General features: G+C 41.1%; 48 protein-coding genes. 18 read left to right on the forward strand and 30 right to left on the reverse strand.

Annotated elements, in window-relative coordinates:
- Positions 1–441: 441 nt before the first annotated feature.
- The gene (locus ABWK04_04910) at positions 442–927 is read left to right on the forward strand and encodes an SCP2 sterol-binding domain-containing protein (protein ID MEZ0361226.1); all 486 of its coding nucleotides are present in this window, start codon (positions 442–444) and stop codon (positions 925–927) included.
- Position 928: 1 nt separating this feature from the next.
- On the opposite strand, the gene truA is transcribed toward ABWK04_04910, so the two are convergent.
- A complete protein-coding gene (gene truA, locus ABWK04_04915; GenBank protein ID MEZ0361227.1) occupies positions 929–1654 on the reverse strand; it encodes a tRNA pseudouridine(38-40) synthase TruA in 726 nt (241 codons plus the stop codon).
- 25 nt (positions 1655–1679) lie between these two features.
- Here truA and metG point away from each other — a divergent pair, with 25 nt between their 5' ends.
- Both metG and ABWK04_04925 read left to right on the forward strand, forming a co-directional pair.
- Positions 1680–2006 carry a methionine--tRNA ligase subunit beta gene (gene metG / locus ABWK04_04920; GenBank protein ID MEZ0361228.1) on the forward strand — a complete coding sequence of 109 codons (327 nt, stop codon included), beginning with the start codon at positions 1680–1682 and terminating at the stop codon, positions 2004–2006.
- Positions 2007–2076: 70 nt separating this feature from the next.
- Positions 2077–2733 (forward strand): OmpA family protein, encoded by a 657-nt coding sequence (locus tag ABWK04_04925; protein MEZ0361229.1) that lies wholly within the window; start codon positions 2077–2079, stop codon positions 2731–2733.
- On the opposite strand, the gene ABWK04_04930 is transcribed toward ABWK04_04925, so the two are convergent.
- Positions 2718–3836, reverse strand: coding sequence for an aminotransferase class I/II-fold pyridoxal phosphate-dependent enzyme (locus tag ABWK04_04930; GenBank protein MEZ0361230.1), 1119 nt, complete (start codon positions 3834–3836; stop codon positions 2718–2720). The two genes, ABWK04_04925 and ABWK04_04930, sit on opposite strands and share 16 nt — an antisense overlap.
- A gap of 22 nt (positions 3837–3858) precedes the next feature.
- Between ABWK04_04930 and ABWK04_04935 the strand changes: the two genes are divergently transcribed.
- Positions 3859–6447: a POTRA domain-containing protein gene (locus ABWK04_04935; GenBank protein ID MEZ0361231.1), complete on the forward strand. Its 2589-nt coding sequence runs from the start codon at positions 3859–3861 to the stop codon at positions 6445–6447.
- Here the strand turns inward: ABWK04_04935 and galU are convergent.
- The 3 genes from galU to gltX are packed head-to-tail and all read right to left on the reverse strand — an operon-like array spanning position 6413 to position 9818.
- Positions 6413–7303: a UTP--glucose-1-phosphate uridylyltransferase GalU gene (gene galU / locus ABWK04_04940; protein ID MEZ0361232.1), complete on the reverse strand. Its 891-nt coding sequence runs from the start codon at positions 7301–7303 to the stop codon at positions 6413–6415. The two genes, ABWK04_04935 and galU, sit on opposite strands and share 35 nt — an antisense overlap.
- A gap of 59 nt (positions 7304–7362) precedes the next feature.
- The gene (murG, locus tag ABWK04_04945) at positions 7363–8472 is read right to left on the reverse strand and encodes an undecaprenyldiphospho-muramoylpentapeptide beta-N-acetylglucosaminyltransferase (GenBank protein MEZ0361233.1); all 1110 of its coding nucleotides are present in this window, start codon (positions 8470–8472) and stop codon (positions 7363–7365) included.
- Positions 8406–9818, reverse strand: a complete 1413-nt coding sequence (gene gltX / locus ABWK04_04950) for a glutamate--tRNA ligase (protein ID MEZ0361234.1) — start codon at positions 9816–9818, stop codon at positions 8406–8408. Before gltX ends, murG begins: the two co-directional genes overlap by 67 nt.
- Before the next feature lie 22 nt (positions 9819–9840).
- Between gltX and ABWK04_04955 the strand changes: the two genes are divergently transcribed.
- Entirely contained in the window at positions 9841–11364 is a 1524-nt protein-coding gene (locus ABWK04_04955) for a sigma 54-interacting transcriptional regulator (GenBank protein MEZ0361235.1), read from the forward strand.
- Positions 11365–11430: 66 nt separating this feature from the next.
- On the opposite strand, the gene ABWK04_04960 is transcribed toward ABWK04_04955, so the two are convergent.
- Complete coding sequence (locus ABWK04_04960) at positions 11431–12621, reverse strand: hypothetical protein (protein MEZ0361236.1); 1191 nt, start codon at positions 12619–12621, stop codon at positions 11431–11433.
- A 112-nt stretch (positions 12622–12733) separates the two neighbouring features.
- On the opposite strand from ABWK04_04960, the gene purE reads away from it, so the two are divergent.
- Complete coding sequence (purE, locus tag ABWK04_04965; GenBank protein MEZ0361237.1) at positions 12734–13231, forward strand: 5-(carboxyamino)imidazole ribonucleotide mutase; 498 nt, start codon at positions 12734–12736, stop codon at positions 13229–13231.
- Here purE and ABWK04_04970 read toward each other — a convergent pair.
- Genes ABWK04_04970 through ABWK04_04985 form a run of 4 tightly spaced genes read right to left on the reverse strand, consistent with a single transcriptional unit; the run spans position 13219 to position 16196 of the window.
- Positions 13219–14790, reverse strand: coding sequence for a diguanylate cyclase (locus tag ABWK04_04970; GenBank protein MEZ0361238.1), 1572 nt, complete (start codon positions 14788–14790; stop codon positions 13219–13221). The two genes, purE and ABWK04_04970, sit on opposite strands and share 13 nt — an antisense overlap.
- A gap of 18 nt (positions 14791–14808) precedes the next feature.
- Positions 14809–15168, reverse strand: coding sequence for a holo-ACP synthase (acpS, locus tag ABWK04_04975; protein ID MEZ0361239.1), 360 nt, complete (start codon positions 15166–15168; stop codon positions 14809–14811).
- Positions 15169–15209: 41 nt separating this feature from the next.
- Positions 15210–15656, reverse strand: coding sequence for a group 1 truncated hemoglobin (locus ABWK04_04980; GenBank protein ID MEZ0361240.1), 447 nt, complete (start codon positions 15654–15656; stop codon positions 15210–15212).
- A gap of 15 nt (positions 15657–15671) precedes the next feature.
- Positions 15672–16196 carry a group 1 truncated hemoglobin gene (locus ABWK04_04985; GenBank protein ID MEZ0361241.1) on the reverse strand — a complete coding sequence of 175 codons (525 nt, stop codon included), beginning with the start codon at positions 16194–16196 and terminating at the stop codon, positions 15672–15674.
- A 94-nt stretch (positions 16197–16290) separates the two neighbouring features.
- Between ABWK04_04985 and ABWK04_04990 the strand changes: the two genes are divergently transcribed.
- Genes ABWK04_04990 through ABWK04_05020 form a run of 7 tightly spaced genes read left to right on the forward strand, consistent with a single transcriptional unit; the run spans position 16291 to position 21442 of the window.
- A complete protein-coding gene (locus tag ABWK04_04990) occupies positions 16291–16599 on the forward strand; it encodes a hypothetical protein (GenBank protein MEZ0361242.1) in 309 nt (102 codons plus the stop codon).
- A gap of 3 nt (positions 16600–16602) precedes the next feature.
- A complete protein-coding gene (locus ABWK04_04995; protein MEZ0361243.1) occupies positions 16603–17154 on the forward strand; it encodes a DJ-1 family glyoxalase III in 552 nt (183 codons plus the stop codon).
- Positions 17151–18326 carry a class I SAM-dependent rRNA methyltransferase gene (locus ABWK04_05000; protein MEZ0361244.1) on the forward strand — a complete coding sequence of 392 codons (1176 nt, stop codon included), beginning with the start codon at positions 17151–17153 and terminating at the stop codon, positions 18324–18326. Before ABWK04_04995 ends, ABWK04_05000 begins: the two co-directional genes overlap by 4 nt.
- Positions 18326–19093, forward strand: a complete 768-nt coding sequence (locus ABWK04_05005) for an undecaprenyl-diphosphate phosphatase (protein ID MEZ0361245.1) — start codon at positions 18326–18328, stop codon at positions 19091–19093. Before ABWK04_05000 ends, ABWK04_05005 begins: the two co-directional genes overlap by 1 nt.
- A gap of 10 nt (positions 19094–19103) precedes the next feature.
- Complete coding sequence (locus ABWK04_05010) at positions 19104–20189, forward strand: FtsW/RodA/SpoVE family cell cycle protein (protein ID MEZ0361246.1); 1086 nt, start codon at positions 19104–19106, stop codon at positions 20187–20189.
- 10 nt (positions 20190–20199) lie between these two features.
- Positions 20200–20952, forward strand: coding sequence for a cytochrome c biogenesis protein CcsA (gene ccsA, locus ABWK04_05015; protein ID MEZ0361247.1), 753 nt, complete (start codon positions 20200–20202; stop codon positions 20950–20952).
- Positions 20942–21442 carry a shikimate kinase gene (locus tag ABWK04_05020; protein ID MEZ0361248.1) on the forward strand — a complete coding sequence of 167 codons (501 nt, stop codon included), beginning with the start codon at positions 20942–20944 and terminating at the stop codon, positions 21440–21442. The genes ccsA and ABWK04_05020 overlap by 11 nt, the downstream gene beginning before the upstream one ends.
- Here the strand turns inward: ABWK04_05020 and ndk are convergent.
- From ndk to ABWK04_05050, 6 genes are read right to left on the reverse strand one after another with little or no spacing between them, the layout of a single operon-like run.
- Positions 21424–21846, reverse strand: a complete 423-nt coding sequence (gene ndk, locus ABWK04_05025; GenBank protein ID MEZ0361249.1) for a nucleoside-diphosphate kinase — start codon at positions 21844–21846, stop codon at positions 21424–21426. The genes ABWK04_05020 and ndk overlap by 19 nt on opposite strands.
- Positions 21815–22618 carry an oxidoreductase gene (locus tag ABWK04_05030; GenBank protein MEZ0361250.1) on the reverse strand — a complete coding sequence of 268 codons (804 nt, stop codon included), beginning with the start codon at positions 22616–22618 and terminating at the stop codon, positions 21815–21817. Before ABWK04_05030 ends, ndk begins: the two co-directional genes overlap by 32 nt.
- Before the next feature lie 14 nt (positions 22619–22632).
- Positions 22633–23697 (reverse strand): flavodoxin-dependent (E)-4-hydroxy-3-methylbut-2-enyl-diphosphate synthase, encoded by a 1065-nt coding sequence (gene ispG, locus ABWK04_05035; protein MEZ0361251.1) that lies wholly within the window; start codon positions 23695–23697, stop codon positions 22633–22635.
- The gene (nadA, locus tag ABWK04_05040; GenBank protein MEZ0361252.1) at positions 23694–24662 is read right to left on the reverse strand and encodes a quinolinate synthase NadA; all 969 of its coding nucleotides are present in this window, start codon (positions 24660–24662) and stop codon (positions 23694–23696) included. Before nadA ends, ispG begins: the two co-directional genes overlap by 4 nt.
- Positions 24663–24710: 48 nt before the next feature.
- A complete protein-coding gene (ybeY, locus tag ABWK04_05045; GenBank protein ID MEZ0361253.1) occupies positions 24711–25157 on the reverse strand; it encodes an rRNA maturation RNase YbeY in 447 nt (148 codons plus the stop codon).
- Positions 25075–26103 (reverse strand): PhoH family protein, encoded by a 1029-nt coding sequence (locus ABWK04_05050; protein MEZ0361254.1) that lies wholly within the window; start codon positions 26101–26103, stop codon positions 25075–25077. Before ABWK04_05050 ends, ybeY begins: the two co-directional genes overlap by 83 nt.
- Positions 26104–26168: 65 nt before the next feature.
- On the opposite strand from ABWK04_05050, the gene htpX reads away from it, so the two are divergent.
- Positions 26169–27038: a zinc metalloprotease HtpX gene (gene htpX / locus ABWK04_05055; GenBank protein ID MEZ0361255.1), complete on the forward strand. Its 870-nt coding sequence runs from the start codon at positions 26169–26171 to the stop codon at positions 27036–27038.
- Positions 27035–27562 (forward strand): type 1 glutamine amidotransferase domain-containing protein, encoded by a 528-nt coding sequence (locus tag ABWK04_05060; GenBank protein ID MEZ0361256.1) that lies wholly within the window; start codon positions 27035–27037, stop codon positions 27560–27562. The genes htpX and ABWK04_05060 overlap by 4 nt, the downstream gene beginning before the upstream one ends.
- Here ABWK04_05060 and murD read toward each other — a convergent pair.
- A complete protein-coding gene (gene murD / locus ABWK04_05065; protein MEZ0361257.1) occupies positions 27531–28784 on the reverse strand; it encodes a UDP-N-acetylmuramoyl-L-alanine--D-glutamate ligase in 1254 nt (417 codons plus the stop codon). The two genes, ABWK04_05060 and murD, sit on opposite strands and share 32 nt — an antisense overlap.
- Before the next feature lie 73 nt (positions 28785–28857).
- Between murD and lysS the strand changes: the two genes are divergently transcribed.
- Positions 28858–30561 carry a lysine--tRNA ligase gene (gene lysS / locus ABWK04_05070; protein MEZ0361258.1) on the forward strand — a complete coding sequence of 568 codons (1704 nt, stop codon included), beginning with the start codon at positions 28858–28860 and terminating at the stop codon, positions 30559–30561.
- Here the strand turns inward: lysS and ABWK04_05075 are convergent.
- Genes ABWK04_05075 through ABWK04_05095 form a run of 5 tightly spaced genes read right to left on the reverse strand, consistent with a single transcriptional unit; the run spans position 30530 to position 32952 of the window.
- Positions 30530–30922: a Rid family detoxifying hydrolase gene (locus tag ABWK04_05075; GenBank protein MEZ0361259.1), complete on the reverse strand. Its 393-nt coding sequence runs from the start codon at positions 30920–30922 to the stop codon at positions 30530–30532. The two genes, lysS and ABWK04_05075, sit on opposite strands and share 32 nt — an antisense overlap.
- Positions 30919–31668: a YebC/PmpR family DNA-binding transcriptional regulator gene (locus ABWK04_05080; GenBank protein MEZ0361260.1), complete on the reverse strand. Its 750-nt coding sequence runs from the start codon at positions 31666–31668 to the stop codon at positions 30919–30921. Before ABWK04_05080 ends, ABWK04_05075 begins: the two co-directional genes overlap by 4 nt.
- Positions 31669–31676: 8 nt before the next feature.
- Complete coding sequence (locus tag ABWK04_05085; GenBank protein MEZ0361261.1) at positions 31677–32486, reverse strand: ArsA family ATPase; 810 nt, start codon at positions 32484–32486, stop codon at positions 31677–31679.
- Complete coding sequence (locus ABWK04_05090; GenBank protein ID MEZ0361262.1) at positions 32477–32731, reverse strand: cory-CC-star protein; 255 nt, start codon at positions 32729–32731, stop codon at positions 32477–32479. Before ABWK04_05090 ends, ABWK04_05085 begins: the two co-directional genes overlap by 10 nt.
- Positions 32710–32952, reverse strand: coding sequence for a c-type cytochrome (locus ABWK04_05095; GenBank protein MEZ0361263.1), 243 nt, complete (start codon positions 32950–32952; stop codon positions 32710–32712). Before ABWK04_05095 ends, ABWK04_05090 begins: the two co-directional genes overlap by 22 nt.
- Positions 32953–33265: 313 nt before the next feature.
- On the opposite strand from ABWK04_05095, the gene fabZ reads away from it, so the two are divergent.
- Positions 33266–33712, forward strand: a complete 447-nt coding sequence (gene fabZ, locus ABWK04_05100) for a 3-hydroxyacyl-ACP dehydratase FabZ (GenBank protein ID MEZ0361264.1) — start codon at positions 33266–33268, stop codon at positions 33710–33712.
- Here the strand turns inward: fabZ and ABWK04_05105 are convergent.
- The 8 genes from ABWK04_05105 to secG are packed head-to-tail and all read right to left on the reverse strand — an operon-like array spanning position 33701 to position 41608.
- Entirely contained in the window at positions 33701–34348 is a 648-nt protein-coding gene (locus tag ABWK04_05105) for a class I SAM-dependent methyltransferase (protein ID MEZ0361265.1), read from the reverse strand. The genes fabZ and ABWK04_05105 overlap by 12 nt on opposite strands.
- The gene (gene folD / locus ABWK04_05110) at positions 34335–35204 is read right to left on the reverse strand and encodes a bifunctional methylenetetrahydrofolate dehydrogenase/methenyltetrahydrofolate cyclohydrolase FolD (GenBank protein ID MEZ0361266.1); all 870 of its coding nucleotides are present in this window, start codon (positions 35202–35204) and stop codon (positions 34335–34337) included. Before folD ends, ABWK04_05105 begins: the two co-directional genes overlap by 14 nt.
- Before the next feature lie 5 nt (positions 35205–35209).
- Positions 35210–36295: an acetate/propionate family kinase gene (locus tag ABWK04_05115; protein ID MEZ0361267.1), complete on the reverse strand. Its 1086-nt coding sequence runs from the start codon at positions 36293–36295 to the stop codon at positions 35210–35212.
- Complete coding sequence (locus ABWK04_05120; protein ID MEZ0361268.1) at positions 36295–38670, reverse strand: phosphoketolase family protein; 2376 nt, start codon at positions 38668–38670, stop codon at positions 36295–36297. Before ABWK04_05120 ends, ABWK04_05115 begins: the two co-directional genes overlap by 1 nt.
- Positions 38671–39345, reverse strand: a complete 675-nt coding sequence (gene radC, locus ABWK04_05125; GenBank protein ID MEZ0361269.1) for a DNA repair protein RadC — start codon at positions 39343–39345, stop codon at positions 38671–38673.
- Positions 39311–40561 carry a hemolysin family protein gene (locus ABWK04_05130; protein ID MEZ0361270.1) on the reverse strand — a complete coding sequence of 417 codons (1251 nt, stop codon included), beginning with the start codon at positions 40559–40561 and terminating at the stop codon, positions 39311–39313. Before ABWK04_05130 ends, radC begins: the two co-directional genes overlap by 35 nt.
- A complete protein-coding gene (prmC, locus tag ABWK04_05135) occupies positions 40549–41364 on the reverse strand; it encodes a peptide chain release factor N(5)-glutamine methyltransferase (protein MEZ0361271.1) in 816 nt (271 codons plus the stop codon). The genes ABWK04_05130 and prmC overlap by 13 nt, the downstream gene beginning before the upstream one ends.
- Positions 41270–41608 (reverse strand): preprotein translocase subunit SecG, encoded by a 339-nt coding sequence (secG, locus tag ABWK04_05140; protein ID MEZ0361272.1) that lies wholly within the window; start codon positions 41606–41608, stop codon positions 41270–41272. The genes prmC and secG overlap by 95 nt, the downstream gene beginning before the upstream one ends.
- 34 nt (positions 41609–41642) lie before the next feature.
- On the opposite strand from secG, the gene ABWK04_05145 reads away from it, so the two are divergent.
- Positions 41643–42461: lytic transglycosylase domain-containing protein (locus ABWK04_05145; GenBank protein MEZ0361273.1), on the forward strand; the 819-nt coding region annotated here is incomplete at its 3' end.

Consider the following 42461-nt stretch of genomic DNA (forward strand, 5'->3'; position numbering starts at 1 on the left):
GTGCCTTACTCCTCAGGCACTCATACCGCTCATCAGACAGGTTCTTCAAAAACCTATCCACCTGCCTGACAAGGGCTTTGCCAATGCTGTGTAAATTAGGGCCACTTACCCAGTAAGCACGGCTTACCAGATTTTTCGCTCCATTCACATCAACACTGGCATAATTCAATAGCTTCATTAGCAAACAATATTGACACATTTACCTAAATTTGTCAATAAAAATTGAAACCAGTCCATAAGACTTTTTGCGATCAATTGCATCCATAGGATTTAATATAACACCATATATCAAATGGGGAAGTAAATTACTCAACAAAATAATATTTTTCTAACATCCTTATGTTCTTATATTGAAAGAATTTATCTTTGGATAAGAAAATCTTATTGTGAAGCTCACCTTTGGGGATATATTTTAAGCACAACTAAATTGGGAGGTCAGGTATGAAAGGAACCGTGTTTGTTTTTTTGGGGATCGTGGGAAGTTCTTTTGCGGTACCTGTGTTTATGGATGGGGAGTATGCAAAAGCGCTGTGCGATGTATGGAATAAGACACCACAGCTTGTTGGGGAGCTTGGCAAAAGTGAGAGCTGGATAGCGGTTCCCGAAAGAAGGATCTTCATTTACAGAGAGGATTGTGGTGATACAAAGCAGATCCAACTCACCATAAAAAACGAGCAAGGCAGAGCTGTGTGTGTTTACGGCGGACCTGCCAAAGACAGAAGAGGACCTAACGACTTTCTCATGTATGCTGAGACAAAAAGATGGCTGGAGATGGGCAGAAAAGAGTACGGACCTATGAAGGCTATGATGTTTGGAAGGCTCAAGTTCGAAGGTCCGAAAGGTGTTGCTATGAGAAACATGGGACCCTTTGAAGCCTTTTTGGACATAGTGGACGAGCCTCCTCATGATGCGAGCAAGTGTCCCTGAATTATAGCAGAACCTTCTCTAAGGTTAGACCTTTTGCCTTAGCGGTATAAGGACAATGCCTTTTACGAGAGAGATAAGCCTCTATGCTTTCCATATTTATCTTACCCATACCTAACTGTACCAAGCTTCCAACTATTCTTCTCACCATATACCTCAAAAAACTCCTTGCTCTGAGCCTTATCTCTATAAGATCTTCAGCTTTTGAAAGGCTTATCTCTTCTAATTCTATGATCGTATTTTTGTCCTCATCATCCCTTTTGGTAAAGGCAGAAAAATCTTTCTTTCCAAGGAAGAGTTCGCTCGCCCGTTCCATATCCGAAAAGTTAAGTTTATGCGGTAATCTCCACACAAAAGGCTCTAAAAAGGCATCCCTTGAATGTGAGTTCAAAATTCTGTAAATGTATACCTTGCCTTTGACTGAGTATCTGGCGTTAAATCCTTCCTGTATCCAAATCCTCTTTACGCCTATATCCTCGGGAAGCAAGGAATTGACCGCTTTCAAAAGTCTCTCCGTATCCAAGCTCTTGATCGTATAAAAGTTTGCAACATACTCTTTTGCATGAACACCCGCATCCGTCCTACAGCATCCCGTAATTTTTATATTCTCTCCAAATATCTTTTCAAGACTTTGCTTTAGAACCCCCTGAACGGTCCTGAGGTTTGGTTGTATCTGCCAACCGTGAAAGCGTGTACCAACATAAGATAACAAAAGCACGTAATTGGGCATAAAAGAATTGTAAAATAATAGTGCTATGGAAATTATAGGTATAGAAGACTTTTTAAAGCTGGACATGAGGTTAGCAAAGGTTATATATGCTGAAAGGATAGAAGGCTCTGAAAAGCTTCTGAAGTTAAAAGTTTCCCTCGGTAATGAAGAAAGGACTGTTGTAGCTGGAATAGCCAAGCATTATACTCCGGAGGAAATTATAGGGAAAAAGATACTACTCCTTGCAAACTTAAAACCAAGAAAGATACTGGGTATAGAGTCTCAAGGTATGGTACTTGCACTATCTGATGGTGAGAGGCTTTCTCTTATAGTACCAGATAAGGAGGTGGCAGAAGGGACAAGGGTAAGTTGATATTTCATGAAAAATTCACGTTTTGGGTATATAATATAGGTGGTGGTTAAATTCATAAGGAGGTGACAAAATGAGGAAGTCTCTACTTCTTTCGCTCGCACTCTTAGGAAGCGTAGCTTTTGCAGAGGAAAGTCTTGACCCTTGCGGTAGCCCTAAGGAAGTTTACAGTAAGTATATGCTGGATAAGTGTTACAAAGGATATTTTGATGCCATAATGGAGGCAAAGAAAAAGTCAGAGGAAGCTCTAAATAAGGCTAACGAGGCTTCCAACAAGGCTAACGAAGCTCTTAATAAAGCTAACGATCTCGAGGGAAGGGTCAGCAAGCTTGAAGGCATAGTGGATGATCACGAAAAGAGGATAAAAGCTTTGGAGAGTAAAGAAATTCCAAAAGGAGGATGGCAACTTGAGGAAATAGGAGCAGTTTACTTTGACTTTGACAAATTCAACATCAAAAAATCTCAGGCTAAAAAGCTTGACGATATAGCGAATAAGATACAGTCAGACACCAGGGAGATACTCATTGTTGGTTTTGCGGATACGAGAGGTTCAAGCAAGTATAACTTTAACCTCTCCATGTACAGGGCGCAGATGGTAGCATCTTATCTTGCCAAGAAGGGAGTTGACATAGGAAGAATGAGGATAGCTTCTTACGGTAAGGAAGTAGCCAAGCTTATAAGCCCAAAGTATGCTGAGCAAAGGGTAGTCAGGATTTACTTCATCAAGTAATCCTTTAATCTCCTAAGGCCCTCTTCGAGGGCTTTTTTGTCCTTTGTATAGGAAAATCTTATAAATTTTTTTGTTTTGTAGCTACCAAAATCCGTACCAGGGGTCACAGCTACTTTCGCTTCCCTGAGAAGTCTTTCGCAAAAGGTGAAAGCATCTTCCGAGTATCTTTCTATATTTGCCCAGATGTAAAAGGCACCTTCAGGCTTCACAGGTATATCAAAGATCTGTCTTAGCTCTTCGTAAAGGAAGTCCCTCCTTTTTCTGAATATCTCTCTAACTCTATTAAGGTAAGTATAGTCAAAGGCTCCAAGAGCAGCATACTGGCTGAGGGTCGGTGCAGAAATAAAAACGTTCTGTATTACCTTTTCAGCTTTTTGCAAAAGTTCTTCGGGAAGTATCATCCAGCCGATCCTAAATCCCGGCATGCAAAACCATTTTGAAAAACCGCTTATAACTATCGCTTTATCGGAAAACTCAAGAGCCGTGTGTTCTTCTTGTTCGTAAGCTAGACCGTGATAAATTTCGTCAGATATAAAGTATATTCCCCTATCATCACAGTACCTAATTAGAGAAACAAGAGTATCGGCACTGTAAACGCTACCTGCAGGATTTGAAGGCGAAGATATATGAATGGCTTTATAGTCTTTGTATTCCTTAAGCATATCCACATTTATGGTGTAACTTGTGCTTTCGTCAACAGGTAAAAAGATGGGAGTTATGTCAAGCAAATGAGCAAAGTTTTTGTAACATGGGTAAGAAGGATCGGGAAGAACTATCTTTTCTCCAGCACTCATAATTATAGAGTAGGCAACGAGGAAAGCCCCAGATGTTCCTGTGGTTACAACTACGCGATGGGGTGATATATTAACGCGATACTTGATATAGTAATGCTGTGCTATCTTCTCTCTTAGCTCCCATATACCGAGACTGGGTGTGTAAAAGTACTTTCTATCTTTTATAGCTTTCTCGAGTGCCTCGATAACTGAAGGTGGCGGATCAAGATCGGGTTCACCTATCTCCATATGAATTACATCACCTATAGCCTTTGCTTCCCTGAGTATGTCCATCACTATAAAAGAACTTATCTTGTCTATCCTTTCCATCATCAGAAGGTACAATTATAGTATGCTTTTTCTCCTTTTTGTCTTCCCGTTGATAGCTATAGGGAAAGTCTTCTTGATGTCTAACTATCCCCTTCCTGATAACAACTTGGAAAGCGTCATCAACGAAGAAAATTATCTGGGTATAGTTGAGATAATAAAGCACATAGAAGGTGTGAAGGACGTTTTCACTATGAAAGAGGGAAATAATCTTTACATATACGTTGAGAGGTATCCTATACTCAAGAAAGTTGTGATAAGGGGGAATGTTGCTCTTTGGAGAGACACTATAATGAGTCGCCTTGGACTCTATGAAGGTATGCCTCTCAAAGAGATAAGCAAAGAAAGTATAGAAGAGAGGATCAAAAGAATATACAGGGATGAGGGATTTCTTGATGCTAAGGTAGGCGTTACTCTTGATATCACTGAAGATGGCTATGTTTACCTTTATATAGGCATTGATGAAGGAGATGTTTATTTTACAGGAGGTGGAGTTTACGAAGGCTCAACATTAAAGCGAGAGGAACTGGACAAAGCTCTCGGACTTGTTAAGGGAAGGCTTGCAAAAGAGAGCGAGTTTGAGGACGAGATATTTACACTGCAGGACTTTTACATAAACAAGGGCTTCCTTGACAGCTTTGTCTACTTTAAGGGTATAAAGAAAGAGGAAATGAAGAAACCTTTTTTTAACGTGCTTTTTCCCGTAGATGAAAGGGTAAAGAGAAAACCTCTGAAGGTGGTAGGTTCTCTGGTAGATGGCTTCTCTAACTTTCTTAAACATCCCTTAGGCGTTTTTGAGGCGATCACAGGCAAGGGTCACTTAGCTTATCCCGTCTTCAGTATCATTGAAGGTAACAGATACGAGATAGATTTTGAAGGTGCTAAGCACTTTGATAGGAACTACCTTTTAGAGATTTCTGGACTTAAAGAGAAAGGGGTAGATCCCTTTTCCCTTGAGGAAGCAAAAGAGAATATACAAATAGCTTACAAAAGAATGGGCTTTTTTGATGCTCAAGTGTCTTACAGCACAGGAGCGAATCAAGTTACTTTTCACATTGCGGAAGGTGAGCGCTATAAGGCTGTTGTGGGCGGTAAAGAGTTTCCCTACGATGAGGATCGTATAAAAAGTCTCATAGATGAGCAAGTACAGAGACTGAAAAAAGAAGGTTACACACTTGCGGAAGGCTCTTACTCCCAACATGTGGACATAGAAAGTAAGAAGGTTTATGTGGATATTAGTATAAACAGAGGTAAAAGACAAATACTTAGCAAATTCCTTTACGAGGGTAAAGACAGAGAACTTACCAAGATCTTCAAAGAACACAATGATAAATTGCCTGCGGTGTATAACACCGATCTCATTGAAGCGCTTAACGTTGATATAAAGAATTACTTTTTAAAAAAGGGCTATATGGAGGGAGATTTCAATACGGATGTGTCTATTTCTGAGGATGAAAATAATATTTATTATACTTACAAATACACTATAAAAGAGGGACCAAGATACAAACTCGGACACGATATCTACTACGGATATACGCATACCGCAAGAAGGGAGCTCTCTTATATGACTGTAAGAAACGAGTTTTACTCTGAAAATGATAGCGACAAAACCCTCAACAATATGATAGTGAGCGATATATTCAGCGGTGTGAAAATTGATACTTTCTTAGATAAAGATAAGAAGGAAGTTCACAGACTTATACAGCTTTCCGAAGACAAAAGAGGTATGTACGATCTTTCTTTTGGCTACAACACTCAAGAAAAGTTAGTAATGGACTCCTTTTTAGGTTGGAAAAATCTGTTCGGGATAGGTCTGAACACTGGCTTGAGATACAGAAGGACAGGTAAAAGGGAGCTTTATAGTTTAGATCTTTCCGACAACTTTCTATTTACGAGAAGGTTGTGGTTAAAAACCTCACTTTTTAAGAACTACGAGGAGCACAGAAGCTATACCCTCACATCGAGCGGTTTTACCATCAGTCTTGGATACAGAATAACGGATAACACATCCATAGGTCCTGTAATATCAAGAACTACAAACTCGGCTTTAGGCGAGCTTATAGACGTTTCTAAGTATGGTATTTTCCTCCTCAGGGAATACAAAGATAATATCTTTTCTCCCAAAAGGATACATTACGATAGCGTTAGTTTAACAAGATCTATCGGCGATAGAGAATACACCAAGTTTGAGCTTTCTACCTTTTACCTGATACCTTTACGAAAGGGTATAAACCTGAGCTTCAAGGTAGCGGGTGGATACGTTGGCAGATCGTCACCCATTTTTGAAAGGTTCTTTCTTGGCGGTTTGAGGGATCTGAGAGGTTATGACTTTGAGAGCGTTGGACAGCCTCAAGGTGGCAGATACTACACTTTCGGGAGGATGGAGCTGGAAGTTCCCATAAGAGGATCCTTTGTAGGTATAATTTTTACAGATATGGGAAATGTTGGAGATAAGTTTTCCCAGACTATAAAGAACCCGAAGAAGGATGTTGGTGTGTCATTGGGTATAAAAACACCGGTAGGACCTTTAAGGTTTGATGTTGCGCTCCCCCTTGAAAAGTCAGTTCCAAGGAGGCTCAGACTGTATCTATCTGTGGGATACTACTACTGAGGAGTTGTTTCAGATACAAAATGAGATCCTCTCTCAAATCGTCCCTGTGCAAAGCGAAATCAAGAACTGTCTGTATATAACCTAAGGGTGTTCCAGTATCGTAGACTTTCGCATCTATCTTTATCGCATAAACTGCCTCATCTTCAATGAGAAGTTTGATGGCGTCAGTAAGTTGTATCTCTCCACCCTTTCCCGGAGGTGTAACTTTGAGCTTTTCAAATATTCTCGGAGTGAAAAGATACCTTCCCACTATGGCAAGATTGGAAGGTGCCTCCTTAGGTTTGGGTTTTTCTATGAGGTCATCTATTATGTATATGTCCTTTTCTATATGCCTTCCGTATATGATGCCATACTTAGAAACATCCTTTCTATCTACCTCAAAAACAGCTATAACGCTCTTGCCAAAACGGTTGTACACTTCCATCATCCGCTCAAGTATATTTTTGTTATCCCTGACTATGATGTCACCCAACGCTACCACGAAGGGTTCATAACCTACTACGGGTTCAGCTACAAGCACCGCATGACCAAGTCCAAGCTGTTCCTTCTGCCTTATATATATGGGGTTTATCAGTCTACTTATCTCCATAATGTTCCTGAGAAGATCCGTCTTTCCGCACTGCTCCAAATGCTTTTCCAGATCCGTGTTTATATCAAAATGATGCTCAATGGGTCTTTTGTGCCTTCCAGTAACAAATATAACATTTTCAATATTTGCAGAAAGGCATTCTTCAACTATAAACTGTATAACGGGTTTGTCTATTATTGGGAACATCTCCTTGGGCATAGCCTTAGTTGCAGGCAAAAATCTCGTACCCCATCCTGCTACCGGTAATACCGCCTTTCTTACTACCATTTTCTCACCCCCTACTTTGGTGTAATAATGTTTTAAAGTTAAATCCTTTAGAATTTATATCAAGACAGAATGTGTTTAAGCATCTCCTCACATGCGTTGGGATTGGCAAATCTTTTTATACCTTTTGAGAAACTTTCTCTTTCACTCAAGAGGCGTTCAAGAGCTTTAACAACTTTCTGAGAAGATGCCTCCTTTTGAGTTATGAGGATACCTCCTCCTATCTGCTCTATCTCCTTTGCGTTGTAAAATTGGTGGTTTCTCGCAGAAAAAGGATAGGGTATAAAAAGAGCGGGTATACCAAAAATGGAAAGCTCCGTTATTGTTGATGCTCCTGCTCTGCTCAAGGCTATGTCACAGGATCCATATATAAGATCCATGCGATCACTGAAGGCAAAAACCTTAACCGGCAATTTTTTCTCTTTGTAGTAGCTTTCCATACGCTCTTTATCTTTCTCCCCGGTTATGTGAATGCCTTGAATACCAAGATCCGAAAAGATGCTTAAGGCGAGATCGTTCAAAAAGGTAGCACCTTGACTCCCACCTATCACGAGAAGCACCGGCAGATCTTTATAGAATCCAAAAGATTCCTTCAAGTATTCTTTATCTGGAACGCCTTTTAATAATTCTCTCCTTACGGGAAGTCCTGTCTTTATCACCTTCTCTCCTTTGAAATACTTCCTTGAGTACTCAAAGGTTATAAACACCTTTTTTGAAAACTTACTTAGCAAAGTATTTGTAAGGCTCGGTACAGAATTTTGTTCGTGTAAGTAAAGAGGTTTTCTTTTTGCGGTAAGAGCAAAACCAAGGGGCAGGCTGGCATACCCTCCAAAAACTACACCTGCGTGTATTTCCTTCGCGTTTATCCTCGCACTTTCAAATAGAGCATAATATAGGGCTTTTACCTTTTCAATGAAACCTTGTCCCACAAAAGGCTTAGATTTTAAAAACTTTGCATCACAGGGTATACTGTTCCTAAATCTATACTCTATGCCTCGCTCAGAACCTATAAACTCTACTTCTAAACCTTTTTTTAGCATACACTCAATGAGCGCTATCGCTGGGAAAAAGTGTCCCCCAGTTCCTCCTCCGGATACGAGAAACTTCATGCTATCTTCTGAAGCATCTTCCTTATTCTCATTTCCACTTTTTCCTTTGGTAGCAGATCGCATATTATATCCACACCTACACCCTGAAGCTCTCCAGTGAGAGCTATTCTGAGAGAATGCCATACGTCTTTAGCTTTGACACTTAGCTCCTTTTGTATCTCTCTGGCAATATCTTTCACGCTTTGAGAGTTAAGTTCCCTATCTTTTATCTTTTCTAAGAAGGATGAAAGTATATCGTAGACTTTCACATTTTCAAGCTCGCTCCATGCCTCTGCAGATAGTTCAAAATCGTCAGTAAAGAAAGGTCTCAACCTTTCAACAGCATCCTTTAAAGTTTCAAAAGAATCTCTTGTCCTCTCAAGAACCTTCTTCAAATAATCCCTGTTTGAAACATCATAGCCTGCTTCACTTAGGAAAGGTATTACCTTTTCAAGAAGTTCTTCCAAATCCAATATCTGCCTTATGTAAATGCCATTCATCCATCTTAACTTTTCTTTACTGAAAACCGCAGGGGATGTATTCACATCCTTGAGATCAAAAAGTTCTATAAGTTCATCTTTGGTATATATCTCCCTGCCTTCTTTCGGTGGTGACCATCCAAGAAGACAAAGATAATTAAAAAGCGCTTGGGGTAAGTAGCCCTCTTCCCTGTAATTCTTTACCGAAACTGCACCGTGCCTTTTGGAGAGCTTACTCCTGTCTTCACCAAGTATAACGGGCAGATGGGCAAACTTAGGCACATCAAAGCCAAGAGCTTTGTATATGAGGATCTGCTTGGGCGTGTTGGGGACATGGTCCTCACCTCTTATTACGTGTGTCACCCCCATAAGGGCATCATCAACGACAACTACGAAGTTATAAGTGGGAGTTCCATCGCTTCTGATTATCACGAAGTCTCCAAAATCGTCAGTATTTATAGATATGTGTCCTTTTATGAGATCTTCAAAGACTACATACTCACTGTACGGAACTTTAAAGCGTATAGTGTAAGGTTTCCCGCTTCCCTTTAATTTTTTCACTTCGTCAGCGGATAGAACCCTGCACTTTCCTGAGTATCTGTAAGGTATTCCTTTTTTCTCTGCAAGATCTCTCTCCATGCTCAACTCTTCCGAACTGCAAAAGCACGGATATGCGTGACCCATCTCCACAAGTTTTTCAGCATATTTCCTGTATATGTCAAATCTCTCAGATTGTCTGTAAAACTCATCCCATTCCAAACCGAGCCAAACGAGATCCTCAAGGAGCATTTTTTCATACTCCTTAGTTGATCGCTCCAGATCTGTATCCTCTATTCTGAGTATAAATCTACCTCCATTATGTCGGGCGAAAAGGTAACTAAAGATGGCGGTTCGCGCATTACCCAGATGGAGGTATCCTGTAGGACTCGGGGCAAACCTCGTTACTATCATGTTTTTCATTATAATTTAACCTATGGAAGAAGGGATAAAAAAGCAACTTAGCACACGTGAGATCACCATAATAAACGAAGTTGCGAAGATACTGAGCAAAGGTATGGGTTTTTTGGAGAGTGCGGGAGAGGTACTGAAGATACTCTACTCTTTTTGGGATGTAAAGTACAGTTATATAGCTCTTTACAAAAGAGAACTTAAACTTCTCAAAATAATAAAAGCCTTTGGCTTGAAGGAAGAAGAAATAGAGAAAGGACTTTTTAAAAGGGGAGAGGGTATTATAGGGAAGGTTTACAAAAGCGGTGTGCCTGTAGTTTTATCCGATCTCAGTACCAATTCCTACACCAATAGAACTGGTTTAAGGGATAGATTGGAAGGAGATGAATCCTTTATAGCTGTACCTATAAGGATAGGGGGCGAAATAATAGGTGTACTTGCCCTCTTCAAAAGTTTTGACAGAAGAGAAAGTATAGAAAAGGCTGTTGAGCTTTTGATAATACTGGGTACTATGATAGGCATGCTCTACAAACTGGAAGAAAGAATAAACCTGGAAAGGCAAGAGTGGGAAGAGGAAAAAAAAGCTCTCACACAAGCTTTAGGTAAAAAGTACAGTCTTGAAGGGATAATAGGCAGAAGCGTTGCGGTGAAGAACCTCATAGATCTCATAGAGAAAGTTTCTCAGACGGATATAACCGTCCTTTTAACGGGTGAGAGCGGAACAGGTAAGAGCCTTGTTGCAAAGGCTATACACTTTTTGAGCTATAGAAGAGAAAAACCTTTTGTAACTATAAACTGCTCGGCTATACCGGAAGCTCTCCTTGAGGCTGAGCTTTTTGGTTATGAGAAGGGAGCTTTTACGGGTGCTTATACTTCCAAGAAGGGGAAATTTGAGATAGCCAATGGTGGCACTGTGTTTCTTGATGAGATAGGTGACATGCCTTTATCTCTACAACCTAAGATACTAAGGGTCCTTCAGGAAAAAGAGATAGAAAAGTTGGGAAGCGAAAAGAGTGTCAAAGTTGACGTTAGGATCATATCTGCTACGAACAAGGACTTGCAGGAACTTGTCCAGAAAGGGAGTTTCAGAGAAGACCTTTATTATCGTCTCAGCGTGCTTCCCATACATATACCGCCTTTGAGGGAGAGAAAGGAAGATGTGCCCGTGCTTGTAGATCACTTCTTAAACATTTTCAATCAAAGATACGGCAAAAATGTAAGGATAGATACCAAAGCTCTTGAGCTTATGATGGAGTACCCTTGGTACGGCAACGTGAGGGAACTTGAAAATACCATAGAAAGGCTCGTGATACTTAAGGATGGTATTATAAAGGAAAATGACCTACCTTCCTACTTTTTTGTTGAACTTCGCAAAGACAAACCTAAAAACCTCCCTTCGGTTATAGAAACTACAGAAAGGGAAGAGATAGTAAAAGCTCTTGAAAGGACAGGTTACGTTAAATCAAGAGCTGCCAAACTTCTCGGTTATACACTCAGACAGCTCGACTATAGAATACGAAAATACGGTATAAGTTTGAAAAAATTCTGATTTTTCTTTATAATTATAAAAAAAAAGAGGCAGCCCCGCTGGGGGCAAAAGAGCCTGATGCGCTTTTCAGAATATTACCTGTGCAGCCACGGTTGCGTTTGTTCTGGTTGAGCCTTGGCTGGGATCAACAACATCCGCACCTATCATCACCTTTGCAGCTTGACCGTTCAGGTAATAATTGAACCATACCTGATATCTGTTGAGCTTTATACCGTTTCCGGGATTACCTTCCGGTTTTTGATACTCCCATCTTAAGCCCAATCCGGGTTTTCCTACTCCTACCTTCTGATCATACAAAAGCTGTCCCTCCGCATAAGCTAATTTACACTTTTGGTACTGACTGCAATCGGTGCGATCGGCTGGAACAGCTGATGCAGGCAAGAAGTCCTTTGTTTCTATATAACCTGCACCAACGTTAGGGACTAAGTCACCAAACTTCTTTTCAAACTGAAAATCTACAGTCCACATCTTGGCAGTTTTTGAGTTTGTTGCAGTTTCCCACTTTTGTGCTGTATAACCTGCACCTATGGTGAATATATCCTTCTGACCTAAGTATGTCTCACTAAGCACGTAATCCGTTTCAGGAGAGAATCCCAACATGGTAGGTGAAAACTGAACCCTCACCGTATAGGCTAAATTGTCCTTAACTATGTTTTGACCGTTTACTACGTTACCTTTGTTGTAAAGACCATCAAAGAGTCCAAGTCTGTACTGGAACATACCACCTGCAATGTTTCCCCAAAGAGCGACACCTTTATCCCTGTACACTGGACTTACCGCTATTCCTTGAGCAAAACCTCTGTATATGGGTCCCGTTTCTGTCACATAGGTTGCTTCGTTGGTAAGGTGCAATCTCGTATAAGGGGCTCTGAACTGACCGGCAGTTATTTTAAACTCATCCGCCAAGTTGAAGTTTATAAAGCCGTCAATAAGGCGCATTTCCTTACCCAATGCGTTGTTCTTGTTGTCTACCATACCGGGAGCTATCCATATCAGAGCAAAGTCCACTTTATCGTACGCCTTACCCATGAACCACCACGCCGGATAAACGAGATTTACGTTATAACTCCTTTGTGTGTTAGTAGGGTCGAGCCTCAAATCCGGGGTGATACCTTTGTCTACATACCCACCCCATACCTTGAGCCAGGCTCCCAGGCTCAAAGTGACATCCTCGCTCAATTTGATATCAACCGCACTTGAAACGGATGGAATGACAACAAGGGCACTTAGCAGAATAACTCCTCTTAACTTCCCCATGGCAAACCTCCTTTAGCTTAGTTTAATTGTCAGGTATGATTATATATGTTTTTTGCAAGGTTTCCATTCGGATTTCTTATACGGTCTATAAGAATGGGTTATACTAAACTCTATGGGACCCACCGTTGCCATCATAATGGGAAGCTTGTCTGACTGGGAGTATATGAAAGAAGCGTATAGTATACTTAAAGAGTTTGGCGTTGAGTGTGACGTTAAGGTTGTATCCGCTCACAGGACACCCGATGTGATGTACCAATTTGCCAGAAGTGCAAAGGATGCGGGGGTAGAAGTCATCATAGCTGGAGCAGGTGGTGCAGCACATCTACCGGGTATGACTGCTTCCTTAACTACTTTGCCAGTGATAGGTGTCCCGGTGCCTTCCAAATACCTTTCAGGTGTGGATTCTCTCTATTCCATAGTTCAGATGCCTGCAGGTGTACCTGTCGCAACAGTTGGCATAGGTAACGCTGCAAACGCAGGTCTTTTAGCACTGAGGATCCTTTCAATAAAGTATCCCCATATAGCTCAAAAACTGGAAGATTACAAGAAGGCTCTTGAGGAAAAGGTTGTAAAGATGAATGAAGAACTTAAAAAGGATCATACATTGTAAAAACACCTGTTCTTCCCTTCCCGCTTTGCTCTATAAAGAGCTGTATCTACCCTCCTTAGGATGGTATCCATAGTATCACCTTCCCTATAGGTGGTCGCTCCTAAGGATATGGTTATTTTTATCTTTTCAAAAACTGCGGTTTCTACAAGCTTTCTTAACTTTTCTGCTATAGTTATTGGATTTTTCTCCATGGGAAGTATAAGCAGGAACTCTTCACCTCCGTATCTTCCCAATATATCGGATTTTCTAATGTGCCTTTTTATTAAACTTGCTAACTTTTTCAGTACAGTATCTCCCATCTTGTGTCCATAAGTGTCATTTATGAGCTTAAAGTCATCCACATCAAAAAACACAACGCTAAAGGGAATTTTATACCTTTCGGCTTTTGCGATCTCCTTTTCAAAAAACTCCTCAAGGGCATATCTGTTGTATATTTGCGTCAACTTATCATAAAGGGCAAGTTTTTTAAGCTTTAATTCAGCGACCTTACTCTCTGTTATGTCCATAACCACACCTATGCCTGCAGGGAAGCCTCTGTAAAAAGTTGTTTCAGAACTTATCTGAACCCATCTTACCTTTCCATCCTTTTTCTTGATTCTCACCTCGTATCTTTCAACACCTTTTATACCTACATCTCTTTTGAGGATGACCTCCCTCACTTTCTTTCTATCTTTCGGATAGATCACCTTAAGTATATCATCAAGTTCTAAAAGTTCTTCAATGGAATAGCCAGTTATCTCGGAAAGAGCCTTATTCACATAAAGGAACTTCTTCCCTTGCCTTAAGAATATTCCTACAGGGGAAGCGTCAGACAGGTTTCTAAATATCTCCTCTTTTTCATGCTTTTCCGTGATATCTATAACGTAGCCGTAGTATCCGGTTATGTTTCCTCTTTCATCTTTTATGGGAATTGTGTGATCAAGTACCCACTTGACTTTCCCGTCCTTGGTAACTATTCTGTAATCCTCGTGCGTCCAGGAAGATGCGTGACTCTCAGTGTATGTCTTTACCTCCTTTGAGACCCTATCAATATCATCCTTGTGTATTATATCTGCGTACTTTACCTTCCCCTCTGTAAACTCCTCAGCGCTATATCCCATCAGACCGCTGACGTTGGGAGAAACAAGCTTAACCGGCCAACCCGGACTATTTTCCCAAAGGAAGAACACCATAGGACCGCTGGAAAGGAGAAGCTCGGAGCTAAGCTGACTACTTTCAAGAGCCTTTAATATCTCAGAAAGCTCTACGTGAACTTCTACATAGGTCTTGCTTTCTTTATGGTAGCATGCAATTATGTAAAAGTAGATCTCCTTCCCACTTATTCTGTGTATGTGTACAGTCTGATAGCTCTCAACCCCTCTTTCCTTTATAACCTTTACCGGACAAGGGTGAGTTTGTTCTAAATAGCAAGGTTGCGTAAAACTGTGAGTAACTTCGTAGCACTCACCTTCAACTTCCCCATAAATTTCCTTAGCTTTCCTGTTGAGGAAAACTACCCTGTAGTTTTCGTCTATAACCAAAACAGGTAACGGGATAAGATCAAGGGCAGAATAATCCATAAAAGGTTAAGTATTTTATCACTTTATCAAAGCTATCGCAACCGAGTAATCTCTTTCGTGGGATATGGACACAGTGATGGTAACCTCACTTAGCATCTCTTTGAGATCTTCTCTGAGTATATTTACCTTTGCAGGTTTCCCTCTATCTCCGAGTACTTCTATTTGGGAAAGTTTTAAAATCACACCGAATCTTTGATAGAAGGCTTTCAAAACAGCTTCTTTGCAAGCCCATCTTGCGGAAAGGCACTCACAATAAGACTTCTGCCCCTTGCAATACTCAAGTTCTTTGCTTGTATATACACGATTTAAAAACCTTTCACCAAACCTCTCTATAGCCTTCTGTATCCTCTCATTTTTAACTATGTCTATACCCACCACCTCTAAGGGATATTATAAGGGGGAAGCTCCCCCTGTGGAAATTACTTTTTCTCTACTATAACTCCTTTAAGAGGGGCGACTGCCTGCAGAAATTCCTGCTGTTCCTTGGGAGGAACTTTAAATTTGTTGAGAGTTTCCTTGGTAAGTTCAACGAACCGGTTCCAGTCGGAATCCGATATACCAAGACCTTCATGAGCTGTCTTCATATCCCTACCTGTATATATACAGGGACCACCCGTGGCGCTACACACAAAATCCGTAAGGTGTGCTATAAGTTTGTTCTTGCTATCGTTACTAAGACCCTTAAAATAAATACCCAGTTGTCTGTCGGTAACCAGTCGCACCGCAAGATCTTTGACGACTGCAGAGATGGCGTCATATCCGCCAAGCCTTTCATATAGAGTCTTTTTGTGCATAGGCTCTGCAAGGCTAACAGATGCAAAGCCAAAAAGCATAAGAGCTGATAAACTGAGAGCATACTTTCTCATGGCTTTACCTCCTTTTTACTTATTCCTATCATCAACTACATCATTCCTCTGGCTTTCAAGTATATTCAAAACCGCTGTTTGAAGATCTTGAGGAACGCCATTTTTTTGCATTGACTGCTGAACGCACGCTTTAAAGCTGTCTACATCATCATTTGCTATACCTTTACCATCCGGACCTACCATTCCCTGATGAGCTGCTCTCATTGGTCTACATGTATATGTCCGTTGCTGTCCATCTACAGGGCTAGTATAAGTTATAGTGGTAGGGAATGTGCATGGACCACCTGCTGCTGCACAGAGTTGTTTTGTGAGACACACTTTTATACGCTCAAGGGAGTCAGCAGATAGTCCTCTAAAGAATATACCTATATTTGGATCTGTGGCTAAGCAAGGGACAGCATCATCAACCACTTTCCTTATACCTTGCTCACCACCCAATCTTTCAAAAGGTGTTTGAGCATTGCTACTCCCTCCACAGGAAGAGAGTAAAAAAGTTCCACCCGCCACTGTCATAAAAATTAGCAAAGCATGTTTCTTCATGGTTCCACCTCCTTAAATTCTTCTGGATTAATTGTATTTTTGAAGGTGATAGCCTTCAGTGACTTAGTCACACAGTGTGCTATACTTTAAGTTTATGGGTGACTTCACTAAGGCTGGTCTTGACAAAGGTGATATAGAAAAAGAGCTAAAGCACACACTTTTGTCCGCCAAGATGATATACAAGATCTATCTTGCAAACATCGGGGATTATGTACAAGAAGAGTTATCTGCAGATTTGGTAGAATACACTTATCAACTTGAGCATGTAGTACTTCCTCTTGTCAAGAGGGCGGAGGCTACCAAAATAACTAAGCTTATAGATATGGCTTACGAGATAAGATACACTTATGAAAAACTGATTGAGGCTATAAGGCTTAATCTTGAAAAACAGAAGGAGGCTTGAACCATGCCAAAAGTAGCGATAGTACTTGCTGACGGTTTTGAGGAGGTTGAAGCTATAGCTCCCATTGATGCACTCAGAAGAGCTGACATAGAGGTACTAATAGCGGGACTATCCAAAGAACCTGTAATCAGCGCAAGGGGTGTAAGGATATTGCCGGATGTCTCTGTGGATGAGCTAAATCCGGATGAACTTGACATGATCGTACTTCCCGGAGGCGCAGTGGGTGTAGAAAATTTAAAAAAGGACAAAAGAGTTGAGGCGCTTGTTAAGGCTCTTGAAGAAAAAGGAAAATATGTCTCTGCAATATGCGCTGCGCCTACAGCTTTGGCATCTTTTGGGATTCTAAAAGGGAAAAGGGCAACCGTTTACCCATCTCTCAGCAAATATATAGAGCCAGCCACTTTTGTTGAGGAAAGGGTCGTCGAGGATGGTAAAATCATAACAAGTCAAGGACCGGGTACAGCTCTACTTTTTGCACTCAAACTCGTTGAAAGACTTGCTGGTAAAGATAAAGCTCGTGAGGTGGCTCAAAAGATGCTTATAGATTGGGAATGATACAAGTGAGGGTAAAGCCGGGCATAGAGGAAAAGCTCAGATCTTACTTCCCTTGGGTTTACAGACCTGAGATAGCCTCTTACTCCAGAAAACCTCAGAAAGGTGAGCATGTTGTCGTCAGGGATGCGGGTGGTCACTTTATTGGCTACGGATACATAAATCCAGATGCAAACATAAGCGTAAGACTTTTATCCTTCAATAAGGAAAAAAAGATAACTTACGAGCTTATAAAAGAGAGGATAGAAAGTGCATACATCTACAGAAAGAGCCTTTCTTTAGATACGGATGCCTTCAGGCTTATACACTCGGAAGGTGACTTCCTTCCAGGGCTTGTGGTGGATGTGTACCGCAGTCACGCAGTGGTTGAGTTTACCACTTTTGGCATGAATCTTATGAGAGATTGGGTAATTTCAGCATTGCTGGAAGTATTAAAACCTGCAGGCATTTACGAGAAAAAAAACGAGTATATTCAAAAAATTGAGGGCTTTGAGACACAAGAAGGTATCATATACGGAGATGTGCCTCCGGAAATAATCATACGTGAAAAAGACCTCAACTACTACGTAAACATACCTCAAGGGCAAAAAACTGGTTTTTACCTTGATCAGAGAAGAGCAAGAAGCATAATAAGGAGCTTGGTAAAACCGGGTTTTACTTGCCTTGATGTTTTTTGTCATACGGGAGGTTTTGCTCTGAACATGAAAAAAGCTGGTGCGAAAGAGGTTATAGCTGTTGACATATCATCTCAGGCTCTAGAGGTGGGGAAGAAAAATGCGCATCTTAATAACCTTGACGGTATCGTATGGGTTGAGGAAAATGCCTTTGATTTTATGAGGAAACTTCACAGAGAAGGACAGACTTTTGATTTGGTTCTCATGGATCCACCATCCTTTGCTAAAAATAAAGCCAGTGTACCGAGTGCGCTCAGAGGTTATAAAGAACTTTGTGTCAGAGGGCTTCACGTCGTGAAAAGAGGTGGTTACTTGGTCATATATTCCTGTTCCTTCCATATAACCGCAGAACATCTCTTTCAAGTGCTTGTTGATGCCGCAAGGGATGTGGGAAGACATCTGAGGGTCATAAATATGAGTTTTCAGGATCTTGATCATCCGTGGATACTTCAGGTGCCAAATACCCTTTATTTGAAGGGAATATACGTGGAGGTACTTTGATGAATATTTACGAAGCGATCATTTTAGGGATAGTTGAAGGTTTGACCGAGTTTCTGCCAGTATCCTCAACGGGACATCTCATACTGGTAGCTCACATTATGGGAATTAAAGACAACAATTTCACGAAAAGTTTTGAGATAGCTATTCAGATGGGTGCGATCCTCGCTGTACTTTTCCTTTACGCCAAGAGATTTCTAAAAGATTACGAAGTATGGAAGAGGATAATAACAGCCTTTCTTCCTACAGGGTTGTTGGGTTTTTTGCTTTACAAATTTATAAAGTCTTACCTTATAGGTAATGACAAAATAGTTGTTGTTTCTCTGGTATTGGGTGGGGCGTTTTTGCTCTTTGCGGATAGAGTATGCGAAAGATTTTGCTACATAGGAGATACATCAAAGCTTAGTCTTTCAAGAGCATTTCTCATAGGTGTATTTCAATCCCTCGCTATGATACCTGGTGTTTCCAGATCAGCTTCCACAATAATAGGAGGGATGCTCGTTGGACTTCATAGGAGAGCTTCCGCTGAGTTCTCTTTCCTCCTTGCAGTCCCAACCATGCTCATAGCCACTTCCTATGACATTTACAAATCACACACAACTTTCACATATAGCGAGTGGCATCTTCTAACTGTAGGATTTCTATCGGCTTTTTTGACTGCCGTTGTAACGGTTAGAGCGTTTATAGGTTTTATATCAAAGCACTCCTTTTTACCCTTTGGTGTATATAGGATCGTATTGGGTATTGTATACGCCCTTTTGTTTTTATAAACTTCCTTATATGGATAGGTGGATGCTATATTCTGTGATAATGCTTTTTGTTATAGGGGAGACTGCCATCTTAAGCTCCAACACAGTTCCTTACATCTTTGAACGCTACAGCGATCTTAGTATATACAAAAAGCCTCTGTATCAACTTCTTACCTTCCTTTTAGGTATGTTGATAATAAACAAGCTACTCTTAAAGCTGGATTATCAAGTCTTTAAGAAAAAGAGCATCGTTTATTTTCTGGTGTTTGCCTGCATATCCTCTCTCTTACTTGTGCTTATAAAAAAGTACTTGACACACAAACATGTGGACAGGTGGCTCATAGGAACAAGTATACAACCTCTTGAATTTGCAAAAATTATTCTGATGATTTTTACAGCTTACTATATAGCAGAAAAAGGCTCCATGAAAGAGTGGAGATACATATTTTGGGCCTCCTTCATAGTGCTTGTAAATGCTTTTTTAGTCTCTCTTCAACCCGATAAAGGAGGTGCTGTTTTCCTCCTATTACTTTGCGGATCTATGCTTTACGTAGGGGGTATACCTAAGAAGATTTACCTGCCTATAATCAGTGTGTTTTTACTTTTCATAGTATACATACTCACCTCTAAGTCAGGATACGTAGCTGAGAGATTATCAGCCTGGAGAGATCCTTTTGCAGATCCCGAGGAATCAGGTTATCAGATTATACAGTCCTTGTTTGGTTTTGCTCACGGTGGTATTTTTGGTACAGGAATAGGGAAAGGCATACAAAAGATGGGAGCTTTACCTGCAGCTGATACGGATTATGTGGTATCTCTAATAGGCGAGGAGTTGGGATTTGTGGGTATGCTCACAGTTTTTTGTCTATATTCGCTACTCGTGGGGAGATTGCTTTATTTTACATACAGAGCTAAAGAACCCTTTGGCAAGATCTTGCTTTTCGGTATAGCTTTGAACTTCGCTCTCTCCTTCCTTTGGAATGTAGGTATGGCTTTAAATCTACTCCCTCCTAAGGGTATAGCGTTGCCCTTACTCAGTTATGGAACCTCAAATCTGTTTTTTTCCTTAATGAGTATAGGATTGGCTCAGTCCATTATAAGAAGGGGGTTGCTATAAACTATATAACATGCTGATAATTAGCCTCACCTTTTACTTTATTTCCTTCTTTGTATCCATGCTTTCCTACTGGGGAAGGGTCAGTCAAAGGGCGGTACTTTTCCCTATGCTCTTAGCTATACTTTCTTACTTTACTCACATACTTTACATAAGCTTTAAATTGGGTGGTTTCCCCTTTGCGAATGCTTACGGCTTTTCCTCACTACTTGGAAACACGATGGTATTTGCCTTAGTTATATTCTCCTTCAAAAACGGTCAGGCGCTGAGATTTTCAGCGATCTTTTCTTTCCTCGGTTTTTTATCCGCTCTGCTTGCCTTACCCTCAGAACCGTCTCCTTACAGAAATCCCCTTTATTCCCTGCATATAATCTCCGCTCTATTTGCTTACGTATGTGCCTTCTTCGGAGGAATGTCTTCCTTGGTGAGATTGTTGCTTGAGAGAAGACTGAAACACAAAAACATACCCGCTTTCTCTTTACCCATAAACCTCCTCAGATCTTCTGAGAGACTGATGGTCAATCTATCCTTTATACTTCTGACTCTCACCTTGATCTTCGGAAGTTTCTGGACGAGGATTCACTTTGGGAAACACTGGATAAATGATCCTAAGCTACTTGTCACATTAGCCCTCTGGATATACTATGCCTTTGTGGTTCACCTCAACCTAATGAAAGGGTTAAAACCCAAACAGCTTTCCGTCCTAATACTTTTGGGAAGCCTTTTTTCACTCCTTAATTTACTTTTCGTAAGGCATGAGGTTTAAGAGAATATTCCTCATAGGTTTTATGGGTAGCGGAAAGACTACTGTGGGTAAGCTTCTATCGGAAAGACTTGGATGGAAGTTTTACGATCTGGATCAGGAGATAGAAAAGGAAGAGGGAATGAGCATAAGAGAGATTTTTCAAATCAAAGGTGAGAGTTACTTCAGGGATAAAGAATTAAATCTTCTCAAAAGACTCATCCCTAAGGAGGCAACAGTTATAAGCACCGGAGGAGGTCTTGGGGCAAACAGGGAGGCTTTGGGTATTATGAAAAAGTACGGATTTGTTGTATGGCTTGATGTAAGTTTTGAATCGTTCTTACAAAGATGCGCAGGTACAGAGGAAAGACCTCTCTTGAAAAAGAGCTGTGAAGAATTGAGGGACATTTACGAAAAAAGAAAAAATGTATACTCGGAGGCTCACCTGCGTGTAAGCGCAGAGAAAGAGCCTCAGAAGATAGTGGATGAGATCATTCAAAATATTTCAAGCTGAGAAAATACAAAAGGAATCTCGTAATCTGCGGATTCTCTTGAGTCTGAGGCATGAATAGCGTTTTTACCTTTGTTCGTCCCGAAAAGCGCTCTCACAGAAGTTGGAGCTACCTTCCTTGCCTCTTCGCTATCCGTTGGTCCTATTATATCCCTGACTTTTCTTATGGCATTCTCACCCTCTAAAAGACAGGCAACGACAGGTCCGGACGTCATAAACTCTACAAGCTCCCCGTAAAAAGGTCTGTCCTTGTGAACTATATAAAACCTTTCAGCCTGTTCTTTCGTAAATTTGAAAAGCTTCATGGCTCTTATTTTGAATCCTTCCGATATAAATCTGTCAATTATTTTGCCTGTTGCACCCTTTTCAAAGGCATCAGGTTTGATAATGATCAACGTCCTTTCCATGTATAACCTCCTCTCTCAGTTTTCTTCGTGCGAGTGCTTTTTTATACTCTTCAAAGGCTACACTTTCTTCCTCCCTGTATATATCTTCTCTTCTTATAACATCATCCCACATTATCTCTTTTGCATCAAACCATGGACCTTCTGTACATGCAAGAACGTAGCTGTCTTTAACTCTAAGCCTGCACGAAAGGCAAAGCCCAGTAGCACAGAGTATATGAACATTTGGCATAGCTATATGTCGTATAGAACTATACATTTGTGCAACCGCCTTTGATAGCCTGTTTTCACCTGTGGATATCACAAGGTCAATCTCATCGTATTTTTTGATCTCTCGCTCAAGGATCACCTCATCAAAATTCTCCTTTTGTAACAGCGTGGTAAAACTTCCATCAAAATAAACGAGTTTTATGTAGTTTCCAGAATTTTTTAAAGCTCTACCCACACTGACCGCTGGAGATATACCCCAGTTTTTTGAGTATATGAGTACCTTTCCATATTTATAAATGGGGAAGGGTCTACCAAGCGGACCGCTAATATAATAGAACCTTTCCCCTTCTTCTTTTATTTCAAGTGTGGATTTGCCTACTACATCTATTATGCAAGAAAAACCATCCTCAAAAGTTTCAAAAACACATATAGGGACTCTCTCCGAATACTCTTTTAGTTGAAGAAGGACAAACTGTCCCGGCTTGGCGTGGGAGATATGAGGTGCACGCACTCTCAGATAAAGTGTGTTTTCACAAAGAAACTCTTTTGCGAGAATTTCAAACATGCGAAGATATTATATCATGCTTCATTGTATTTTAAGACTTCTTCAAGTAGTGCTTGAGCCATCTCTTCTTCCCTTACCCTACGGATAGGCTTCCCCCCTTTAAAGAGCCATGCAAAACCTTTTCCACACGCCAGACCAAGATCGGCTTCCCTTGCCTCACCTATGGCGTTAACCACACAACCCATAATAGCTACCTTGAGAGGAGTTTTTACATCCTTTAATTTCTCCTCCACTTGTTTTACCACCTTTGGAAGGTCCACTTCTATACGTCCGCAGGTAGGACATGAAACTATCTCTACACCTTGTCTTTTAAGACCCAAAGATCTTAGAATATCGTAAGCCACTTTCACTTCAATCTCCGGATCATCCGTAAGCGAAACTCTCACAGTGTCACCTATGCCCATATAGAGGAGAATACCTATACCAACCGAAGACTTTACCACACCTGCCTGCCCCATACCAGCTTCGGTTATACCTATATGCAAAGGTATATCTGTGTGCTGAGCATAGAGTCTGTTCGCTTGTACGTTCTCAAGCACATCCGATCCTTTAATGGACACCTTGAAGTTGTAAAAGCCCCAACTTTCCAACTTTTCAGACCAGCGCATGGCACTTTCAAAAAGTGCTTCAGCGCACGGATATCCGTATTTATCAAGAAGATCCTTCTCTAAAGATCCGGAGTTTACACCTATCCTTATTGCGATACCTCTTCTTTTTGCTTCCTCAACTATTTCCCTGACGATCTCTTCCTTTCCTATGTTGCCCGGATTTATCCTTATACCGTGAACACCCTTTTCCATAGATTTGAAGGCATAGGAAGGTGCAAAGTGTATGTCCGCTATAACTGGCATAGGTGAATTTTTGACTATTTCAGAAAGCGCTTCAACATCTTCCTCATGAGGAACTGCAACCCTTATAAGCTCACATCCAGCCTTAAAAAGACGGTTTATCTGGTCAAGCGTTTCATTAACATTACGCGTTTTTGTGGATGTCATAGACTGCACCACTACGGGTGCATCACCCCCAACTTTTACCCAACCTACTTGTATCTGGCGTGTTTTACGGCGTACTATCCTCATGACAATTCCAACATTCTCAGGAGAGGTCTCTTTGCCCTATCAATTATATCTTCTGGCAGGATAACTTCATTAAGCTCATCTTTTAATGTCTCATAAACCTTAGACAGAGTTATAGCCTTCATAGTACAACAGTAGACACTTCCGCAGTAATTCATGGATTCTGGAAATATATACTCTTTGTTAGGATTTCTCTTCATGAGTGTGTACTTTAGTCCTACTTCAGTTATTACTATAACCTTCTGCGCGTCGCATGTGGTTGCATAGTTAATTATTTGAGATGTGGAGCCTACAAAGTCTGCCAAATCTATAACTTTTTGATGACATTCTGGATGCACAGCTACTTTGGCATCAGGATATTGTTCTTTGAGTTTTAATACTTCCCTCGCTGTAAATTCAAAGTGTGGCGGACAAAAACCTTGCCATATTATAAACTCCTTTTCTGGAACGTGTTTTTTTACCCAGTTTCCAAGCGCTTGATCGGGAATAAAGATTATCTTATTACTTTGAAGCTTTTGTACAACTTTAACGGCGTTTGCGGAAGTTACGCACACATCTGATACAGCTTTTACCTCAGCATTAGTATTAACATACGCTACCACTTCACCATCCGGATGCTGTTCCTTTAACCGGATAACGTCCTTAGCGGTAATCATGTCAGCCATAGGACATCCAGACTCGGGATTCGGATGCAACACTTTCTTTGTGGGATTCAATATCTTTGCGGTCTCGCACATGAAACGCACCCCGCAAAAGACTATTAGATCCGCATCGGTTTGATTTGCCTTGCGAGAAAGATCCAAGGAATCACCTATAAAGTCCGCAATATCTTGTACTTCGGGTCTTTGGTAATAGTGGGCAAGTATCACAGCGTTCTTTTCCTTCGCGAGCTTTCTTATCTCCTCTTGCAAAACCTTAATCTGTTCTTCCCTTATAGCTTCATCCCTCTTAATATCAAGGACAAACATGGAGATTAAAATATATACTCCGTTTTGGAAAAGTGATGATCTTTATCCTCAAAGGCTGGAAAGTATACCTTCCTCAAGCTTAAAAAACTCTCTCTCTTCTTCTTTGCCCAACTCATGATCGTATCCCAGAAGATGCAAAAAACCGTGTACCAAAAGCCTTTTTATCTCTTCTTCAAGTGGGTGACCCATATATTCTGCCTGTCTTTTGGCTGTATCAACGGATATAACTATGTCTCCCAATACGGTCCATCCACCTACCTCTTCACTTATGGGGAAGGAAAGAACGTCTGTAGGTTTGTCCTTTTCCCTATAAGCTCTGTTTAGCTCACGTATTGTTTTATCATCCGTCAAATACACACTTACCTCTACTTTTTCAAGATCCAAAAGCTCGGCAATGCGGTAAGTGATCTCTTCAATCCACTTCCTCTTTATAATCCCTCTCTTGTGCAGTCTTATCTGTATCCTGTTCCTCTTTTGATCTCTCAAACTCCTCATAAGCCTTTATTATCCTCGCAACTATGGGATGTCTTACCACATCATCTTCGGTAAACCAAACAAAGCCGATCCCTTCTATGTTTTGAAGTACCTTCACGGCTTCTACAAGTCCCGAGTGTTCCCTTTTGGGGAGGTCTATCTGCGTTATGTCCCCAGTTATGACAACCTTTGAACCGAAACCTATGCGTGTCAGAAACATCTTCATTTGCTCTTTTGTTGAGTTTTGAGCTTCATCAAGAATTATAAAGGCATCGTTTAAGGTTCTGCCCCTCATAAAAGCCAAAGGGGCTATCTCTATGATGTTCCTTTCCAACATATAGCTCGCCTTATCGTAGTCCACCATATCGTAAAGGGCATCGTAAAGGGGTCTTAGGTAAGGATCAACCTTTTCGGCTATCCCACCTGGCAGAAAACCCAGCTTTTCTCCAGCTTCAACCGCAGGTCTCGTAAGTATTATCTTGTTAACTTTGTTTTCTTTTAGGTGAGCAAGTGCCATAGCCATCGCTAAGTAAGTTTTTCCAGTACCAGCAGGTCCTATACCGAACACTATGTCATTATTTTTTATGGCATCTACATATATCTTTTGAGTGTGCGTTTTTGGAAGTATAGCTTTTCTTCTGTGCGTTAAGAAGATTATGTTTTCCTTATCCTCTAACTGAAGAATTTCCCTTTTACTTACATACTCTTTAGCCCTTTCCCTTACTTCCTGTGCTGTCATAGGATGGGATTTAAGCTCCTTTATTATTCCCCTTATAAATTCGTAAGCTTGTTTAACCTTTTCTTCCTCACCTCTTATCGTTATCTCCGTTCCTCTTGCAAAGACTTTTACATCAAATAGCTGAGAAAAGTACTTGAGGTTTTCGTCTCCCCGACCTACCACTGCGTAAAAACTTTCATCAAAACTTCCCAAATCTACTCTCTCTTCTAACTTTTCTGCACTTGACATCTTCCTGCTTTATAAATATATTGATATCTAAAGGAATTTCAAGTCTACCACCGGAGGATAAAAAGATGGGATATATGTTCAGGACAGTTATATTGCTCGGAATACTTACTGGTCTTTTTCTTTTTGTTGGACATCTCATAGGTGGAAAAACGGGTATGACGATAGCTTTGATTCTCGCCGGAATTATGAACTTTATAGCATACTGGTTTTCGGATAAGATAGTACTTTCCATGTACGGTGCGAAAGAAATAAGTTACGAAGAGGCTCCGTGGCTTCACCGAATAGTGGAAGATCTGGCAAACAGGGCTGGCATCCCTAAACCCCCCATATATTTGGTTCCCATGGAACAGCCTAATGCTTTTGCCACTGGTAGAGGACCTGGACATGCTGCCGTAGCTGTGACATCCGGTATTCTACACCTTCTTAACGAAGATGAATTGAGAGGTGTTTTGGCTCACGAACTTGGACACATAAAAAACAGGGATGTTCTGGTTGCCACTATGGCTGCAACCATTGCAGGTGCTATATCTTACTTGATAAACATGTTTCAGTGGATGCTCATCTTTGGAGGAGGTAGAGATGAGGAAAATAGAGGAGGATGGGCAAGTTTAATAGGTAGTCTCCTTCTTATAATTCTCACACCCATAATAGCTATGATCATACAGATGGCTATATCCCGATCGAGGGAGTACCTTGCTGACGAAACGGGCGCAAAGATAAGTGGAGATCCTCTCGCTCTTGCAAGAGCTTTAGAAAAGATCCACAACTATGTTTACCAGATCCCTGCAGAGGTCAATCAAGGCACAGCTCACCTTTTTATAGAGAATCCTCTATCCGGAGAAGGGATATGGGAGCTTTTCTCCACGCATCCATCAACGGAGAAGAGGATTGAAAGACTCAAAGAGCTTGCAAGAAGGATGGGAATTTACGTATGAAAAGCGTGTGTGTATTACTTGAGGAACTTGTGGAAGATACAGAGTTTTTGTATCCTTATATGCGCTTTAAGGAAGAAGGTTTTGAAGTGATCTCCGTAGCACCTGAAAGCAAAGATTACAGAGGAAAGAAGGGTATGATCTTTAGACCAGACGCAACTTTTCGTGATGTAAATGGGAGGCTATTTGATTGCCTCTTTGTACCCGGTGGATACGCACCTGACAAACTCAGGAGATATCCGGAAGTTCTAAGTATGGTGAGAAAGCATTTGCAGAATGAAAAACTTGTGGCTTGCGTATGTCACGGCCCGTGGGTTTTGATCTCGGCTAAGGTGGTAAAAGGTAAAAAAGTTACTGGATTCCATGCTATCAAAGATGATCTTGAAAATGCAGGGGCTGTATATACAGGAAATCCTGTTGAAGAAGATGGCAATTTAATTACTGCAACTGACCCATTATCCATGTTACAAATGATGAAACTCGTACTTGTAAGACTTACTCAAATAGAGAGTAGATCAACTCCCTGAAGCGTTCTCCTCTTTCTATATAATCCTTAAACATGTCAAAGGAAGCACATGCGGGAGAAAATAGGATCACATCTCCTTTCTGGGAATAAGCCTTTGCCATTTTGACAGCTTCCTCCAAACTTTCAGCCTTCTCAAGCACGGTGGATCCTCTCCAGGCTTGAAAGATCTTATCCTTAGCTTCACCTATCAGTATAGCTATTCTAACTTTTTGGACCACAAGGTCGTATATACTTTCAAAGTCTCCGCCTTTGTCTCTTCCTCCAGCAATGAGTATAACGCTTTTGTCAGGCATACTTTTGAGCGCAGACTCCAAAGCATTGACGGTAGTAGCTTTTGAGTCGTTAAATACTTTAACTCCGTTCCATTCACCTAAAAACTCAAGCCTTAAGGGAAGTCCGGGGAATTCGTAAAGGGTCTCCCTCACAGTTTCCGATGACACACCCATAAGCTTCGCTATTATGGCGCTTGCAAGAGCATTTCTGTAGTTGTGATGTCCGAAAATCTTTAGTTTTTCAACCTCAAAAAGCTCTTCACCCATGAAGTAAGCTTTACCTTCCTTTAAAAAACCATCGGCATCTTTTGTACTAAAAAGATATTTCTTAGCTTTTGTAGGAGTGTTAATAACTTCCTCCTGCCTTGAGTAAAGTACTGCAAAATCCTCCTCCAGCTGATTTCTGAATATGTTGTACTTACTTTGAAGGTAGTCCTCGAGTGATTCGTGCCAATCAAGGTGGTCTTTAGCAAAGTTAAGAAAAGCACCCCCATTTGGTCTGAAACTTTTGAGGGTCTTTCCTTGGAAAGAAGATACCTCAAGAACAGCCAGACATGAGGGATCTTTTAGGACTATTTGGGAAAAAGCCACACCTGTATTTCCTCCCTCTTGAACGTTTCCAAAGTGCTTTTTTAGAATCAAGTAAGTCATCCTCGTGACGGTAGACTTTCCATCTGTTCCGGTAATTGCTATCAATCTACCTTTAAAAAACCTGTAAGCTAACTCCATCTCACCTATCACTTCCAAGCCTTTTTTGTTCGCCTCTATCCAAAGAGGATGACGCGGAGGTATACCCGGTGACAAAACTACCGTATCCACAATATCCAGATAATCCCTGAAACTAACTTCATTTTTGTCATCTCCAGCGTAAACTTCAAAGCCTTTTACCTTTAAAAGCTCTACGGCTGATTTACCACTAATACCCAGTCCCCAAACAAGTACTCTCTTCATAAATTAAGATTTTAACAGCACCATAATATTCCTCTTGATATTTGAGCCAGTTTATTGTAAGATAAGCTAAGGAATGGAACAGGAGAGACTCAAAAAACTTGAGAAGTTAAAAGAGCTTGGGGATCCTTATCCCCATAAATTTGAAGTAAGCGATTTTATAGGAAATATAAGGCGGATGTTTGAAAGGGACCCAAATGAAGAGCAAGTCAGCATAAAAGGTCAAGTTAAGAGAGTATCTAAGGTGGATGAAGGTTATTTGGTAAGGATAGCTGATGCTGAAGGCGTTGAAATACTTGTCATCACCCGGCACAATCTAAAACAGGGGGAAGCCTGCAGTCTAAAAGGCAAACTTGTAAGATACGAAGGTAAGTTAACCCTTTTGGATGCCGAGCCTTCACAAGATCAGACTAAAAATATACGGGAAATAAAGGAAACCTACGATTTTGATCCTGGCTTTTATGAGGTGAGGCTCGCTGGAAGACTTGTGTCTCTCAGAAGCATGGGAAAAGCTATATTTGGACACATTCAGGACGCTACTGGAAAGATACAGATATACTTAAAGAGGGATATTCTGGGAGAGGACAAGTTCAGCCTCTTTGATGATCTTTTTGATTTAGGAGATATTGTGGGAGTTATAGGTAAGCTATTTAGGACAAGTACCGGAGAACTTACTGTTGAGGTTGAAGATTTTAAGATGCTTGCCAAAAGCTTACATCCTTTACCTGAAAAGTGGCATGGTCTCAAAGATATAGAGCTTAGATACAGACAGAGATACCTTGACCTCATATCTAACGAAAAGGCTCGCCGGATAACACTGCTTAGGAGCAGACTCCTTTCCGAAATAAGAATTTTTTTTAATGAAAGGGGCTTTATAGAAGTGGAGACTCCCATACTACAAAGTGTTGCCTCAGGTGCAAATGCCAAACCCTTTATAACTTATCATAATTACCTTGAACAGAACCTTTATTTGAGAATAGCACCTGAACTTTATCTTAAAAGGCTTGTGGTTGGAGGATTCAACAGAGTTTACGAGCTTGGTAAAAACTTCAGAAACGAGGGTGTAGATACCACACACAATCCCGAATTTACCATGCTTGAATTTTACTGTGCTTACTGGGACTATAAAGACCTGATGAAATTTACCCAAGAACTTTTTTCCTACCTTCTTGAAAAACTATTCGGAACTCTTAAGTTGAGCTATCAAGGTATTACCATTGATTTTACACCCCCTTACAAAGTCTTCAAGTACTTTGACTTGCTTTCGGAAAAGACGGGTAAAGACAAGGAGTTTTTTACAAAAGATGTGGAAGGACTTAGAAGGCTTGCGCAGGAGATTGGAGTACCAAAGGCTCAACAGCTTACCCACGCTAAGCTACTTGACAAGGTGTTTGATATCCTTGTAGAGGATGAACTTATAGGTCCTGTATTTGTGATAGATTTTCCGAGAATCCTCTCACCTTTAGCTAAAACTCACAGAGAAGATCCCGATCTGGTTGAAAGGTTTGAACTTTTCGTAGCTGGTAAAGAGATAGCTAACGCATACACGGAGCTTAACGATCCCATTGAGCAAAAGGAAAGGTTTCTTGAACAGCTAAAAGAGAAGGAGATGGGGGATGAAGAAGCCATGCAGATGGATGAAGATTTCATCACAGCCTTGGAATACGGTATGCCTCCGACTGCTGGAGAAGGTATAGGCATAGACAGACTCGTTATGATCCTTGCAGATGTGGATTCCATAAGAGAGGTTATACTTTTCCCTGCCCTAAGACAGCGGTGATATCTATCTCAACATAAGCGCCTAAAGGTAGAGCGCTCACACCTATGGTAGTTCTTGCCGGTTTTACATCTATATCACGGAAAAAATCCTCGTACAGCGCATTTAGTAGAGGAAAGAGCGAAAGATCAGTCATATAAACCACAACTTTAACCACATTTTGCCTCGTTGCACCTGCACACTTCAATATCTCATCCACATTTTTAAATATCTGTATTACTTGCTCTTCAAAAGTATCCTTCAGTTTACCTGTCTGCGGATCTATACCTATCTGACCGGAAAGAAATAGAAAATTCCCGCTTACTATAGCCTGTGAATAAGGACCTACCGGATTTGGCGCTCCTTGAGTGTATATAGGCTTCATGCTGATGCTTTAAGAACTTCTTCCGGTATATCAAAGTTAGATATAACCATTTGCACATCGTCAAGATCATCCAAAGCATCAAGAAGTTTGAGCAGTCTTTTGGCGGTTTCCGGATCCGTTATCTGCACACTGCTTATCGGTTTGTAATTTATGTTTGCATTTTCTACGGGAATATTCCATTTGGAGAGGTAGTCTTTAACGGTATATAAGAGTTCTGGCTTAGTATAGACTATGTAAGATGTTTCACCTACTTGTATATCCTCAGCTCCAGCCTCTATAGCCTTTTCGTAAAGTTCCTCTTCGGACAAAGCATCCTTAGGAATTTCCATATATCCGACCTTCTCAAACATGTACGATACACAACCGGAAGAACCCAGGTTCCCTCCATACTTGGAGAAAACATGTCTTACTTCTGCGGTTGTTCTGTTTCTGTTATCCGTAGCGGTGATAACCATTATAGCTGCACCTCCCGGACCGTACCCTTCATACACCACCTCTTCATACGTCTCACCACCGAGTTCACCAGATCCCTTCTTGATGGCTCTTTCTATAGTCTCCATAGGCATATTCACCTTTCTCGCATTCTCTATTGCAGTTCTAAGCCTTGAGTTTGTTTCCGGATTTGGACCCCCTTCCCTAACAGCTACAGTTATCTCTCTTATTAGTTTGCTAAATATCTTACCCCTTTGAGCATCTATCTTAGCTTTTTTATGTTTTATCTGTGCCCAATGACTATGACCAGCCATAGGAATAATTATACCTCAATAACTCGTAAAAGATCCTCTATATTGAGCAAAGAGAGCTTTTCAATTCCGTAAGGTTTTTCCAGATGCTTCACCTTTAGAAAATCTCTCCCTTCCGATTTGTATTTGTTCATAACTCTATATACTTTAAAACCTAAAAGTTGGCGTTCAAGCTCAACAGCTTCATCAATGGAGAGTGGATCTTCGTTAGCAACAGCAAAGATTATCCCTTTTTCCATTAAAATATTTGCGAGCCTTTCCACTTTTTCTCTCCTCATCTTCATAAGTTTAAGAACTCTATCCTCCCTTCCCATAAAGGTTTCCACCTTCTCCCTTTCTTTTGCCAACTTTTCAAGAAAGGAAAACCACCCTCTTACTGTCTTCAAAGTTTGAAAGAGCCTCAACATTTGTCCGGTAGGTGCGCTATCAATCACCACAAACAGAAAGTCTTCATTAAAGTAATCAGCAAGTCGGTCAAGTACAGCAGTCTCCAAAGCTGTGGGAGAGTGTTTTAAATGCTTGGCGTATTCTTCAAGACCTGACTTTAAAGATGGTAGCATCTCACCCAACGCTGAAAGTACCTTATTTGCATAATTTTCAACAAGATCCTCCGCAAGTAATTCAATTGCAAAAAGATTTTCCTTTATTTGAGATAAATGCTTACCTATCTGTGTTTGCAATATACCCGAAAGAGAGTGAGCAGGATCTATAGAAATTAACAGAGTTTTACCTTCTTTAGCAAGCTTTAGAGCTGTTGCGCACGCTAAAGTGCTTTTACCGACACCACCTTTCCCTCCGAAAAGCACAACCCTTAACAGCACGGCAGAAAGTCAAAGGGGGTTTTTTCAATGCCTAAGCTCCTGTGCCAAATATGAAATTCTTCCATTAAGTGGGGATAAAGGTCAATGGTGTAAACACCTAAGGGGTTATCAAGTCCAAAGTATTCTACAAAAAGGAAAAAGAGGAGTATGTCCCTGAGATAAGATCGGGACACCTCCACAGGCTTTTTAAACTGAATATCTATAAAACTTTTGAAATACTCCCTCACTTGAGAGAGAGGATCCACTGCGCTAACTCCTTTGCCTCCTCGTCGGTGACATTCTGAGGTGGCATTGGCACCTGACCCCATGTACCTACTCCTCCGTTCTTTATACGCTTGGCAAGTTCGTCAACCGCACCTGGTTGTCCTGCAAACTTCTTGGCTACATCCTTATAAGCTGGTCCAACTTTTTTTGTATTTATATCATGACATGCGAAACAGCCTTTTTGTTGAGCCAAAGCGGTCATATCCTTAGCAGGCCCTTGAGACTTCTGCTCTGCAGGTTTTTGTTCACCTGAAGGTTGCGCAGGTTGTTGCTCCTGTCCTGCAGGTGGCTGTGCAGGCTGCTTAGCTGGTTGCTCTTGTGCGGGCTGTTGAGCTGGTTGTTCTTGTGCAGGCTGTGTTTCTTCAGCCTTCTTCTGACAAGATGCAAGAAGAGCAAGACTCAAAACTCCGCTCAAGAGGATCTTCTTCATACCTCTACCTCCAAATAAAGTTGGGTTTTAATTATATGCCAAAAAGATGAAATTTTTATGAACAAGCTTTATAATTGATGTAATGATGGATATAAGAGAGATAATGGAAATTCTACCTCACAGATATCCACTACTTTTAGCTGACAGGATACTTGAGCTGGAATTAGGTAAGAGGATCGTTGGCTTAAAGAACGTTTCAGTTAACGAACCTTACTTTCAAGGACACTTTCCCGGATTTCCTCTTATGCCCGGCGTCTACATTCTTGAAGCTATGGCGCAAGTAGGGGGTATACTTATGATAAAGTCCTTGGGTTTAGAAATAGGTAAGTACGCCGTAGTTTTTGCAGGTATTGACGAAGCGAGATTTAAAAAGCCCGTATATCCGGGGGATCAACTCATAATGGAACTGGAGGTTATATCTCTAAAAAAAACACTATCTAAGATGAAGGGCAGAGCTACCGTTAATGGGCAGGTAGTTGCTGAAGCTATACTTTATGCAGCTGCGAGAGAGCTAAAAGAGTTAAAGAGATAGTTTTAAAGCTCTCACACAAAAGAAACCACCTTTGGGATGAAACCCATCAAGTATTTTCCTGTTCTCTATTGGTTTTTCGTCCTGAGGGTCCTCAAAAAGGGTTGTATAAATTCTGTCAAGCTTGAAACCAACGCTCTTGAGCATAGTAATAAGCTGAGGATAAGAGTAAAACTTTGCGTGAGTGTAAATGGGATGTCCTTTTTTCGCTTTCTCTTTATAAAAGTCAGCCCAAGGGCTTTCGGAAAGCACAAGACCCAGAAGCAAGATGCCTCTATCTTTTAATATCCTGTGAGCCTCTCTGAGAGAAGCTGTAGGATCTTCAAAAAAGCAAAGGGAAACAACTATCAAGGCTTCATCAAAAACCATATCCTTGAAAGGAAGGGACTCGGCTTTGGCTACTATTGAGCGCACCCCTCTTGTAAGGGCTATCTTGAGAAGTCTTTTGGATGTATCCACACCGTACTTTATCCCAAGCATACTGGCAAAACGACCGCTCCCCACCCCTATCTCTAAAGAACTATCCACTTGTATATGCAGGTTCTTTAAACACTCAAGTTCCAAACTGTACGCTGACTTTCCAAAAGGCTTTTCGTACCACTCATCGTATTTGAAGGCATAATCGTCAAAAACTTTCATCTTTCAAATCCATGTTTTGCTTATAAGCCTGCAACGTGTTAAGAAGTAGGGCTGTTACCGTCATCGGTCCAACGCCTCCCGGCACAGGAGTTATAGCATAAACCTTGTCTTTTACTCTCTCAAAGTCTACATCTCCTGTAACCTTGTTATCTAACTTTGATATTCCCACATCTATAACGACAGCACCTTCTTTTACCATATCTTCCTTTATAAGATGAGGTACACCTGTTGCGGATATGAGTATATCAGCTTTTTTAGTGTATATTGATATATCCTTTGTGTGTATATGACACACGCAAACAGTGGCATCTCTCCAAAGCATCAAGAGAGCCAATGGTCTACCTACTATGAATCCAGCACCTACTATAACAACATCTTTACCTTTTGGGTCAATCCCGTAGTGTTTCAAAAGCAAATCTATACCTAAAGGTGTACATGGAATAAAGCCTCCCTCTATACGGGCAACGAGCTTTCCCATATTTTCTGGGTGAAAACCATCTACGTCTTTTTTGGGAGATACTGACAGTATAATCTCTTGCTGGGATATGTGTGTTGGTAGTGGAAGCTGGACGAGTATACCATCCACATTTTCATCGCTGTTAAGTGAAGCTATAAGATCGAGTAATTCGGGAGTTGTGGTGTTTTGAGGGAGGTGGAAAAAGAGTGATCTTATCCCTACTCTTTCGCAAGCTTTCCTTTTGTTTTTCACATATATATGACTTGCGGGATCATCACCTACGAGAATTACCGCAAGACTCGGCTCTCTGTAACCTTTTGAGGTTATTCTCTCTACGTAAGAACTTATCTCAACTCTAATACTTTCCGAAAGGGCTTTACCATCTAAAATAAGAGGCATCACCTTCATCCCTTTATTGCATCTCTTAGTTGTTCTACCATCTCAAGCTCTTCATCAGTTTTTATAACGAATATCTTGACTTTGCTTCTTTTGTGACTCACACATAACGGAAGTTGATTTCTGCGATTCATCTCTTTATCTATAATTATACCAAGTTTTTCAAGCCCTTCACATGCGAGTTCTCTCACCTCAGGACTGTTCTCACCAACTCCACCGGAGAAGATCAACGCATCAAGCTTTGGGAGTATTGCATAATAAGCTCCTATGTACTTTTTTATTCTGTAGATATAAAGATCAAGTGCGAGTTTTGCTTTTTTGTCGCCTTCTTTGGCACTTTCTATCACCTGGCGCATATCCGAAGTACCAGTAAGCCCCTTTATCCCACACTCTTCATATAGAACTCTCTCAACTTCCTGAAGACTTTTACCTTCCTTTAGAAAGTGAAGGATGATTCCCGGATCGAGATCTCCCGCTCTGGTGGACATAACCAAACCCTCTAAAGGCGTCATTCCCATAGAGGTGTCTACAGGTTTACCTTCTTGCACGGCACATATGCTCGCTCCACTCCCAAGATGAAGCATCACAAGGTTGACACTGTTGGCATCTTTCCTTAGGAGTTTGGCACTTTTTTTCAACAAATAAGAATAGGATATGCCATGAAAACCGTATCTTCTTATACCTTTTTCGTAAAGATCAATTGGTAAAGCGTAGATCTTTGAAATAATGGGAAGCTCTTTATAAAAGGATGTATCAAAGATAGCGTATTGAGGAATGCCTGGAAGATCTTTCATGCACGTTTCAATACCCGCAAGAGCGAGCGTGTTGTGGAGAGGATCTAAAACAGCGAGTTTCTTTAACAATTCAAATCCTATCCTGTCAATCAGCATAGGAGAATCGTGTTCCATACCGTGAACCACCCTGTGGGCTATCATATCTATCCTTTCCAATTTCTTTAAGATTAAACTCACCGATTCTTTGCACTCTTGTATGCCTTTAATCCTTATAGCACCATAATCTAACCTTTTTAAACCTTTAAAGAGGGAGTACTTGAGTGATGAACTGCCGTAATTTAGAGTGAGTACATTCTTCATCACCCTTCAAACTCCGGCTTATCAATCCCGTATGTGTACGCATACTCAAGAGCTTCTATCTGCATACTCTTGAGCTTATCTTTAAAACTTCCACCCTTACCCTGGAGTTTGGGCACCCTCTCTATTACATCCATAGCTATGCTAAACCTGTCTATCTGATTCAGTATAGCGAGCTGCAAAGGGGTGGTGATACCACCTCTACCCTTTAGGAAAGATGTGAGATAAGTAGAATCTATACCTATCTTTCTGTTTTCCCTGTAGCCTCTCACGTGAAGGTTTGGATGATTTGTTCTTCTGTAAGTGAGCCTATGTATCAACCAGGGGTATCCATGAAAGTTAAATATTACAGGCTTATCCTTACTGAAGTATGAATCAAAGTCCCTGTCTGTCAGTCCGTCAGGATGCTCCGTGTTAGGGGTCAGGCGGAAGAGATTGACCACATTAACGAACCTTATTTTCAGATCCGGAAAGGCATCTTTGAGTATCAAAGAGGCATATATTGCTTCCTTTGTTGGTATGTCACCACAGCTCGCTATAACAACGTCAGGCTCTTCTTCTACATGATTGCTTGCAAAGTCCCATATACCTATACCCTTCTCTACATGCCTGAGAGCATTTTCAATGTCAAGATATTGTGGGTGTTTCTGTTTGTCCACAACGATAATATTTATCCTGCTTGTGCTTTGCAAACATTGCCACATGATACAAAGCAAAGTGTTAGCATCAGGTGGAAAGTAAAGCCTTACCACATTGGGCCACTTGTCCACTATAGCGTTTATAAAGCCAGGATCTTGATGTGTAAAGCCGTTATGATCTTGTCTCCACACAACGGATGTAAGTAAAAGGTTGAGAGAAGACAGAGGCATCCTCCACTGCACATCCGAGGATATATCAAGCCATTTACCGAACTGATTAACCATCGATGAAACTATAGGAGCAAAGCCTTCATAAGTGTTGAGTATGCCGTGTCTTCCTGTAAGTATGTAACCCTCAAGCATACCTTCGACGGTATGTTCTGAAAGCATCTCCACGGTTCTGCCAAAAGGACTGAGATAACCTTCGTCCTCATCTTCAGGAAGAATTTTTGCCATCCAGGTTTTACCAAATTCAAAAACTTCATAGAGTCTGTTAGAGTAGGTTTCGTCAGGTCCAAATACGCGAAAGTTTTCTGGATTTGCCCGAAGAACCTCCTTCAGAAATCTTCCAAGAGGTTTCGTGTTTTCATAATAAACCTTTGCTGGCTCTTTTACTTCAACAGAAAACCCCTTAAGATTCGGTAGTTTAAGGGGTATCCTCAAAAGACCTCCGTTAGCGTGAGGGTTGGCACCCAACCTTCTCTTGCCCTGTGGAAATATAAGCCTTAGATCCTCTCTGAGTCTTCCCTTATCGTCAAAAAGTTTCTCAGGCTGATAGCTTTTAAGCCATTCTTCTAAAATTTTCAGGTGTGCCTCGTTCTGTCTCACATCCGTTATAGGAACTTGATGCGATCTCCAATAGCCTTCTACATAATGCCCGTCCACCTCTTTTGGAGCTGTCCAACCCTTGGGAATTTTTAGTATTATCATTGGCCACCTTGGTCTGAAAGGTTTTTTTGAAGCTCTCGCATCATCCCATACGCTCAATATCTTTTCTATACTCAATTTCATATACTCGTACATAGCTTCATGCACCTCCCACTCCTCTTTGCCTTGTACTACCTTCGGCTCATATCCATAACCTCTGAAAAGATTCAAAAGCTCGTCTTGCTCTACGCGAGCGAGCAAGGAAGGGTTATTTATCTTGTATCCGTTCAACAAAAGTATAGGAAGTACAGCTCCATCTCTTACTGGATTTAAAAACTTATTGCAGTGCCACGCAGTAGCCAAAGGTCCAGTTTCTGCTTCACCGTCTCCTACGAGCGTCACAGCTATAAGATCAGGATTGTCAAAAACCGCTCCGAATGCATGCGAAAGGCTATAGCCCAGTTCACCTCCCTCCTGTATTGAGCCGGGTACTTCCGGAGTGCAATGACTTCCAAACCCTCCCGGAAAGGAAAAAGATCTGAAGAGATTTCTCAAACCATCTTCGTCCTGACTGAACTGAGGATAATATTCGCTGAGAGTTCCTTCAAGATACACGGGTGCTATAAAGCCTGGCGCTCCGTGTCCGGGTCCGGGTATAAATATGCAGTTAAGATCATGCTTCTTAACAATGACGCTCGTGTGGATATATGCGAGACTTATACCCGGGCTTGCACCCCAATGTCCCAAAAGCCTCCTTTTGATATGTTCCTTTTTGAGCGGTTCTTTAAGTAAGGGATTGTCGTACAAATATATCATACCTGCAGATACGTAACAACACGCTTTCCAACAGTCTATAAGTACTTTTATATCCATTTACAACACCTCCCTCTCTTTCATGGAAAAATAGCCCTTTTTAGTGAGTATGATGTGATCAAGAAGTTCAAATCCTAAAAGCTGGCAAGCCTTCTTCATCCTTTGGGTAAATTCTACATCGGCTTTTGAGGGTTTATGTTCACCTCCGGGATGAGTGTGAGCTAATATTATTGAGTGACAAGCTGTACGCACAGCTCCGTAAAGGATGTCTTTCGGATCCGCAAAGACCGAATTCATCTTGCCTATAGCCACCAGCTCGTAATCTATAAGGGTGTTGGAAGGGGTAAGGTACAAAGCCCAAAGGTGTTCCCTCCTATTGTCCATTTTGTCCCTCAAAAAGTTATAAACATCCTCAGGTGTATTCATGACTATCTGCGCGTGAGGTTCATACATGCGTTTACTCAGTTCTATGAGAGCTTTTATCTGGCAAGCTTTCGCTTCTCCTATCCCTTTTAACTCTTTTATAAGTTCATTTACTCCCATACCCTTGAGCTTATCCCAGCCAAGCTTGAGTATCCTCCTTGAGAGGGAAAGTACATCTTCATCTTTTGTACCTGATCCTAAAAGTAGTGCGAGAAGCTCTTCATCGGATAACACATGCGAACCTATGTTTTTCATTTTCTCCCTAGGTCTTAGTTCCTTAGGTATCTCTTTGAGTCTCCTGCCCCTGTACATGTTTTTCCACCATGAGCTTTTTCACCTTTCTTCCATCAGATTGTAGAACTAAAAACTTAAGTCCACAACAGAATACTTCTTCTCCCTTTTGGGGTATCCTCTTCAGTTGGTATATTATAAAGCCACCCAAGGTTAAGAATGGTCCGTCGGGAAACCTTATATCTGCTATCTTCTCAAATTCGTGTTTATCAAGCATTCCATCTACTATCCATTTGTCCTTCTCTATCTCTTTTACAGGCTCTTCAGGTTGTGCAAAGCTATCTCCTATCTGACCCAATATCTCCCTTACTATATCATCAAAAGTGACTATACCTAAAATGATGCCTCTCTCATCCACCACAAGACCCATCCGAGCGCTACCTCTTCTGAATGTATCAAGAATATCTTGCAGAGGGGTATACTCGGAAAAGATGCAGAGCGGTTTTATAAACTCTCTTATGGGACTGGAGGGTAGGTTATCCATAATATCCAGCATGTCCACGTAACCTGTTATATCATCAACCCGCTTTCTATAAACAGGAAGTTTGGTAAAACCTGTCTCCTTCATTCTGCGGAGGGCGTGTCCAACCGTGGAGAACTCATCTATCATAACCACTTCATAGATGGGTTTTACTATCTCAGAAACAGTACTTTCTTTAAGTTTAAGAAGCTTAACAGCTATCTTTATCTTGCTCTCCTGAAGTTCTATCTCTTCAAGGAGCTTTATGATATCAAGCCTGCTGATCTTTTCCGAATATCTCTTTCTGAAAAATTCCGTTATTGATCTGCTTACCTTCTTTGAGGAGATGAGCAATGGAAGGGTAAGCATCTTCAACTTACTGAGGTACCATAAACTCGGTATTAGCAGTTTGTCTGAGTGTTTTTGAAAAAGACTTTTTGGTATAAGCTCACCGAAGGTCAAAGTAAAAAGAACTAATGTCAGGGAAAAGAAAATCTCGTAACCTCTTATGTAAGGTAGGTATCCTGATAGGGTGATTACCATGAGAGTGTAAAAGGTGGAAGCGAAAACAATGCTCACCGTATAACCGAGCATGGAAAGTGTTACGTACTCTTCCGGATTTTCATGAAAATCCTTCAAAAATTTGTAACCTGTCTTTCTGTAAAGGGCAAGCACCTTACTCCTGTCCGTACTTACCAGCGCTATCTCAGCTCCTGCGAAAATACCCTCAAGTATTATAAAGAACACTACGCCAAGTAAAAAACCTACAGTTTCCATCCTACCATCACCCTATCTTGACCGCCATAATCCTTAAAGATCTCAACAGAAAAACCCTCCTTCAAGAAAAGCTCTTTAAGAACTTTTCCCTGATCGTGTCCTATCTCAAGGGCAAAAAATCCCCCCTCCTTCAAAAATCTTTTTATATCCTTCCCAAATCTTTCGTAAAATTCGTACCCATATTTACCACCTATCAGGGAAACTCTACCCTCAAGCCTAACACCTCTTGGTAGTTTTTCCCACTCGCTTTCTGGAATGTAAGGTGGATTAGACACAACAAAGTCAAAGACCATACCTTCTACAGGTTCAAACATGTTTCCTTTCTTGAGTATGAATCTGTTCTCAACTTTATGAATTTTTGCGTTGGTTCTCGCTAACTCTATAGCTTTGTCCTGAATGTCATCTCCATACATAATGAGTTTACTCCTTTCCAATAGGAGCGTTATGGATATACAGCCTGTACCCACGCCTATTTCAAACCCTATTCGCTCCTCATCAAAAGGTATTCTTTCAAGGACCTTCTCTACGAGAATTTCCGTTTCGGACCTGGGTATAAGCACACCTTCTTCTACCTTGAAGGTTCTCCCGTAAAAATCCCACTCACCCAGAAGATACTGAAGCGGATAACCCTCTTCAAGTAGGGAAAGGGATTTGAGGTATTCATCCTCCACCTCTTTAGATACCTCCATGTCCGAAATGAGGTATATCTCACTTGGTTTTAGTTTCAGTAGGTGAGCCAGAAGGAGTTGTCTGTTTCGTAGGGACACTCTGCTGGGTCTTTTCAGAAGCTCTTCCACCTTCATCTTTTATAAGTGAGCTTTTCTTTGACGGATGCGTAAGCGGCAGAAGTATCGCTACAAACATAAAGGAAAAACCAAGCCAGTAAGTGATTTTGGTAAGTATGGTGTCCACACCACCAGGACCGAAAACACCCTGTCCCATACCGCCAAAAGCGGTTCCTACGTCCCCTCTGCTTCTTTGAAGAAGCACAACAACAATAAGCATCAAGGCAATAAACACAAATATCAAAAGTAAAAAGTAGTACATAGTTTTAATTATAGCACGGCTTATAATTATTCCTATGAGAAGGGGGATAGGGACAGTAATAATTTGCGCTTTTTTATGTTCTTGTACGCAAGCGGTAAAGCAAGCTGTTATGCCCAAAAGTGCTGACACAATACAGCTCGTTAAAAAAGGTAGCTTTTCTTTCTCAGAGGAAGAAGAGAAGTTCATCGCCTCTGAAGCGAAAAATTTCGGGATACCAGTACCCGACCGTGAGGAAATAAAGAAATACATCTCCTACTTTTTAGAGAACAAGCCTTACCTTGAGAAGACTCTTAAAAGGGCTGAGTACTATCTACCTATTATAAAACCCATCATTGAAAAAAGTGGGCTTCCATCTGAACTTTCCTTGCTTCCTGTTATCGAGAGTGGCTTTAACCCTTTGGCTGTATCAAGATCCGGAGCTGCAGGTTTGTGGCAGTTTATCCCTTCAACAGCGAGGAGATACGGGCTTAGGGTGGACGATCAAGTAGACGAGAGGTTTGACGTGATAAAGTCCACTCAGGCTGCCATCAGATACCTGAAAGACCTCTACAGCATGTTTGGGAGCTGGGAACTTGCTTTAGCAGGTTACAACTGCGGTGAGAGCTGTGTAAAGGTGAGAACCGCTGGTGTGGATTTTTGGATAACAAAAGATATGCTTCCTGTAGAGACAAGAAATTATGTGCCTGCCTTCTTTGCTGTTCTTTTGCTTATGAGAGATCCTGCCAAATACGGACTTTCATCTGCGGAAGTTACGTTTGCTAAAAGAGATAATGATCCTGCATACCTACCAAAAAGTGTGGAAAAACACAGGGAGAAGATCGTGATCCTGGAAAATGGTGCCAAACTGATTATA

The organism is Hydrogenobacter sp. (genome assembly GCA_041287335.1).
In the GTDB taxonomy this organism is placed as follows: Bacteria; Aquificota; Aquificia; order Aquificales; family Aquificaceae; genus Hydrogenobacter.

Coding starts and splice junctions, on each gene's coding strand:
- ABWK04_04910 (MEZ0361226.1), top strand. CDS start 442: ATGAAAGGAACCGTGTTTGTTTTTTTGGGGATCGTGGGAAGTTCTTTT.
- truA (MEZ0361227.1), bottom strand. CDS start 1,654: ATGCCCAATTACGTGCTTTTGTTATCTTATGTTGGTACACGCTTTCAC.
- metG (MEZ0361228.1), top strand. CDS start 1,680: ATGGAAATTATAGGTATAGAAGACTTTTTAAAGCTGGACATGAGGTTA.
- ABWK04_04925 (MEZ0361229.1), top strand. CDS start 2,077: ATGAGGAAGTCTCTACTTCTTTCGCTCGCACTCTTAGGAAGCGTAGCT.
- ABWK04_04930 (MEZ0361230.1), bottom strand. CDS start 3,836: ATGGAAAGGATAGACAAGATAAGTTCTTTTATAGTGATGGACATACTC.
- ABWK04_04935 (MEZ0361231.1), top strand. CDS start 3,859: ATGCTTTTTCTCCTTTTTGTCTTCCCGTTGATAGCTATAGGGAAAGTC.
- galU (MEZ0361232.1), bottom strand. CDS start 7,303: ATGGTAGTAAGAAAGGCGGTATTACCGGTAGCAGGATGGGGTACGAGA.
- murG (MEZ0361233.1), bottom strand. CDS start 8,472: ATGCGATCTGCTACCAAAGGAAAAAGTGGAAATGAGAATAAGGAAGAT.
- gltX (MEZ0361234.1), bottom strand. CDS start 9,818: ATGATAGTAACGAGGTTTGCCCCGAGTCCTACAGGATACCTCCATCTG.
- ABWK04_04955 (MEZ0361235.1), top strand. CDS start 9,841: ATGGAAGAAGGGATAAAAAAGCAACTTAGCACACGTGAGATCACCATA.
- ABWK04_04960 (MEZ0361236.1), bottom strand. CDS start 12,621: ATGGGGAAGTTAAGAGGAGTTATTCTGCTAAGTGCCCTTGTTGTCATT.
- purE (MEZ0361237.1), top strand. CDS start 12,734: ATGGGACCCACCGTTGCCATCATAATGGGAAGCTTGTCTGACTGGGAG.
- ABWK04_04970 (MEZ0361238.1), bottom strand. CDS start 14,790: ATGGATTATTCTGCCCTTGATCTTATCCCGTTACCTGTTTTGGTTATA.
- ABWK04_04980 (MEZ0361240.1), bottom strand. CDS start 15,656: ATGAGAAAGTATGCTCTCAGTTTATCAGCTCTTATGCTTTTTGGCTTT.
- ABWK04_04985 (MEZ0361241.1), bottom strand. CDS start 16,196: ATGAAGAAACATGCTTTGCTAATTTTTATGACAGTGGCGGGTGGAACT.
- ABWK04_04990 (MEZ0361242.1), top strand. CDS start 16,291: ATGGGTGACTTCACTAAGGCTGGTCTTGACAAAGGTGATATAGAAAAA.
- ABWK04_04995 (MEZ0361243.1), top strand. CDS start 16,603: ATGCCAAAAGTAGCGATAGTACTTGCTGACGGTTTTGAGGAGGTTGAA.
- ABWK04_05000 (MEZ0361244.1), top strand. CDS start 17,151: ATGATACAAGTGAGGGTAAAGCCGGGCATAGAGGAAAAGCTCAGATCT.
- ABWK04_05005 (MEZ0361245.1), top strand. CDS start 18,326: ATGAATATTTACGAAGCGATCATTTTAGGGATAGTTGAAGGTTTGACC.
- ABWK04_05010 (MEZ0361246.1), top strand. CDS start 19,104: ATGGATAGGTGGATGCTATATTCTGTGATAATGCTTTTTGTTATAGGG.
- ccsA (MEZ0361247.1), top strand. CDS start 20,200: ATGCTGATAATTAGCCTCACCTTTTACTTTATTTCCTTCTTTGTATCC.
- ABWK04_05020 (MEZ0361248.1), top strand. CDS start 20,942: ATGAGGTTTAAGAGAATATTCCTCATAGGTTTTATGGGTAGCGGAAAG.
- ndk (MEZ0361249.1), bottom strand. CDS start 21,846: ATGGAAAGGACGTTGATCATTATCAAACCTGATGCCTTTGAAAAGGGT.
- ABWK04_05030 (MEZ0361250.1), bottom strand. CDS start 22,618: ATGTTTGAAATTCTCGCAAAAGAGTTTCTTTGTGAAAACACACTTTAT.
- ispG (MEZ0361251.1), bottom strand. CDS start 23,697: ATGAGGATAGTACGCCGTAAAACACGCCAGATACAAGTAGGTTGGGTA.
- nadA (MEZ0361252.1), bottom strand. CDS start 24,662: ATGTTTGTCCTTGATATTAAGAGGGATGAAGCTATAAGGGAAGAACAG.
- ybeY (MEZ0361253.1), bottom strand. CDS start 25,157: ATGAGGAGTTTGAGAGATCAAAAGAGGAACAGGATACAGATAAGACTG.
- ABWK04_05050 (MEZ0361254.1), bottom strand. CDS start 26,103: ATGTCAAGTGCAGAAAAGTTAGAAGAGAGAGTAGATTTGGGAAGTTTT.
- htpX (MEZ0361255.1), top strand. CDS start 26,169: ATGGGATATATGTTCAGGACAGTTATATTGCTCGGAATACTTACTGGT.
- ABWK04_05060 (MEZ0361256.1), top strand. CDS start 27,035: ATGAAAAGCGTGTGTGTATTACTTGAGGAACTTGTGGAAGATACAGAG.
- murD (MEZ0361257.1), bottom strand. CDS start 28,784: ATGAAGAGAGTACTTGTTTGGGGACTGGGTATTAGTGGTAAATCAGCC.
- lysS (MEZ0361258.1), top strand. CDS start 28,858: ATGGAACAGGAGAGACTCAAAAAACTTGAGAAGTTAAAAGAGCTTGGG.
- ABWK04_05075 (MEZ0361259.1), bottom strand. CDS start 30,922: ATGAAGCCTATATACACTCAAGGAGCGCCAAATCCGGTAGGTCCTTAT.
- ABWK04_05080 (MEZ0361260.1), bottom strand. CDS start 31,668: ATGGCTGGTCATAGTCATTGGGCACAGATAAAACATAAAAAAGCTAAG.
- ABWK04_05095 (MEZ0361263.1), bottom strand. CDS start 32,952: ATGACCGCTTTGGCTCAACAAAAAGGCTGTTTCGCATGTCATGATATA.
- fabZ (MEZ0361264.1), top strand. CDS start 33,266: ATGGATATAAGAGAGATAATGGAAATTCTACCTCACAGATATCCACTA.
- ABWK04_05105 (MEZ0361265.1), bottom strand. CDS start 34,348: ATGAAAGTTTTTGACGATTATGCCTTCAAATACGATGAGTGGTACGAA.
- folD (MEZ0361266.1), bottom strand. CDS start 35,204: ATGCCTCTTATTTTAGATGGTAAAGCCCTTTCGGAAAGTATTAGAGTT.
- ABWK04_05115 (MEZ0361267.1), bottom strand. CDS start 36,295: ATGAAGAATGTACTCACTCTAAATTACGGCAGTTCATCACTCAAGTAC.
- ABWK04_05120 (MEZ0361268.1), bottom strand. CDS start 38,670: ATGGATATAAAAGTACTTATAGACTGTTGGAAAGCGTGTTGTTACGTA.
- radC (MEZ0361269.1), bottom strand. CDS start 39,345: ATGTACAGGGGCAGGAGACTCAAAGAGATACCTAAGGAACTAAGACCT.
- ABWK04_05130 (MEZ0361270.1), bottom strand. CDS start 40,561: ATGGAAACTGTAGGTTTTTTACTTGGCGTAGTGTTCTTTATAATACTT.
- prmC (MEZ0361271.1), bottom strand. CDS start 41,364: ATGAAGGTGGAAGAGCTTCTGAAAAGACCCAGCAGAGTGTCCCTACGA.
- secG (MEZ0361272.1), bottom strand. CDS start 41,608: ATGTACTACTTTTTACTTTTGATATTTGTGTTTATTGCCTTGATGCTT.